The sequence below is a fragment of the Streptomyces sp. NPDC048419 genome, from assembly GCF_043200415.1.
GTDB lineage: Bacteria > Actinomycetota > Actinomycetes > Streptomycetales > Streptomycetaceae > Streptomyces.
Genome location: NZ_JBICXT010000018.1, coordinates 113103 through 169522, shown reverse-complemented (window position 1 = coordinate 169522; position 56420 = coordinate 113103). Strand labels below are relative to the sequence as shown.

At 69.6% G+C, this 56420-nt stretch carries 49 protein-coding genes and 4 pseudogenes (1 of these 53 only partly in view); 36 read left to right on the top strand and 17 right to left on the bottom strand.

What is annotated here, in order from left to right:
- From ACGFYN_RS32295 to ACGFYN_RS32165, 27 genes are all read left to right on the top strand, one after another.
- Positions 1–772: the 3' portion of a BtrH N-terminal domain-containing protein gene (locus ACGFYN_RS32295; RefSeq protein ID WP_393869454.1), read on the top strand. It extends 215 nt beyond the left edge of the window; only the last 772 of its 987 coding nucleotides appear in the window; its start codon lies off the left edge, out of view; the stop codon is at positions 770–772.
- Complete coding sequence (locus ACGFYN_RS32290; protein ID WP_393869453.1) at positions 769–2139, top strand: phenylacetate--CoA ligase family protein; 1371 nt, start codon at positions 769–771, stop codon at positions 2137–2139. Before ACGFYN_RS32295 ends, ACGFYN_RS32290 begins: the two co-directional genes overlap by 4 nt.
- Positions 2136–2384, top strand: a complete 249-nt coding sequence (locus ACGFYN_RS32285) for a ferredoxin (RefSeq protein ID WP_393869452.1) — start codon at positions 2136–2138, stop codon at positions 2382–2384. Before ACGFYN_RS32290 ends, ACGFYN_RS32285 begins: the two co-directional genes overlap by 4 nt.
- A 7-nt stretch (positions 2385–2391) precedes the next feature.
- Complete coding sequence (locus ACGFYN_RS32280; RefSeq protein ID WP_393869451.1) at positions 2392–3861, top strand: hypothetical protein; 1470 nt, start codon at positions 2392–2394, stop codon at positions 3859–3861.
- An 11-nt stretch (positions 3862–3872) separates the two neighbouring features.
- Positions 3873–5375, top strand: coding sequence for a 4-hydroxyphenylacetate 3-hydroxylase family protein (locus ACGFYN_RS32275; protein ID WP_393869450.1), 1503 nt, complete (start codon positions 3873–3875; stop codon positions 5373–5375).
- Positions 5372–8401 (top strand): flavin reductase, encoded by a 3030-nt coding sequence (locus ACGFYN_RS32270; RefSeq protein WP_393869449.1) that lies wholly within the window; start codon positions 5372–5374, stop codon positions 8399–8401. Before ACGFYN_RS32275 ends, ACGFYN_RS32270 begins: the two co-directional genes overlap by 4 nt.
- Positions 8398–9477 (top strand): AMP-binding protein, encoded by a 1080-nt coding sequence (locus tag ACGFYN_RS32265; protein ID WP_393869448.1) that lies wholly within the window; start codon positions 8398–8400, stop codon positions 9475–9477. The genes ACGFYN_RS32270 and ACGFYN_RS32265 overlap by 4 nt, the downstream gene beginning before the upstream one ends.
- A 69-nt stretch (positions 9478–9546) precedes the next feature.
- Positions 9547–10488 (top strand): carbon-nitrogen hydrolase family protein, encoded by a 942-nt coding sequence (locus ACGFYN_RS32260; protein ID WP_393869447.1) that lies wholly within the window; start codon positions 9547–9549, stop codon positions 10486–10488.
- Entirely contained in the window at positions 10485–11273 is a 789-nt protein-coding gene (locus ACGFYN_RS32255; RefSeq protein ID WP_393869446.1) for a carbon-nitrogen hydrolase family protein, read from the top strand. Before ACGFYN_RS32260 ends, ACGFYN_RS32255 begins: the two co-directional genes overlap by 4 nt.
- A gap of 1 nt (position 11274) precedes the next feature.
- The gene (gene mfnA / locus ACGFYN_RS32250; protein WP_393869445.1) at positions 11275–12456 is read left to right on the top strand and encodes a tyrosine decarboxylase MfnA; all 1182 of its coding nucleotides are present in this window, start codon (positions 11275–11277) and stop codon (positions 12454–12456) included.
- Positions 12453–13307, top strand: a complete 855-nt coding sequence (locus ACGFYN_RS32245; protein WP_393869444.1) for a carbon-nitrogen hydrolase family protein — start codon at positions 12453–12455, stop codon at positions 13305–13307. The genes mfnA and ACGFYN_RS32245 overlap by 4 nt, the downstream gene beginning before the upstream one ends.
- A complete protein-coding gene (locus ACGFYN_RS32240) occupies positions 13304–14083 on the top strand; it encodes an ABC transporter permease (RefSeq protein WP_393869443.1) in 780 nt (259 codons plus the stop codon). The genes ACGFYN_RS32245 and ACGFYN_RS32240 overlap by 4 nt, the downstream gene beginning before the upstream one ends.
- On the top strand, positions 14076–15050 hold the full coding sequence (locus tag ACGFYN_RS32235; RefSeq protein ID WP_393869442.1) for an ABC transporter ATP-binding protein: 975 nt from the start codon (positions 14076–14078) through the stop codon (positions 15048–15050). The genes ACGFYN_RS32240 and ACGFYN_RS32235 overlap by 8 nt, the downstream gene beginning before the upstream one ends.
- Complete coding sequence (locus ACGFYN_RS32230; RefSeq protein WP_393869441.1) at positions 15047–16426, top strand: coproporphyrinogen-III oxidase family protein; 1380 nt, start codon at positions 15047–15049, stop codon at positions 16424–16426. The genes ACGFYN_RS32235 and ACGFYN_RS32230 overlap by 4 nt, the downstream gene beginning before the upstream one ends.
- Positions 16416–17120, top strand: coding sequence for a class I SAM-dependent methyltransferase (locus ACGFYN_RS32225; protein WP_393869440.1), 705 nt, complete (start codon positions 16416–16418; stop codon positions 17118–17120). Before ACGFYN_RS32230 ends, ACGFYN_RS32225 begins: the two co-directional genes overlap by 11 nt.
- Positions 17120–17959, top strand: a complete 840-nt coding sequence (locus ACGFYN_RS32220) for a carbon-nitrogen hydrolase family protein (protein WP_393869439.1) — start codon at positions 17120–17122, stop codon at positions 17957–17959. Before ACGFYN_RS32225 ends, ACGFYN_RS32220 begins: the two co-directional genes overlap by 1 nt.
- A 6-nt stretch (positions 17960–17965) precedes the next feature.
- Complete coding sequence (locus tag ACGFYN_RS32215; RefSeq protein ID WP_393869438.1) at positions 17966–19462, top strand: B12-binding domain-containing radical SAM protein; 1497 nt, start codon at positions 17966–17968, stop codon at positions 19460–19462.
- Positions 19459–20211: a DNA alkylation repair protein gene (locus ACGFYN_RS32210; protein ID WP_393869437.1), complete on the top strand. Its 753-nt coding sequence runs from the start codon at positions 19459–19461 to the stop codon at positions 20209–20211. The genes ACGFYN_RS32215 and ACGFYN_RS32210 overlap by 4 nt, the downstream gene beginning before the upstream one ends.
- A gap of 4 nt (positions 20212–20215) precedes the next feature.
- The gene (locus ACGFYN_RS32205) at positions 20216–21256 is read left to right on the top strand and encodes a DUF4872 domain-containing protein (RefSeq protein ID WP_393869436.1); all 1041 of its coding nucleotides are present in this window, start codon (positions 20216–20218) and stop codon (positions 21254–21256) included.
- A 15-nt stretch (positions 21257–21271) separates the two neighbouring features.
- Entirely contained in the window at positions 21272–21685 is a 414-nt protein-coding gene (locus ACGFYN_RS32200; protein ID WP_393869435.1) for a pentapeptide repeat-containing protein, read from the top strand.
- A complete protein-coding gene (locus ACGFYN_RS32195; RefSeq protein ID WP_393869434.1) occupies positions 21682–23469 on the top strand; it encodes a carbamoyltransferase in 1788 nt (595 codons plus the stop codon). Before ACGFYN_RS32200 ends, ACGFYN_RS32195 begins: the two co-directional genes overlap by 4 nt.
- An 80-nt stretch (positions 23470–23549) precedes the next feature.
- A complete protein-coding gene (locus ACGFYN_RS32190; RefSeq protein ID WP_393869433.1) occupies positions 23550–24536 on the top strand; it encodes a BtrH N-terminal domain-containing protein in 987 nt (328 codons plus the stop codon).
- A gap of 717 nt (positions 24537–25253) precedes the next feature.
- A complete protein-coding gene (locus ACGFYN_RS32185) occupies positions 25254–25457 on the top strand; it encodes a cold-shock protein (RefSeq protein ID WP_393869432.1) in 204 nt (67 codons plus the stop codon).
- Between the two features lie 177 nt (positions 25458–25634).
- Complete coding sequence (locus ACGFYN_RS32180) at positions 25635–27137, top strand: DEAD/DEAH box helicase (RefSeq protein WP_393869507.1); 1503 nt, start codon at positions 25635–25637, stop codon at positions 27135–27137.
- A 134-nt stretch (positions 27138–27271) separates the two neighbouring features.
- Positions 27272–27532 carry a hypothetical protein gene (locus tag ACGFYN_RS32175; protein WP_393869506.1) on the top strand — a complete coding sequence of 87 codons (261 nt, stop codon included), beginning with the start codon at positions 27272–27274 and terminating at the stop codon, positions 27530–27532.
- Positions 27533–27538: 6 nt separating this feature from the next.
- Positions 27539–27865: an SCO5918 family protein gene (locus ACGFYN_RS32170; protein ID WP_393869431.1), complete on the top strand. Its 327-nt coding sequence runs from the start codon at positions 27539–27541 to the stop codon at positions 27863–27865.
- A gap of 121 nt (positions 27866–27986) precedes the next feature.
- Entirely contained in the window at positions 27987–28367 is a 381-nt protein-coding gene (locus ACGFYN_RS32165; protein ID WP_393869430.1) for an STAS domain-containing protein, read from the top strand.
- A gap of 142 nt (positions 28368–28509) precedes the next feature.
- On the opposite strand, the gene ACGFYN_RS32160 is transcribed toward ACGFYN_RS32165, so the two are convergent.
- The 3 genes from ACGFYN_RS32160 to lat form a co-directional block, all read right to left on the bottom strand.
- Complete coding sequence (locus ACGFYN_RS32160; RefSeq protein ID WP_393869429.1) at positions 28510–30696, bottom strand: thiamine pyrophosphate-dependent enzyme; 2187 nt, start codon at positions 30694–30696, stop codon at positions 28510–28512.
- Positions 30693–32246, bottom strand: a complete 1554-nt coding sequence (locus tag ACGFYN_RS32155; protein ID WP_393869428.1) for an aldehyde dehydrogenase family protein — start codon at positions 32244–32246, stop codon at positions 30693–30695. The genes ACGFYN_RS32160 and ACGFYN_RS32155 overlap by 4 nt, the downstream gene beginning before the upstream one ends.
- Before the next feature lie 113 nt (positions 32247–32359).
- Positions 32360–33700, bottom strand: a complete 1341-nt coding sequence (lat, locus tag ACGFYN_RS32150) for an L-lysine 6-transaminase (RefSeq protein WP_393869427.1) — start codon at positions 33698–33700, stop codon at positions 32360–32362.
- Positions 33701–34035: 335 nt separating this feature from the next.
- Between lat and ACGFYN_RS32145 the strand changes: the two genes are divergently transcribed.
- The gene (locus tag ACGFYN_RS32145; protein WP_393869426.1) at positions 34036–34737 is read left to right on the top strand and encodes a Clp protease N-terminal domain-containing protein; all 702 of its coding nucleotides are present in this window, start codon (positions 34036–34038) and stop codon (positions 34735–34737) included.
- 139 nt (positions 34738–34876) lie between these two features.
- On the opposite strand, the gene ACGFYN_RS32140 is transcribed toward ACGFYN_RS32145, so the two are convergent.
- Entirely contained in the window at positions 34877–35653 is a 777-nt protein-coding gene (locus ACGFYN_RS32140; protein ID WP_393869425.1) for an alpha/beta fold hydrolase, read from the bottom strand.
- Positions 35654–35773: 120 nt separating this feature from the next.
- On the opposite strand from ACGFYN_RS32140, the gene ACGFYN_RS32135 reads away from it, so the two are divergent.
- Positions 35774–36598 (top strand): helix-turn-helix domain-containing protein, encoded by an 825-nt coding sequence (locus tag ACGFYN_RS32135; RefSeq protein ID WP_393869424.1) that lies wholly within the window; start codon positions 35774–35776, stop codon positions 36596–36598.
- 239 nt (positions 36599–36837) lie between these two features.
- Here ACGFYN_RS32135 and ACGFYN_RS32130 read toward each other — a convergent pair whose 3' ends face one another.
- Positions 36838–37386: a hypothetical protein gene (locus ACGFYN_RS32130; RefSeq protein ID WP_393869423.1), complete on the bottom strand. Its 549-nt coding sequence runs from the start codon at positions 37384–37386 to the stop codon at positions 36838–36840.
- A gap of 269 nt (positions 37387–37655) precedes the next feature.
- Between ACGFYN_RS32130 and ACGFYN_RS32125 the strand changes: the two genes are divergently transcribed.
- Positions 37656–38540 (top strand): hypothetical protein, encoded by an 885-nt coding sequence (locus ACGFYN_RS32125; protein ID WP_393869422.1) that lies wholly within the window; start codon positions 37656–37658, stop codon positions 38538–38540.
- A gap of 47 nt (positions 38541–38587) precedes the next feature.
- Here the strand turns inward: ACGFYN_RS32125 and ACGFYN_RS32120 are convergent, their stop codons facing one another.
- Positions 38588–39076 carry a TetR/AcrR family transcriptional regulator gene (locus ACGFYN_RS32120; protein ID WP_393869505.1) on the bottom strand — a complete coding sequence of 163 codons (489 nt, stop codon included), beginning with the start codon at positions 39074–39076 and terminating at the stop codon, positions 38588–38590.
- Positions 39077–39372: 296 nt separating this feature from the next.
- Here ACGFYN_RS32120 and ACGFYN_RS32115 point away from each other — a divergent pair, with 296 nt between their 5' ends.
- Positions 39373–40869, top strand: a complete 1497-nt coding sequence (locus ACGFYN_RS32115; RefSeq protein ID WP_393869421.1) for an MDR family MFS transporter — start codon at positions 39373–39375, stop codon at positions 40867–40869.
- Between the two features lie 112 nt (positions 40870–40981).
- Here ACGFYN_RS32115 and ACGFYN_RS32110 read toward each other — a convergent pair.
- The 3 genes and pseudogenes from ACGFYN_RS32110 to ACGFYN_RS32100 all read right to left on the bottom strand — a co-directional run bounded on the left by ACGFYN_RS32110 (position 40982) and on the right by ACGFYN_RS32100 (position 43482).
- Positions 40982–41742: pseudogene (locus tag ACGFYN_RS32110) on the bottom strand (alpha/beta fold hydrolase).
- An 82-nt stretch (positions 41743–41824) separates the two neighbouring features.
- Positions 41825–42928, bottom strand: a complete 1104-nt coding sequence (locus tag ACGFYN_RS32105; protein ID WP_393869420.1) for an alpha/beta fold hydrolase — start codon at positions 42926–42928, stop codon at positions 41825–41827.
- A gap of 124 nt (positions 42929–43052) precedes the next feature.
- A pseudogene (locus ACGFYN_RS32100) lies at positions 43053–43482 on the bottom strand (TetR family transcriptional regulator).
- Positions 43483–43669: 187 nt separating this feature from the next.
- On the opposite strand from ACGFYN_RS32100, the pseudogene ACGFYN_RS32095 reads away from it, so the two are divergent.
- Positions 43670–45111: pseudogene (locus ACGFYN_RS32095) on the top strand (aldehyde dehydrogenase).
- A gap of 35 nt (positions 45112–45146) precedes the next feature.
- Positions 45147–45545 (top strand): Ohr family peroxiredoxin, encoded by a 399-nt coding sequence (locus ACGFYN_RS32090; RefSeq protein ID WP_393869419.1) that lies wholly within the window; start codon positions 45147–45149, stop codon positions 45543–45545.
- A gap of 378 nt (positions 45546–45923) precedes the next feature.
- Here ACGFYN_RS32090 and ACGFYN_RS32085 read toward each other — a convergent pair whose 3' ends face one another.
- Positions 45924–46490, bottom strand: coding sequence for a CGNR zinc finger domain-containing protein (locus ACGFYN_RS32085; RefSeq protein ID WP_393869418.1), 567 nt, complete (start codon positions 46488–46490; stop codon positions 45924–45926).
- A 50-nt stretch (positions 46491–46540) separates the two neighbouring features.
- A pseudogene (locus tag ACGFYN_RS32080) lies at positions 46541–47376 on the bottom strand (ATP-binding cassette domain-containing protein); the annotation flags it as partial.
- Here ACGFYN_RS32080 and ACGFYN_RS32075 point away from each other — a divergent pair.
- The gene (locus tag ACGFYN_RS32075; RefSeq protein ID WP_393869417.1) at positions 47376–48419 is read left to right on the top strand and encodes a hypothetical protein; all 1044 of its coding nucleotides are present in this window, start codon (positions 47376–47378) and stop codon (positions 48417–48419) included. The pseudogene ACGFYN_RS32080 and the gene ACGFYN_RS32075 overlap by 1 nt on opposite strands.
- A gap of 120 nt (positions 48420–48539) precedes the next feature.
- Positions 48540–49127: a hypothetical protein gene (locus ACGFYN_RS32070; protein ID WP_393869416.1), complete on the top strand. Its 588-nt coding sequence runs from the start codon at positions 48540–48542 to the stop codon at positions 49125–49127.
- 112 nt (positions 49128–49239) lie between these two features.
- On the opposite strand, the gene ACGFYN_RS32065 is transcribed toward ACGFYN_RS32070, so the two are convergent.
- A complete protein-coding gene (locus tag ACGFYN_RS32065; protein WP_393869415.1) occupies positions 49240–49668 on the bottom strand; it encodes a hypothetical protein in 429 nt (142 codons plus the stop codon).
- A gap of 124 nt (positions 49669–49792) precedes the next feature.
- Entirely contained in the window at positions 49793–50716 is a 924-nt protein-coding gene (locus ACGFYN_RS32060) for an AraC family transcriptional regulator (protein WP_393869414.1), read from the bottom strand.
- Between the two features lie 171 nt (positions 50717–50887).
- On the opposite strand from ACGFYN_RS32060, the gene ACGFYN_RS32055 reads away from it, so the two are divergent.
- Positions 50888–51877 carry a zinc-dependent alcohol dehydrogenase family protein gene (locus ACGFYN_RS32055; protein ID WP_393869413.1) on the top strand — a complete coding sequence of 330 codons (990 nt, stop codon included), beginning with the start codon at positions 50888–50890 and terminating at the stop codon, positions 51875–51877.
- 104 nt (positions 51878–51981) lie between these two features.
- Here the strand turns inward: ACGFYN_RS32055 and ACGFYN_RS32050 are convergent, their stop codons facing one another.
- Genes ACGFYN_RS32050 through ACGFYN_RS32035 form a run of 4 tightly spaced genes read right to left on the bottom strand, consistent with a single transcriptional unit; the run spans position 51982 to position 56355 of the window.
- On the bottom strand, positions 51982–53373 hold the full coding sequence (locus ACGFYN_RS32050) for an NADase-type glycan-binding domain-containing protein (protein WP_393869412.1): 1392 nt from the start codon (positions 53371–53373) through the stop codon (positions 51982–51984).
- Complete coding sequence (locus ACGFYN_RS32045; protein ID WP_393869411.1) at positions 53370–53933, bottom strand: phage tail protein; 564 nt, start codon at positions 53931–53933, stop codon at positions 53370–53372. Before ACGFYN_RS32045 ends, ACGFYN_RS32050 begins: the two co-directional genes overlap by 4 nt.
- Complete coding sequence (locus tag ACGFYN_RS32040) at positions 53930–55903, bottom strand: putative baseplate assembly protein (protein WP_393869410.1); 1974 nt, start codon at positions 55901–55903, stop codon at positions 53930–53932. Before ACGFYN_RS32040 ends, ACGFYN_RS32045 begins: the two co-directional genes overlap by 4 nt.
- The gene (locus tag ACGFYN_RS32035) at positions 55903–56355 is read right to left on the bottom strand and encodes a GPW/gp25 family protein (RefSeq protein WP_393869409.1); all 453 of its coding nucleotides are present in this window, start codon (positions 56353–56355) and stop codon (positions 55903–55905) included. Before ACGFYN_RS32035 ends, ACGFYN_RS32040 begins: the two co-directional genes overlap by 1 nt.
- Positions 56356–56420: the final 65 nt, after the last annotated feature.

Sequence of the window (56420 nt, the reverse complement as noted above, 5' to 3'; positions counted from 1 at the left end):
CGCCCTCACCCTCGAACTGCGCGCGCAGGAGACGGCGTCACCGGCGAAGGCCGAGGCCACCTTGCTCCAGGCGCTCGACGAGGGCGACGTGGTGGGACTCAAGCTCGACCGCTACCACCTCGACTACGCGCACGAGAACCACCACTTCGCCGCGCACTACGTCGCCTGCATCGGCTACGAGGACGACCGGTTCGTCCTGGTCGAGACCCGGGCCCTCGGCGTCCAGTCGACTTCGCGCGACAGCCTGACGCGGGCCCGCTCCGCCAGGGGACCCATGTGCTCGCGCAGCCTGTCGGTGCGGGTGGACCCGCGCGGATACGACGACTCCGTCCTCGCCAAGGCCTGCCAGGCCTCGATCCTGGCCACCGCGCAGGACTTCCTGAACCCGCCGATCACCAACATGGGCTACAAGGGCATCGCCAAGACCGCCTCCCTCATGCCGAAATGGCGCGAGCGGCTGGAGCATCCCGCCCAGGCGATGAGCATCGTCGGCACCAGCATGGAGGAAGGCGGCACGGGCGGCGGACTCTTCCGCACGCTGTGGGCGCAATTCCTCGAAGAGGCAGCCGAGTTGACCGGCATCGACGCCTACGACGAGCTCGCCGTCGAATACCGCCGCATCTCCAAGCGCTGGACCGAGGTGGCGAACCTGCTGCGCGACGCCGACGACACCAGTGCCGGGCCGGCACTCGACGAGGCGGCGTCGATCGTCAACTCCCTCGCGGACGAAGAGCGTTCGGCAATGAGCCGGCTGCAGGAGGCGTCCCGATGACCACGATCGCCCGGCCCACCGGCCACGACCCGCGCAGCACCCTGCACGACACCCTCGTCACCCGCGTCGACATCGCGCACAAGGTCGCCGCGGTGACGTCCCTGGACCGCCAGGCCCTGGACACCTGGGCGTCGCAGGCACTCGCCGCGACCGTGGAGCACGCCTGCCGCAACTCACCTTTCTACGCCGCCCACGTACCCGCCGATGCCGCCCGAGCGGTCGCACAAGGCTGCCCGCACGCCTTCGAGGCCCTGCCCTTCACCACCCGCGAACACCTCTCCGCCGCCTACCCGCTGGGCATGCTCGCAGTGCCGCGCCGCGAGGTCATCCGCTTCGACGAAAGCTCCGGCACCGGCAACGGACGCCCCATCGCGGCGTTCTTCACGATGGCGGACTGGCTGGAGAACAACCTCACCGTCGCCCGTCTTCTCGCCACCGTGCTGGACGAACGCGACGTCGCCGCCATCGCCGTCCCCTACGAACTCGCCGGCGTGGGCCAGGACCTCGACCGCGCCATCGAGATCCTCGGCTGCACCATCGTCCCGCTCGGCGCGGCCTCACCGTCCTGCACCCCGGACCGGATGGTCGACGCCCTGCAGCGCTCGGGCGCCACCACCCTGGTCTGCTCCGGAACGCGCGCCCTGTTCCTGGGCGAGATCGCCCGCCGCCGCGGCCTCGACCCGCGTCGCGACCTCGCCGTCTCCAAGATCCTCATGGCGGGGGAGGGCGCCTCGCCCGCCAAGAAGCGGCGTCTGGCCGACCAGTGGGGCGCCGTCGCCTACTCCATGTTCGGCATGACCGAGACCAACACCCTGGCCATGTTCTGCCCCGAGCGTCAGCTGCACCTGGTCGAGACCCGCTCCTTCTTCGAGGTGGTGGACCCGGCATCCGGCGAGCGGCTGCCCGACGGCTCCGTCGGCGAACTGGCCGTCACCACGCTGGCCAGCCGTGCCATGCCGCTGCTGCGCTACCGCACCGGCGACGTCTGCCGGATCGAGGCGGCGCCGTGCGCCTGCGGCTCCCCGCTGCGCCGACTGCAGCACCGCGGCCGCATCGGCGACCGGATCCCGGTCGGGGACCGCTGGACCTCCCAGCTGGAGATCGAGGACATCGTCCTGGGCGCCATGACCACCGCGCCGTACTACTTCGCCTTCGACACCGACGGCGACGTACTGGAGATCGCCCTGCCGCCGTGCGGCGACGACGAGGCGACCCGCACCTCGATCACGGCCGGTGTCCGGGAGCGTCTGGGCGCGTCCACACGATTCCGCCGGCTGGACACCGACCGGTTCGAGACGGCGCTGCGCACCTCCGCCAAACCGGTCATGCGCAACTTCAGCGCCTACGGGGGAGGGGGCACGCGGTGAGGGTCGAACTGCCGCTTCCCACGCGCCTTCCGCTCGACGGGCGCTTCGAGATCGACGACACCTGCATCGACTGCAAGCTCTGCAACGACCTGGCCCCCGAGAACTTCGACGCCGACTTCGACAACGACGTCCACTACGTGTGCAAACAGCCCCAGACGCCCGACGAGCTGGAGCGGGTCCTCGACGCATTCGAATCCTGCCCCACCGAATCGATCCGGTACGCAGCGGGGCCAAGTGAGGAGTGATGGCGCAATGTCATGCCCGGACGATCCGGCGATAGCCGGCACCTGCGCCGGCCGGCGGCAGACGACCGAACTGGGGCCGGTGGCCGAGAGCTACGACCAGCTGCACCGCATCGACCTGCTCGGCGAGGCGCGGGCGGCACGAGGGGTGCCCGAGGGCACGTACGACTCGACGGTGTGCGCCATCTTCCAGGCCTCCGAGGTGGGCCTGCTCAACCTGGCCCGGCTGGCGGGCAGGACCCAGGCCGGCGTGCTCGCCGACGACGTCCCGACCGCCTCCCGCTACGTCCAATGGGCCGTCGGCTTCCACCGGTTGCTGCGCAGGCTCGGCACCGTGACGTTCGCCGTCCGCAGCGTCTTCGGATCCAACGTCGGTGCCGCCACCACGGCCCTGAGCATCTCCGAGACCGCCGGCTACGCGGCCTACGTCGACGCCCTGCGCGGACTGGAGGACGCGGCCAAGGGCTCCCTGCTGGCCGCCGCACCCAAGGTGACCCGCTCCACCATCGCCACCAAGAGCATCGACGACTCGCTGTACCGCCTGCTGCACGGCATCCGCATCGGCTGCCACGACGCGACCAAGTGGGAGAGCGACCTCACCGCCGTACCCATCGGAGTGGGCCGCGCCACCGACGAGCTGATCTCCGCCGAGACGCTGGCACGAGCGGTCGCCGCCACCGAGCTCAACGCGGGCACCCTGCACGGCGAGTTCGTCGCCCTGCACCAGATCCCGGAGATCCTCTGCGCCGAGGCCAACGACCACCTCGAGGTCGCCATCCGGGCGATCCGCGCATCGCAGCTGAGCCGGGCGGCACAGCACCTGACGGCCTGCCGCTGGCTGCTCGACCCGGTGGTCGAGGCGCAGCGGGTGATGGCCGAGCACCTGGCGACCGGCGAGTACCACGGGTTCCGCACCAATCTGGGACCCGCGAGCGGCACGCACTCGCTGTCGATCAAACAGCACATGTTCCGGGACCTGTTCAAGCACATGTGGAACGACCTGGAGACCTGGCTGGGCTCGCTCGGTGCCTCCTCCCTGGAGGAGACCGTCCGGGACATCGACGCACGCCGCCACGACGACCCGGAGGCCTGGCTGCGCTACACCGTGGTCGACCAGGCGTTCCAGCTGCACTCCGCCCACCAGCAGTGGCGGCATGAGCATCTGCACATGCCCCGCAACTGCCTGGGCAGCGGCGGCACCAAGTCCATGATCGGCATTCCGGACGGGCCCCAGGCGGTCTACAAGATGCGGGACGCGGCCAACGCCCAGCACTCCCTGTCCGCGATCCACAGGGCGCGCCGCACCAGCCTGGCGAACGCCGTGCCGGACTCACCCCTGGCCAAGCTCATCACCGATCCCAGCTCGCTGGACTCCGAGTTGATGCGGCTCGTGGGTGAGGCGACCCGCGAGTACTTCCCCCAGGTGCAGGAGCAGAGCTATCAGCCGTTCCGGTCCGGCGCGGCCGAGCGGAACCCGTAGGAGCGCTGACGGTGACCACCCGAGGACCCGACGCCTCCCACGGCGTCACACCAACTGACGAGGCAGCCCTGCCGCCCGGCCCCGCCCAAGGCGCCTGGCGCGGTCCGGAGTACGTGGCCAGCCTCAAGGACGAGCGGGAGGTCTGGTGCGACGGCCGCCGTATCGACGTGACCGGCGACCCGGCCTTCCGGCCCATGCTGTCCACGCTGGCCGGCCTCTACGACGCCCAGCACCAGCCCGACCGCGCCGAGGCGATGCTGTACCGCTCGGAGACCTCCGGCAACCCGATCAGCCTGTCCTACCTGGCACCGACCGACCGCGACGAGCTGAGCCGCAAGTGGGCCAACTCCCACCGGTGGGCGGAGGCCTCCTACGGCCAGCTCTCCCGGGTGCCCGACTTCATGTCCAACGTCGTGGTCGGCCTCTACGACTTCCGGCACGAACTGGCCAAGGTCGACGAGGAGTTCGGGCGCAACGCGGAGAACTACCACCACTACTGCCGCGAGAACGACCTCACGCTCACCCACGGCCTGGGCGACCCGCAGATCGACCGCTCCGCGACCCCCGCCGAGCGGCCGGAACTGGGGCTGCGGGTGATCCGGCGCGACGCCGACGGCATCGTCGTGCGCGGCGCCAAACAGATCGCCACCCTGGCGCCCTACGCCCACGAGGTCCTCATCTACCTCTCACCCGCCAACTACCTGCGCGAGGACCCCAGTTACGTCTGCTGGTTCGCCGCCCCGCTGGCCACGCCGGGCCTGCGCGTCCTGTGCCGCAAGTCCTACACCGAAGGCTCCGAGGGCCTGTCCGCGCGCTACGACGAGCAGGACGCCATGCTGGTGTTCGACGACGTGTTCATCCCGATGAACCGCGTCTTCCTGCTGGAGGACTCCGCAACGGCCGTCCGCGGCTTCGGTGAGCTGAACAAGTGGTCGCTCTACACCGGCCAACTGCGCTACTACCACCGGCTGCGCTCCATGCTCGGCGTCGCCTCACTGCTCGCCCAGTCGATCGGCGTCGACAAGTTCCGCCAGGTCACGGACCTGCTCGGCGAACTCACCTCCTACGTCGAGATCGTGCGGCTCGGCCTGGCCGCCGTCGACGCCGAGAGCCGGCCCACCCCCTCGGGACTGCTCGCCCCCGGCTCGACGGCCGCCCTCGACGCCGTCGCCGGCGGCTTCTCCACCCGCGCCTCGGCGATCATCCGGCAGATCGGCGCCTCCGGTCTGATCATGCAGCCCTCGGAAGCCGACCTGACCACACCCGAGTTGCGCACGGTGCTGGACACCTACCTGTGCGGGCGCGAGATGCGGGTCGAGGACAAGGCCCGGCTCTTCCGGCTCGCCGCCGACCTCGTCGTCGACCGCTTCGGGATGCGCCAGGAGCTCTACGAGACGTGGAACCGCGGTGACCCCGCCCGGGTCCGCTCGATGCTCTACGCCCGCTATCCCGACCTGGAGCGCTGCGAGAGCCAGGCCCGAAAACTGGTCGAAGGGCGGAGCGACACCACATGAGCCTCGACAGGATTCGACTCGAGGGCGTCACGACCCACAACCTGAAGTCGGTCGACGTCTCCTTCCCCAAGGGGCAGTTGGTCGTCGCCGCGGGCGTCTCGGGATCGGGCAAGTCCTCCCTGGTCATCGACACCCTCTTCGAACACTCCAAGACGCTGTACCTGGGTGCGCTGTCCAGCAAGTCCCTCGACATGGGCGACGGCGACTACCAGTTCGACCGGATCGCGGGAACGCAGCCGCCGGTGGCCCTGCGCCAGCGCGACGGCGGCTCCACCAACCCCCGCTCGACCGTGGGCACCCTCACCGGCCTCGACGGGTTGTACCGGCTGCTGTTCGGGGCCGGATCGCGGCCGGTCTGCCCGGCCTGCCTCGGCCCGACCGGAGCGGACCTGTTCTGCGACGACTGCGGCTGCTTCGCCGAACCGCACACCGCCAAGCACTTCAGCCCCAACCGCAAGGAAGGCAAGTGCCTTGCCTGCGACGGCATCGGCGAACTCGTCGGCTTCTCCCTCGACAAGATCATCCCGGACCGCTCCAAGACGCTCACCGAGATCTGGGACGGCGCCGACCCCGGAACCTTCGCCGTGCCCAACATGCGCAAGGCCTTCGAGGCGATGGCCGCGGACATCGGCCTGGACCTCGGCCTGCCCTTCGAGAAGCTCAACCCGGAGCAGACCGAGCGGGTCCTGCACGGCTCGGACACCATCTACACGCTCAAGATCCGCAAGGTCACCAACGACTTCCGCTTCGAGGGCATCCTGGGCTTCCTCGAACGCGCCTACAAGAACGCCTCGACGCCCGCCCGCAAGAACGCCTTCGCCAACTACCTGGGACGGGAGGTCTGTTCCGCGTGCGACGGAGGCAGGCTGCGCCCCGAATCGCTCAGGGCGACGGTGGCCGGGCACACCTTCCACGACTTCCAGAGCGACGAACTCTCCCGCTCCATCGCCCGGTTGAGTGAGGCACTCTCCTCCGGCGGCCTGCCGGCGCAGGTACGCGAACTCGCCTCCGCCATCGTCAAACAGAGCGCGAACATCGACGACGTCGGTCTGGGCCACCTCCAACTGCAGCGGCCGGTCACCACCCTCTCCGGCGGCGAACTGCAACGACTGCTGCTGGCACAGCACCTGGCCAGCGACCTGACCGGCGTCATGTACGTCCTGGACGAACCGACCGCCGGCCTGCACGAGGCCGACACCGGCAAGATCCTCACCTCGCTGCGGCGGCTGCGCGACCTCGGCAACACCGTCATCCTCATCGAGCACGACGAATCGGTGATCCGCGCCGCCGACTGGATCGTCGAACTGGGTCCCGGCGCCGGATCCCGCGGCGGCGAGATCGTCTTCGAGGGCCGGTTCGCCGACCTGCTCAACCGCGCCGACTCGCCGACCGCGACCGCGATGCTCGCCGGCGGGCCGGCACGGGCGAAGCCCGACCTCACCGGCGCCCCCTGGCTCCAGGTCCGCGGCATCACCCGCAACAACGTCGTGGACGTCACCGCAAAACTCCCGCTCGGCGCACTGACCTGCGTCTCCGGCGTGTCCGGCGCCGGCAAGAGCTCCCTGGTGGCCGGCCTGCACGACGCGGTCTCCCGGGCCCTCGCCCAGCGCAAGACGGCCGCCGCGGCCGGAAGCGACGGCATCGACGGCGCCGACGCCCTGGACGACGTCATCTACATCGAGCAGCGCCCGATCGGCCGCTCCAGCCGCAGCACACTCGCCACCTACATCGGCATCAGCGACCACGTCCGCGACGCCTTCGCCGCCAGCGCCGACGCCGTCGAACGCGGCCTGGGACGCGGCGAGTTCAGCCCGAACGTCGCCGGCGGGCGGTGCGAAGCCTGCAAGGGACTCGGCCTGGCCGAGATCGAGATGACCCTGTTCAAGAGCGAGTTCATCGTCTGCCCCGAGTGCGACGGCCGCCGCTTCCAGGACCACGTCCTGGAGGTGCGGCTGGGCGACAAGAACATCTACGACGTGCTGTCGATGACCGTCGAGGACGCACTGGACTGGTTCGACGCCAAGAACCACCCCAAGGTCGTCCAGGCGCTCGGCGTGCTCAACGAGTTCGGCCTGGGCTACCTGCAGCTCGGCTGCTCGACCACCACCCTGTCCGGCGGTGAGGCGCAGCGCCTCAACCTGGCGGGCGAACTGCTCAAGCAGCGCCGCAGCCGCACCCTGTTCATCTTCGACGAACCGACACGCGGCCTGCACGCCGCCGACATCCGCCACCTGCTGGCCCTGTTCGAGCGGCTGATCTCCACCGGCAACACCATCGTGGTCATCGAGCACGACGTGAAGGTGATCGCCCTCGCCGACTGGGTGCTCGACCTCGGCCCCGGCGCGGGCCGCGACGGCGGCCGTCTGATCCACAGCGGCACCCCGGAGGACCTCGCCGCCAACCCGGCAAGCGTGACCGGCCAGTTCGTACGCCGACTGCACGAGGAACCCGCCGCGATCCCGCCCGCGCCCTCCGCGGACGGTCGGCCGAGCGCGCCACCGGACCTCGGCGTCATCGGCGACCTCCTGCCGCGCGCCGTCACGGTGGTCGCCGGTACGGCCCGGCAGCCCGGGCAGAGCGGGCCGACCCCGTACGGACTGGTGATCGGTTCGCTCACCGTCGTCTCCGACGAACTCGCCCTGATCGGCTTCCTGGTGCGCTCACGCAGCACCAGCTGGAGCGCCATCGCGGACACCGGCCGGTTCTGCGTCAACATCCTCGGCGAGGACCAGAGGGACCTGGCCGAGGCGTTCTCGCAGGGCAGGCCCGACAGTCGCTTCGACACCCTGTCGTGGACGCCGTCCGCCAACGGCTGCCCCCGCCTGTCCGGCGCCGTCGGCACGATCGACTGCACCGTGAAGTCGAGCTACCAGATCGGCGACCACCAGTTCGTGCTGGCCACGGTCGTCCACGCCGACATCGACGCCGGCACCGAACGCCGGCCCCTGCTGCGCACCGCACGCGACGACAGCACTCTCGACGAGCACGGGTGGCGCCGCTTCGCCCGGGAAACGGAGGCCAGGTGACGACGACCACGCCCATCGCCACCCACTACGAGCAGTTCCTGCACCTGCTCAGCGGCGACACGGAAGACAGCGGCGCCACCCGCGGCACCGGCGACCCTCGCGACACCCGCGACGCGGCGCCCGGCCGCGATGTCCTCCCCGCACGCTACGGCGAACGCATCGACGCCTCGGGCGCCACACAGGCCATCGTGATGAGCCGCGACGAGTGGATCCTCAACCAGATCGACCTCACCCTGGCACTGGGCCGGCTGCTCGGCGAGGACGACGTCGTCGTCTCGGCCGTACCCTACGAACTGTCCTTCATCGGCGCCGAGATGGACCGCGTGATCGAGATGGTCGGCGCCTCGGTGATCAGCGTCGGGACGAGCAGGACCATCTGCCCGATGGAGCGGCTGCTCGCCCTGATCGAGCAGTACCAGGTGACGGCCCTGGTGTGCGCGCCGAGCTTCGCCGCGGAGCTGGCGAGCCTCGCCCTCGCGCGCGGACAGCGGCCGCAGGACTCGACGATCCGCACGGTCGTCTGCGTGGGGGAGGCCAGCTCCACCGAGCGCCTCGATCGCATCGGCGCCACCTGGGCCGCGACGACCACCACCCTGTACGGGACACCGGCGACGCCGACGGCGGCCGTTCCCTGCGAGCACGGCGCACTGCACCTGTGCGAGCACCGGCTGCGGGCCGAGGCCGACGGCCACCCGCGCGGCGAACTGCTCCTGGACGGCTCACCGACCGGCGAACTCGTCGAGCTGCGGGCGGCCGGGAGCGGATGCGACTGCGGCTCCGCGAACCGGGTCCTGGTCCCGCTCGGCAGCACCGCCGCGGCCCTTCCCGGACCCCACGGCCTCATCTCGGCGGTGGACGTGGAGCGGATCGCCTTCCGCCAGACCGCGCTCACACCGCACTTCGCCTGCACCGTCCAGGACGGCGCCTTCCACGTGACCTGCGCCGTGACCGAGGCGGAAGCGCCGGCCGGCGGCGCGCTGGCGCAGGCGATCCGCGGCGAGATCGGCGACGCGCTCGGCGTCGCCGCCGAGGTCACCGTCGTCGACGCGAAGGACTGGAGCACCGCCACGTCATGACCTGCATCCGGCCGCGGCGCGAGGTCGCGGCGGCCGATCCACCGGTGGCATCCCGAGGAGACAAGACGTATGAGGGTAGCGGTAGTACAGACCCAATGGGTCGACGACCATGAGGACGGCCTGCGCAACGCCCATCAGGCGATCGAGGACGTCTGCCGCGGCGGCGACATCGACCTGGTGTGCTTTCCCGAGTTCCTGCTCGGCCCGCCCTGGTACATGCCGGGCCAGGACGGCCTCAAGGGGCGCACCGACACACCGATCCCGGGGCCCGTCGTCGACGGCTTCCAGTCCCTGGCCCGCGAACTCGGCACGCACATCCTGCTGGGCTCGATCGTCGAGGACACGCAGGACGGCATGTACCGCAACACGTCCCTGCTGATCGACCGGCAGGGCGTCATCACCGGACACGCCGTCAAGGCGCACGCGTTCGGCAACGAGATGGTGGTCTGCCGCCAGGCGGACTCCCTCGGCGTCATGTCCACCGAGTTCGGGAAGATCGGCATCGCCGTCTGCTCGGACTTCTGGATCCCGGAGGTCATCCGGATGCTGGCGCTGGCCGGCGCGCGGACCATCTTCGTGCCGGGCGGGACGCTGGGCCAGAACCAGCCGCTGATGGTGAACGCGCTGCGCACCGCGGCGTACCTGAACGACGTCAACATCGTCTACGCCAGCTCGGTCGGCGTCGTCCGCGGCAAACGCGGGGACCGGCTCGTCGAGATCCACTTCGCGGGCACCAGCCTGGTCACCCTCCCCCAGGGTGTGATCGCACAGGCCGGCAGCGACAAGCCGGAGATGCTCGTCGTCGACATCGACGAGCCCGCACGCGGCGACGGCCACCGCTGGCAGCAACTGCGCAGGCCCGCCGCCTACCAGAAGCTGCTCACCCGGTACGTCGGAGCCGACCGGGACCTCGCCGAGGAACTGCGGGCGAGCCTGACCGGGGGCGGCGGCCCGGACCGGGGCCGACCCGCCGCCGCCGCGACCAGTGCCAGTGAGGGGACCCGCCCGTGACCATCTTCGTAGCCCAGCACGCCCGCCGGGCGACCCCCGAGGCGACGGCCGCCGCCGTCCTCGACGACCTGGACAGCCGGGTCAGCGACGACGCCACCTTCGTCGTCCTGCCCGAGAACGCCTTCACCACCGGCGACGACGCCTCACCCCTGCCCGAGCACCTGCGCGAGCGATGCCTGGAGCGCCTGACGGCCCTCGCACGGACCCGGGGCACCTACGTGCTCACCGGCTCCTGGCCGGAGCAACGGCCCGACGGCGCCCTCGTGCAGGTGGCCCGGCTGCTGGACCCGAACGGATCGGCGTGCGCCCAGGTGGAGCGGGAGATCCTGCGCGACGGGACGACCGGCACCGGCGACGACTTCCCCGTCGTCGAGACGCCCCACGGCAACGTCGGCGTGCTGCTCGGCACCGACTTCTGGCTGGTCGAACCGCCCCGCATCCAATGCCTGGCGGGCGCGGACCTGCTGCTGGTGGCCGGGTCCCTCGACGGCACCCAGCAGGCCGCGCAGCGCGCCGCGGTGTGGGGCATCGCGACCATCAACACCGTCGCGGTCGCCTTCGCCGGCGCACTGAGCGCGCGCTGCGGCGGCGGCAGCGCCGTGGCGCTGCCCGAGGGATTCGCCGCCGAGGCCGGCACCGACGAGGTCATCCTGCAGGCCCCCTGGGACCTCGCCAAGCTCCGCCACCTGCGCGAACCCGACCTGCGCTTCCAGCAGACGCTCTGGTTCGGGCTGTGGGCACGCCGCACCGAGCTCTACGCCGACCTCACGGTGCAGGGGAGCTGAGATGCGCAACGCCGGACTTCCCGCCTCCGACGTCCGAGCAGGGATCGCGACGGAACTCGCGGACGACGTGCCGTGGAACCGGGTGCTGAACTCCATCTGCACCCAACCCCACCCACTGGGCGTGGAGATGGCGTCCGCCGCCGCGCACACCAACCTCGGCGACGTGCGCATCTTCCGCGGCACCAAGCGGATCGAGCGCAAGGTCGTCCGGCTGCTGCTCGACCTGCTGGGCAACCCCGGCGGATCGGGGAACCTGGTGTCCGGCGGAACCGAGGCGAACCTGATCGCCATGCTGGTCGCCCGCGAATCGGCGCGCGCCCGGGGCCGGTTGACCGACCGGCCCGAGGTCGTCGTCAGCAGCACCGTGCACTTCTCCTTCACCAAGATATTCGGCCTGCTGGGGCTCACCCCCGTCGTCGTCCCCGTCGACGACGCCCTGCGGCTGCCGGCCGCCGAGGTCGCCCGGCGCATCGGAGAGCACACCGTCGCGGTCGTCGCGACCGCGGGCAGCAGCGAGTTCGGGGTGGTCGACGCGGTCGACGAGATCGGACCGGCACTCGTGGGACACGACGTGCACCTGCACGTGGACGCCGCCACCGGCGGCTTCATCATCCCCTTCGCCCGCGAACTGGGCCGCGACCTGCCCCAGTTCGACTTCACCGTCGACGGCGTCGCCTCGATCACCATCGACCCGCACAAGTACGGACTGGCCAACGTCCCGGCCGGCGCCATCCTGTTCAAGGGCGCCCAGGACGCCGGACGCTTCGCCTTCGACTCCTTCTTCGTCGACACACCCGTACACAACACCCTGCTCGGCACCCGCCCCGGCTCCGCCGCCATCTCGACCTACGCGGTCCTTGAGCACCTGGGACGCGAGGGCTTCACGGCCATCACCCGCACCAACTTCGAGGTCACCGAGCACCTGGTGGCCCAACTGCGCGCGGCCGGGCACGAGTTGGCCACCGAACCGCAACTGAACATCGTGGTGGTCAAGATGGAGCACGCCACCCGCATCTCGCAGCTGCTGGAGTCCTGGGGCTGGATCGTCTCCACCTCCAAACGCTTCGGCGAGACCCTGCGCCTGGTCGTCACCCGGCACGTGACGACCCAGATGATCGACGAGTTCCTGCCCGTACTGGAACGGGCCCGCGCCCACGTCGCATCCGAGGTGGCGCTGCGATGAGCCTCTTCCGTGGCCCCGGCACCCGGCTGGCCGCCCTGCAGATGCGGATCGAGCCCGGGCAGCGCGAGGACAACCTGGCGCGGGCCGCCAAACTGCTGTCCACCGCCCGAGAACGCGAGAGCGACCTGGCGTGTCTGCCGGCGACGTTCGCCACCGGCCTCAACTTCCCCACACTGCGCACCGACGCGAGCGCCGAGGACGGCCCCGTCGTGCAGTTCCTCGCCGAGCAGGCGCGCACCCTGGGCATGCACATCGCCGCGGGCGTGCTGCTGTCGTCCGGACGCGACGTCTTCGACGCCGCCGTACTCGTCGGACCCACCGGCGAACCGCTCGGCTGGTACCGCCGCGCCTGCGTATGGGAGGGCGAGTCCGCGTACGTCTCCACCGGCTCACCGGGCGAGGTCATCGACACACCGGTCGGGCGGATCGGCCTACAGGTCAGCTACGACCTTCGCTTCCCCGAGGCGAGCCGGCACTGCCTCGCCCAGGACGCCGACCTGATCGTCTGCGTGGCGAACCTCTTCGGCCCGTTCTCGCACCCGCTGCGCTCGATCTGCCGTGCGCGGGCCGCCGACAACGAGTGCGCGCTGGTGTTCGCCAGCGGCGTCGGCGAGAACCGCTTCGCGAACATGACCTACCTCGGCCACAGCATGATCGTCGACGGTCTGGTGCAGGACGCCCGACAGGACCCGGAGGCGGACATCCTCGCCGAGGCCGGCCCCGGCAGCCACGAAACGGTGATCGACGCGCAGGTGCACTGGCGCCGGCGGCGCAAGACCCGCGCCGCACTGCCCTTCCACGGCGACCTGCGCTCGACCTGGACCACGACCCACGGGAGCCGCGCTCGATGAGGGCCCTACGTGTGCAGCCGGAATCCAGCTGGCTCGGCGACGTCCTGGGACTCGTCGCCATCGACATGCGGCAGTTCTTCGACAACCGCCTCTTCGCGATCTCGACGCTGCTGACGTCGGTGTCGATGGTGCTGGCCTTCGGCGCGGCCACCGACCAGATGGTCAGCCCGGCACCGACGGCCGCCAACTACTTCGGCTTCGTCTTCCCCGGCATCATCGGCGCCGGGATCATGTTCAGCTGCACCTACACCGTCGGCTACACGGTCATCATCGACCGCAACCGCCGCACCATCGAGGACCTGATCCTCTCGCCGCTGTCCTACTCGGGCTTCCTGCTCGCCCGGCTCGTCGGCGTCGTCCTCAAGTGCCTGTTCCAGTTCGTCCTGGTGGTCGTGCTCGGCGTCGGCGTCTTCGACGCCCGCATCGAGTCGCTGCCGCTGTTCCTGCTCGGCTTCCTCACCGCCTGCACGGCCTTCGCCGGACTCGGCATCCTCGTCGCCACCTACACCAACGAGATCTCCTTCCCGGCGGTCGTGAACATCATCGTCATCCCGCTCATGTACTTCGCCGGGATCTTCTTCCCGCTCACCAACCTCGGCACGCTCGGCGACGTCTTCGCCAAGCTCCCGCTCGCGGTGCACGTCGAGATCTTCCGCGCCGCCACCTCGCCCGACTTCTCGGCCTCCGCCTCCTCGATGGCCCTCGCGGTGGCGTACTCGTTCCTGGCCGTCGGCATCGCCGCATGGTCGTTCCGCAGGAGGATCGGCCATGGCTGACCCCACCAGCACCTCAACACCGGTGCTCTCGGTCTCCCGGCTCGCCTACCGGGTGAGCCCCGACTTCACGCTGCGCGCCGTCGACTTCGCGGTGGCCGCCGGCGAGGGCGTGGCCGTCATCGGCACCAACGGCGCCGGCAAGACCACCCTGATCCGGCTGGTCGCCGGCCTGCTGAACCCGGCCGACGGCGAGGTCCGCATCTGCGGCACCCCGGCCCGCCGCTGGGGCCAGGTCAGCCGCCACATCGGCTACGTCCAGCAGGCCAAGGACCTGCCCGACGGCGTCACCGTGGAGACGTACGTCAAGCACCAGCTCAAACTCCGCCGGGCCGACCCCGGCCGCTACGAGGAGCTGATCGCACTGGCGGACCTTACGCAGTACCGCCACCAGTACGTCCGCTCCCTGTCCGGCGGCAGCCAGCGCAAGCTGCACGTCATCTGCGCCGTCGCGCACCGGCCCGACCTGCTGATCCTCGACGAGCCGACCACGGGCCTTGACCCCACGGCCCGCGAGACGCTGCTGGAACTGCTGCGGAGCCTGAAGAAGGACGGCGTCGGCGTGCTGTTCGCCAGCCACCACCGCGACGAACTCCTCGCGCTGGCCGACTCGGTGGTGGTCCTGCACCAGGGCCACCAGGTCCAGGACGCCTCGCTGGACGCCGTCACCCGGTGGGGCGAGCGCTCCAGCCTGATCCTGGAGGCCTTCACCGACGCCCAGCTCACGCCGCTGCACACCTGGGCCGAACACCAGGCCACCACCGGCGACCTGATCCGTGCCGTCCACACCGTCGAGCACGGCGTGAAGCTCGACCTTCCCGACGGCGACCACCAAGACACGCTGGCCGCCCTGGTCGCCCGTGCCCACGCCGCGGGCCTCGCGCTGCGCTCCGCGTCCTACTTCCAACCCACCCTGGCGGACGTCGTCCGTTCCATCGTCGATCAAGTCGAACTGGGGGACCTCGCATGAGCATCACCACCACGACCACGAGCATGCCGTTCTGGAAGGAATATCCCGAGCGCGACAGCGAGTGGGTCAGGCAGTACCCGACCAAGCACGTCCCGGTGAACGAGGAGGAGGTGTTCGCCCGCAAGCAGATGGGGGTCTACGTCCACATCCCGTTCTGCAACCGGCTCTGCTTCAGCTGCCCCTACATCAAGCACCAGACCGACCGGGACCTGACCCGCACCTACCTGGAAGCGCTCAAGGCGGAGATCACCAACTACGCCGGCCGGCCCTACATCCAGGACCACGTCATCACCCTCGGCTACATCGGCGGCGGCACCCCGACCGCGCTGACCGCACCGCAGCTCGACGAACTGCTGGGCCACCTGTTCGGCAGCCTCAACGTCGAGGCGGACGCCGACTTCTCCATCGAGACCACCCCGGTCGACATCAGCGAGCGCAAGGCCAACGTCCTGCTGGAACGCGGCATCCGCCGCATCAGCCTCGGCGTGCAGACCTTCGTGCCGGAGGAACTGAAGAACATCGGCCGCCCCAACGACCCGGAGATGCTCAAGGAGAGCATCCGGCTGCTGCGCCGGTGCGGCTTCGAGAACATCAACATCGACCTGATGCACGGCATCAACGGGCAGACGATGGAGAGCTGGGAGCACAGCCTCGACGTCGCCATCGAACTCGGCGTCACCTGCGTCTCCTTCTACACGTACATGGAGTTCGCGCAGGTCTCCACCAAGCGCCGGAAGCTGCCGCCGGTCCCGGAGAAGGCCGTCGTCGACGAAATGTTCCTGTTCGCCGCCGACAAGCTCTCCAAGAACGGCTTCCTGGGCTACTACGGCGACTGCTTCGCCAAGCCCGGCTACCAGCCCAAGTACGGCGAGACGTCGTGGAGCGAGGACATCCCCATCATCCCGCTCGGCCCCACCGCGACCGGGCACCTGCGCGACCACTGGTACTTCAACGAGCCCGACATCGGCCGCTACATCCAGACCGTGATGGAGGGCCGGCTGCCCATCTCCATGGGCAAGCACATCACCAAGTCCGAGGCGATCCGCCGCTCGATGGTCCTCGGCGTCAAGGCCGGGCGGGTCAACCGCGAGCGGTTCCGCCGCATCCACGGCGTCGACTTCACGCAGATGTTCCGCGCCGAGATCGACGACCTGATCGAGAAGGAGCTGATCACCGCCGACGAGAACGGCATCGAGGTGACCGGCCCCAAGGGCTGGTACTACCTGGACAACATCTCCAAGGCGTTCTACTCACCGGAGTACCGCCGCTACCCGCAGCATCTGGGCGCGGACATCTCCAACTTCATCTCCTCGCAGCCGATCCCCCTGCAGATCACCCGCCGGCCCCAGGCCGAGGAGGTCGGCCATGACCACTGAGACCCGGCTGCTCGACCTCGGCGACCGCGTGCCGCAGCCGTCCCCGCACGACGACATCGACAAGGTGCGCTTCTACGACCTCGGCATGCGCCGCTCCGCCCTGATGGCCTACCAGCGGCCCAGCGACCGCATCCTGGCCCACGTCCGCGAGGGCATGACCGACCTGGTCGAGGTCGGCTTCAACACCGGCCTGCTGTCCCTGCACGTGGCCGGCAAACTGCCCGAACTGGCCGTGTCCGGGGTGGAGGAGAACCAGAACCTCGTCGACGTCGCCGAGGACAACCTGACCCTGGCCGTGTGGGCGAACAGCGCCGGCGACGTCGAGTTCGAGATGGCCAAGCTGAGCCGGCTGCCGTTCCCGGACGACTCCGCCGACATCGTCTTCTCGTTCTCCTCCCTGCACCGCTGGCGCCGCCCGGTGGAGACGCTCAAGGAGTGCGCCCGCATCTGCAAACCCGACGGCGTCGTGATCATCGAGGACATGAACCGGCACGCCGAGGAAGGGCACATCACCTTCATCCTGCAGTTCGTCAAGGAGGGCGGCGAGGAGTTCATGCGCTCGCTGCAGGCCGCGTACACCCGCGAGGAGGCGGCCGACCTGCTCCAGCAGGCCGGCCTGACCGACTGGCAGGTGGTCGAGGAGGACCTCGGCCTGGTGATCTCCTCGCGACCCCTCGAGCCGGTGAGCCCGTGATGCCCGGGACAACGATCGCCGTCGTCCAGATGGAGTCCAAACTCGGCAAGCCCGCCCAGAACCTGCGCCGCGCCGAGCACTACATCCGCGAGGCCGTCGAACAGCACGCGGACCTCATCTGCCTGCCCGAAGCCTTCTCCACCTCCGGCAACATCCTCGAAGTCGCCGACGTGTCGGTGCCCATCCCCGGACCGGAGACCGACTTCCTGTGCGAACAGGCCAAGCAGGCGGGCGCGCACATCGTGGCCGGCCTGCTGGAGCGCGGCGACGACGGCAAGTACTACAGCACCTCGGTCCTGGCCGGCCCGCAGGGAACCCTGCTCGGCCACTACCGGCGCGTGCACTGCCACGAACTGGAGGCCCGCTACCTCTCCGGCGGAACCCAATACCCCATCTTCGACGTCGAGTTCGGGCGCATCGGCCTCATGCAGGGCTACGACATCAACTTCCCCGAGGTCGCACGCGAGTACTGCCGCCGCGGAGTCGACATCATCGTCTGCTCCGCACTGGTCCCCGAGATGTTCGCCTACGTGGCCAACATGCGCCTGCCGGTGCGGGCGGTGGACGCCGAATGCATCATCGCCTTCGCGTCCGGCATCGGCACCAACCTGTACGCGGGCTTCGGCTACATGGGCCGCAGCCAGATCCTGGCGGACCCGCTGTTCCTGGAGGCCGAACGATTCGACTTCGTCGACGGCGACGAACGCATGGTGGACCTCGGCAAGGAGCCGGGCGTCGGCGTCGTCGACATCGACCTGGACCGCATGCGCCGCTACCGCACCAAGGCCACCCTGAGCGGCGACCTGAAACCGGCGACGTACTGGCAGCTCGGAGAGTGAAGTCCCATGCGAGTGCTGCTCATCTCCACCAACAAGATCAGGGTGCCGCGCCCGGCCCTGCCCATCGGCATGGCCTACATCAGCGCCGCACTCAAGCACGCCGGACACGACGTCGACGTCCTGGACCTGCTGTGGGAGTCCCGGGAACTCAAGGCGGTCCGGGAACGGCTGACCACCAACACCTACGACGTCGTCGGCGTCGCCGTACGCAACCTGGACAACCTGACCTTCATCGACCCGGTCTTCTTCGGCCCGATGACCGAGAAGATCGTCCAGTGCGTCCGCAAGTACACCAGCGCCACGGTCGTCCTCGGCGGCTCCGGCTTCTCGGTCGAACCGCTGTCGTTCTTCGAGTACGCCCAGCCGGACTACGGCATCGCCGGTGAGGGCGAGGCCGGCATCGTCCAGCTGCTGGACCACCTCCAGAACGGCGGACGCCGGGAGTCGATCTCGGGACTGTGCTACCTAGACGAGAACGGCAAGTTCTGCCAGAACCAGTCCAACTCCGCCTTCGACCTGGGGGCGTTGGAGCCCGACCGGTCCGTCTACGACCCCCGCTACTTCGAGGAGGGCGTCTCGGCGGCCTCCGACCTCACCCGCGACCACCAGCCGGCCATCGAGACACTGCAGACCAAGCGGGGGTGCAAACTGTTCTGCTCGTACTGCATCATCCGCAAGACCGAGGGCAAGGGCGACCGGTTCAAGGACCCGGCCGAGGTCGTCGGCGAGATCCAGCGGGCGATGGCGCAGAACCCGGCCGTGCGGGAGTTCGAGATCGTCGACGCGACCTTCAACTACCCCATGGAGTACGCCGCCGAAGTGTGCGAGGAGATGATCCGCGCCAAGCTCGACGTGCCCTGGTACTGCCAGTTGACGCCGAACGCGGTCACCCCGGAGTTCGTGAAGCTGCTGCACGCGGCGGGCTGCATCCGGGTGGACCTCGGCACCGACGCCCTCACCGACCAGGCCCTGTCGGACCTGATGAAGGGCTTCGACATGGCGCGGGTCCTGGAGATCGACCGCCTCTTCACGGCCAGCCCCATCGAGCACACCCACTGCATCTTCCTCGGCGGGCCGGGGGAGACCCCGCAGGCCCTGAGGGAGTCGATCCGCTTCACCGAACGGTATTTGAACCCGGCCCAGATCTACGCCAACCTCGGCATCCGCATCCTAAGCGGCACCAAGCTCCAGCGCCAGGCCGTAAAGGCCGGCATCCTGCGGGAAGGCCAGGGCACCTTCGTCCCCGCCTTCTATGTGGAGCCGGCCATCCTCGAGGACCGCGAGACCCTCGACTTCGTCCGCGACGCCTACCTCAGCCACAAGAACTGGTACCTGTGGTGGGGCCTGGGCGGGCAGAACCTGGCGGACCGCTCCAAGGACACCATCCGGGCCGTGGTCGAGATGCAGCAGGAATACGACTACGTCATGGCCGGCAAGCCGCGCCTGGAACGCGCACCGAGGCCGACCACCCAGCCGCTCAAACTCACGATCGGCACCTCATGACGGATGTTCCGGCAGCCGCCGAGGAACTGCTCAAGACGCTCGCCTCCCGGGCGGATCCGGAATTCGCGGCGGGAATGCAGCGGTACTTCCCCCACGAAATCCGGGCGCTCGGAGTCGGCAACGCCGCCGTCACCGAGATCGCCACCGCCTACTTCCGGGACCGGCGCGACATCCCCGCGCCGACCCGACTGGCCCTGGCGGAGGCGGTGCTGGCGCGCGCCGAGTACCACGAGGAGGTGCTGCTGGGCTTCGCGATCCTGCACAAGGTCGCCAGAAGCGAATGCGGCGGCGAGCTGCTGGACCGCTGCGAACACTGGCTGGCGACGTACGTGTCCAACTGGGCGCAGTGCGACGACCTGTGCCTGAAGCTGCTGTACCCGTTCTTCCTCGGGCACCTGGACCTCATCCCGCAGACCCGGCGCTGGGTCGAGTCCACCTCACCGTGGGCCAGACGCGCCGCCAACGTGGCTGTCGTCAAGTTCGTCCGGCGCAAGGTGGGCCGGACGCTCTTCGAGCTGCCGACCTCGCACGTCTTCGACAACTGCGTCCGCCTGATGCCCGACGACCACGTCTACGTGCAGAAGGGCTGCGGCTGGCTGCTCAAGGTCACCGCCGAGGCCCATCCCGACGAAGTGGCCGAGTTCCTGCGCACCTGGCACACCGACATGCCCCGCGACACCTTCCGGTACGCGGTGCAGAAGATGGACCCGCAGCTGCGCCGGTCCTTGATGGCACTGGGACAGGGGTGACGCGATGACCGCGACCGGCCGCTACGTCCACCAACGGGGCATCCACTGCGAGACGGCCTGCCAATGCGCCCTTCTCGCGGCCGCCGGACACACGGTGGACGAGGAGGTCGTGTTCGGGCTGGACGCGGGATTCGGCTTCTCGTTCTTCCCGGCCAACGGCAACGCCCCGGACGTCGCCGTCGGCAAGCAGGCCATCATGCCGCTGCGGGCGGCGCGGCTCATGGGCGTCGACGTCACCCTGCACACCCCGAAGTCCGCCGCGGGCCTGGCCAAGCTGCTCGAGTCGGCGCCGGCGGTCATGGCCCGGGTGGACCTCGGCCGGCTCCCGTACTGGGGCCTGGGCGGACGCTCCTCCTTCGGCGGGTACTTCGTCAACGTGATCCGTCCCCTCGGCACCGATGCCTTCGAAGTGTCGGACCCGGCCTTCGACGACCCTGTGCCCGTCACCGCGACCGAGCTGCAGGCGGCCCGCTCCAGCCGCAACTCACCGCCGCTGAACCCGGACTGGAAGGTCTACGTCTTCGGCGCCCCGCGCAGAACACCGCGGCTGAACCTTGTCGGCCCGGTCGCCGTCCGCAACCTGTGCCGCGAGATCCTCAAACCGGGCAGCCGGAACCTGGGCATCCCCGGGCTGAAGCTGCTGGCCACGACGGCACCGTCCTGGCCACAGTCCAAGCACGGCGAGGTCGAGGACGTGGACCTGGCCGGCCAGGTGGTGCGCACCGACGCCCTGAACCGTCAACTCCTGCACCTGGGACGGCAGATCGAGTCGTTCGGCACCGGCGGCGGTCTGTTCCGCCCGATGCTCGGCCGCTACCTGACGCAGATGGCCGACAGCACCGGCGACGCACGCTACGCAGACGCCGCCGAACAGTTCCACGACAGCGGCTGGCTGTGGTCGACCCTGGCCTCCGCACTGCTGGCAGCCGGGGCCACCGCCACCGCACGCGACGATCTCAAAACGCTCGTGGACGCCGTGGCCGACACGGCACGGTCCGCGATGGACATCGAGAAGCGGGCGCTCACCGCGCTCACCACCCTGTAGCCGCGAGGTCGAGACATGCCCACCGAGGACGAGTCGGTACTGCTCCAGGGCCCCGAACACTGGAACGAGCACGCCCGAAGGCGCCGGGCGCAGGGCCCGTTCCGGCCCGACCTGCGCAAGGCGGCCCTGCACGGCGCCGACCTGCGGGGCGCCGAACTCGTCGGCGCCGACCTCACCGACGCCGTACTGAGCGAGTCGTACCTGATGAACGCCGACCTGCGAGGCGCGAATCTCGAGGGCGCCAACCTGTGCGAGGCGTACCTCATCCTCACCGAGCTGAACGACTGCCGGCTCGTCGGCGCCAATCTGGACGGTGCGGACCTCAGCGGCGCCGATCTGACCGGCGCCGAACTGGACGCGAACTTCCGGCGGTCGGCCGTCATTTCGGACTACCTCACGATCTGGCCTGGCGAAAGGAGCCCCTCATGATCGTTCTGGGCTACAACGGATTCGGCAAGTCCGCGGAAATCTTCGGGCGCCTCTTTCGCGCCACCGGAATCGACCGCCACCTGCTGTACGGCCACGACTCCTCCGCCGCCCTCCTCATCGACGGGAAGCTGGTCGCCGCCGTCGAGGAGGAACGGCTCAACCGGGAGAAGAAGACCTCGAAATTCCCGGTCAACGCGATGCGCTGGTGCCTGGAGTCGGCCGGGATAACCTTCGACGACGTCGACACCTTCGCCTTCTCCTGGCAGTTCTCCCAGGACGTGGTGAACAAGATGATCGCCGAGATCACCGAGGACCGCACGGCGACCGTGGAGGCGAAGTTCGCCCGCCTGCAACGCCTGGCGGAAACCCATGCGGCGCTGTTCAGCGAGGAGGCGACCCAGGCCGACTTCCTCGAATACACCGGCCACCGGCTGAGCCCGGAGAAGCTGGTCCGGGTTCCGCACCACATCGCACATCTGATGACCGGATATCACCTCTCGGGCGGCGGAGACGCGGCATTCCTGGTCAGCGACGGCCGCGCCGAATGGCTGTCGTCGATCATGGGCGAGGTGCGCCAAGGCGAGGCGAAGATCTTCGACGACGTCACCATCGACTCACGCCATTCGCTGGCGATGCTCTTCTCCGTGGTGACGCGCTACCTCGGATTCGTCCCGAACAACGACGAGTACAAGGTGATGGGACTGGCCGGCTACGGCCCGCCGCCGGACCCGAACCCGTTCCTCACGGACGTGGTCGAGATCTGCCCCGACGGCACCTACAAGATTCCCTATCCGGCGAACGCCGTACCCGCCTACTACGAACTCTTCGACCGCGTCTTCGGCGGAGACCCGCAATGCCGCGAAGAGTTCGACTACCGGGTCCGCGTGGCCAGTGCGGCACAGCACATGCTCGAGACGGTGACCGCCGGACAGATCCGCACGCTCGAAGCCCGCAGCGACCTCTCCCGCGTGATCTTCGAGGGCGGACTCGCCCTGAACTGCGTCAACAACAGCAAGCTGCTGGAGCGTTCCCGCTTCAGCGAGATGGACGTCAGCTTCGGCGCCAGCGACGTCGGCGTGGCCATCGGCGCGGCCCTGTTCGCGAGCCAGCAGGCCGGCACACCGCCCCGGGCCGGCAGGTCACCGTACCTGGGCCCGAGTTACGGTGGCCAGGAGATCCAGACGGCCCTCCAGCAGTACGCCGACCAGGTCACCTGGCGCGAACTGGACCCCGAGGACGTGCCTCGCGAGGCCGCGACCCTGATGCAGGAGCGATGCGTCATCGGCTGGTTCCAGGGGCGTCTCGAATACGGGCCGCGCGCCCTGGGCAACCGGAGCATCCTGGCCAATCCCAGGTTCCCCGACATCAAGGACGTCATCAACGAACGCATCAAGCACCGCGAGCAGTTCCGGCCCTTCGCCCCCGTGGTCCTCGAACACCTCGCGCCCGACGTCTTCGCCCTCGGCAAGAAGACGTCCTCGCCGTACATGACCTTCGTGGTCCCGGTGCGACCCGAGTACCAGGAAAAGATCCAGGGCGCCTGCCATGTCGACTCCACCTCGCGCATCCAGACGGTCACCGAGGACAGCAATCCACTGCTGGCCGAACTGCTGCGCCAGTTCACCGAGCTCACCGGGATTCCCTGCCTGATCAACACCTCGTTCAACGTCGCCGGCGAACCCATCGTCTGCTCACCCGCCGACGCCCTGGCCTGCTTCCTCAAGACAGAGATGGATCATCTGTTCCTCGGCAACTTCCTGGTCTCGCGTGCTTCGAGTGAGTGAACATCTCTCCGGCCCCGGACGCCAACTGCCCTTAAGGAGGCTGCGCTACGATCCACGCGGAGAAAGGGAGAGGTGAACAAGTGTCGCTTTTAGAGGCAGAACCGTTCGTCGGTAAACACTGCGAGTCGACCACCCTGGTGAATCTGCTGCGGCAGCAGGAGATCGACTTGTCGGAGTCGCTGGTCTTCGGCATTGCCGGCGGCCTGTCGTTCATCTACTGGCGGACGAAGCAGATGCCGACGCCGTTCATCGGCGGCCGCATCAAGCCCGACACGCTGTCCGCCAATCTCGCCGGCGCACTCAACCTGCGGCTGTCCGTGCACGAGACCTCCTCGGTGAAACGGGCCAGGGAGCAACTGCTGGAAGAGCTTGAATCCGGAACCGTCGTCGGCCTCAAGCTCGACCGCTACTTCCTCGACTACTCCACCGACGACTTCCGGTTCGCGGCACACTACGTCGCCTGCGTCGGACACGACGACGACCGTTTCGCCCTGGTCGAAACGCAGCCGCTCGGCCTGCAATGGGCCACCGGCGAATCCCTCACGACCGCACGCGACGCCCGCGGTCCGATGAGTTCACGCAACCGCGCATTCACCCTCGCCCGCCAGAAAGGCGGCCTACCCGATCTCGGGGAAGCCGCCCGCAAAGGCATCAAAATGGCGACGGAGAACATTCTCAATCCGCCGATCTCCAACTTCGGATACAAAGGCATGCACAAGGTTGCCGACCTCATGCCGCAGTGGCTCGACGACCTCGAGTCGCCCGCAGACAGCCTCCCCGAGATCAGCACGATCATGGAAGACGCGGGAACCGGCGGGGGCCTGTTCCGCGCGATGTGGGCCGACTTCCTGGCAGAGACCGCCGAACTCACCGGCAACGACGCCTTCCAGGAGACCTCGGACGCCTACCGCGAGGTCTCGAAGAAGTGGACCGCAGTGGCCGGGCTCCTGCAGGAAGCCGGAGCCGAGTCCTCGCGAGAATCCCTCCACAGCGCCTCGAAGCTGGTGCACGAGGCCGCCGAGGAGGAACAGCACCTGATGGGCCGCCTCCTGGAACTGTCGAGCTGACCCGCGTCTCCGGCCCGGAGCACATGAGTGAGGCGGACAGAACGGCGTCGTGGGTTCTGGCGCCGACGAGTGGGGCCCAGGGCCTCGCCTGCGGCGACGTCACCCCCACCGGCCGTCGGGACGGGGTGAGGGAGGCCACTGCGCTGCCGGGGTGGGCCACCGCACGGAGCACCGTGCCGCCGACGACTCGCAGGCGGCGATCGAATTCGAAGCCGAAAATATTTGCGCCGGCTTCGATCGGCACGTAGGTGCGCTTGGGCCGGTGGACCCGGGTCGACTGCACATCGCCGGGGTGCAGTCGCTCGGGCCGCGTCACGACGCTTCCCCCAGGTCACACGTGTAGCACCCAGTGGTCAACTCGCCGCTCAATCAGAGTACTTGGTGCTCCCGCGTGTCCGCCCGGGAAGCCCGCCGACGCCGCCGCCCTGCTGTCCGCCCCCGCCCCCGCCCGTCGCCTCACCGCAGGCGCGCCGCCGGCCCGCTGACGAATATCTGTGCTCTCGAAGGGAGAAATTGACAGGTGAAACGGGGAATATTCCGTCGCCGGTCGACAGGGCGAAATTATTCCCGACCCATGGCCGACTACGCCGTGCTACTGTCGAATCAGGTTGCAGTTGTGGTTGCCAAAAGGGTTCATTTTCCGACGGGTTGATCATCACGGCGACACGGAGTCTGCACACGGCAAACTCCGAGCACCGTTTCCGAAGGAGAATTGACATGGCCACCGGTACTGTGAAGTGGTTCAACGCCGAAAAGGGCTTCGGCTTCATCGCGCAGGACGGCGGCGGCGCCGACGTCTTCGCCCACTACTCGAACATCGCCGCCCAGGGCTTCCGCGAGCTGCGGGAGGGCCAGCAGGTGTCGTTCGACGTCGCTCAGGGCCAGAAGGGCCCGACCGCCGAGAACATCGTTCCGGCCTGACATCGGGTCTGACGCATACTTAGCAGCTGGGGCCCGCACCTTGGGGTGCGGGCCCCAGCTCGCTGCATTTCAGGGGGATTCGCCCCCGCTGTCTTCGGGTCCTTCTCGCGATTCTCTGCGCCGGTCATCGTGCCGCGGGAATTCCTTGATACGCACCCGCATCGAGGAAGGTTCCGCATCAACCGAGCACGCATTTCCCGGACCGCACGCACCGTACCCGCCGCACGCGCGCCCCGCGCGCCCCGCGCCTACGACCGCTTCGAGAGCCCTGCCGCGGGCCGCTCCGGCACCCGACGCCGCCCCAAGCCCAACGGGCAGGGTGGCCGTCCGGCCGCTCCCAGCGCCGAGTTCGCACCGCTGAAGACGATCGAGCCCGCGCTGCCCGCCGTCGAGTCGTTCGCAGAACTCGCCCTGCCCGCACCGCTGCTGGCCGCGCTCGGCCACGAAGGCGTGAGCGTACCGTTCCCGATCCAGGCGGCCACCCTGCCGAACTCCCTGGCCGGCCGAGACGTACTCGGCCGTGGACGCACGGGTTCCGGCAAGACCCTCGCCTTCGGCCTCCCCGTACTGGCCCGCACGGCCGGCCGGCGGGCCGAACCCCGGCGGCCGCTGGCCCTCGTCCTGGTGCCCACCCGTGAGCTCGCCCAGCAGGTCACCGACGCGCTCGCCCCGTACGCACGCGCCGTGCGGCTGCGGCTGGCCACCGTGGTCGGCGGTCTGTCGGTCGGCCGGCAGGCGAACGCTCTGCGGGCCGGAGCGGAGGTCGTCGTCGCGACACCGGGACGGCTCAAGGACCTCATCGACCGCGGCGACTGCCGGCTGGACGACGTCGCCGTCACCGTCCTGGACGAGGCGGACCAGATGACCGACATGGGATTCCTGCCCCAGGTCACCGCGCTGCTCGACCAGGTGCGTCCCGGCGGTCAGCGGATGCTCTTCTCGGCCACCCTCGACCGCAACGTCGACCTGCTGGTCCGCCGCTACCTGAGCGACCCGGTGGTCCACTCCGTCGACCCGTCGGCAGGTGCGGTCACCACCATGGAGCACCACGTCCTCCATGTGCACGAGGCGGACAAGCACCGCACGACCACCGAGATCGCGGCGCGGGACGGCCGGGTGATCATGTTCCTGGACACGAAGCACGCGGTGGACCGGCTGACCAAACACCTCCTCGACAGCGGCGTGCGCGCCGCCGCCCTGCACGGCGGCAGGTCCCAGCCGCAGCGCACCCGGACCCTCGCGCAGTTCAAGAGCGGTCAGGTGACCGCGCTGGTGGCGACCAACGTCGCGGCTCGCGGCATCCACGTCGACGACCTCGACCTGGTCGTCAACGTGGATCCGCCCGGCGACCACAAGGACTACCTGCACCGTGGCGGCCGCACGGCCCGCGCCGGCGCGTCCGGCAGCGTCGTCACCCTGGTGACCCCCGGTCAGCGTCGCGACATGGCCCGGCTGATGGCATCGACCGGCATCAACCCGACCATCACCGCGGTGCGTTCGGGCGAGGCCGAGCTGGGCCGCATCACGGGCGCCAAGGCCCCGTCCGGTGTACCGGTCGTCATCGCCGTGCCGACCGCGGAACCGTCCCGCCGGACCGCACCTCGTGCTTCGGCCTCGGCCCGGGGCCGTCGAGGGCGCGCCGCTCGGGGCGGGTCCGCCGGCAAGCGCCGCGCGGCATGACATGGCGCCGGCCCGTCGTCGACCGGCGGCGGGCGGCCCGCGCAGAGCCATCGCGACCAGCACGTCCGCCCGTACCGCAGGAGGCAACTGTGACACCGGTTCAGACGCATCGAAACCCGATCACTCCCGACGCCATGACCAGGGCCGGCCACCTGGACACGACCGAGCTACGGGTCCTTGACGACATGACCCTCGAGGTGGCCCTGTCCGTCATGGCCGGTGCCGGTGTGGAGTACCTGCTCCTGTGCGACGGGGACGACGAGCGCACCGGCTCGGTCACCCGTGCCGAACTCGCCGTGCACCGCCGCAGCTCCGTCTACACGGACCGCGTCCGGCTGCGGGACGTCATCGGCGCACCGTGCCCCATCGTCAGCCCCTCCTCCTGCTCCCTGTGAGGCATCATGCGCTGTGTCATCGCCCGGTACCCGTTCGAACTGACCAAGGACAAAGTGGTGACCTTGATGGCGGGCGTCAAACCCGAGCTCGTCACCGGTGACTCGGTGACCGTCGGGCGCCGCCGCTATCCCGTGAAGCAGGTCGGTGAGGTCATCACCCGGCAGGACCGCCGCGACTTCACCGGCGGCGAGGTGACCCGGGCCATGGCCCGCCTGGGCTTCACCTGCCACGGCCGCCCCGAGGCCGCGCCACCCCTGGCCGCCCCGGGCGCCCGCGGACCCCTCCAGGTCGTCCCCGAACTGCTCGGGAACCTCCACCCGCAGGACGCGTGACGCAGGGCGCGTGACGCCTTGCGGCGGGCGGCGGGAGCGGGTGGCGTTCGACCGCGCGCCGTGAAGCGCCGACCGGACGGACCGGGCAGACCGAACAGACCGGACAGAGGAGTTGGGCCGCATGCGCCCTCGTCCCGACCCGCCCGAGCGCTACCGGGCGCCCGACCTGTTCGACGAATGCCGGCTGGTGCGCGCTCACGGCGAGCTGGACCCGACCACCATGGCCCCCCTGGCGCACGCCCTGGAGGAGGCCCTTACCGGATACGGGCGCGTCTTCGTCATCGTCGACCTCCGTGACGTGACCCTCACCGACGGAAGCATCCTGCAGCCGCTGTGTGCAGCATGGGACGACTGCCGGGCCCGGCAGGGCTGGGTCCGGGTCGTCCACAGCAGCACGGCGATCGACCTGGTCCTGCTGGGCGGCGGCGTGCTCGGTCACTTCCCCGCCCATGCCAGCCCCCAGGACGCCTGGCGGGGAAGGACTACGGCAGGTTGCCCGTGAGCAGATGCAGGAGCCGGCCGCCCCCGATGTTCGCCGAGTCCTGGATCTGCCGTGGATACCACGCACCCCGGGTCTCGCCCCGCATACCCCTCCGCGAGCGTCGCGAGATCACCGGAGCCGACTGGAGCCTGACCAGCCGTCGTCACTCATGAGCATGCGGTCCCGCTGAGAGCAACTCCTGGGCGGCGCGCTCGACATCGGTCTCCGACACCAGCACCAACTGCGCCGCCTTCCCCAGCGGTACGAAGCTGTCCGCGCTCGTGACCCGGCGCACCGTGCCCGTGAAGCCGGCGTCGAGCAGGGCGGTGACGACTCCCTCGGACACGCCTCCGGTACGGCGGGTCTCGTCGACCACGAGGACGCGGCCCGTCGCGCGGGCCTCCCGGAGGAGGTCGTCGACAGGGAGAGGGGCCAGCCAGCGCAGGTCGACGACCCGGGCGGCGATGTCCTGTTGTTCCAGGCGGCGTGCGGCTCGGAGGGAGATGGGGACGCCGTTGCCGCAGGTGACGAGGGTCAGGTCCTTGCCGGTGCCGTAGGTGCGGGCGCGGCCGATCGGTACGTGTTGCGCCGGTCGCGGGTAGGCGGCGAGCCAGGCGTTGTCGCCCTCCTCGTGGAGGTCTCGCGTGTGGTAGAGCGCGATCGGTTCGAGGAAGGCACAGACCGTGCCGTCCACCTTCGCCGCCGCCACGCATGTGCGGAGCATCGCGGCCGCGTCGTCGGGGCGGGAGGGGGAGGCGATGACCAGGCCGGGGATGTCGCGCAGGGCGCCGAGCGCGTTGTCGTTGTGGAAGTGGCCGCCGAAACCGCGCTGGTAGCCGTAGCCGGCGATGCGGACGACCAGCGGATTGCGGTACTGGCCCTGCGAGAAGAACTGCAACGTCGCTGCCTCGCCCCGCAGTTGGTCCGCAGCGTTGTGCAGATAGGCGAGGTACTGGATCTCCGGCACCGGGAGCAGGCCGGACACGCCCGCCCCCAACGCCAGCCCGAGGATGGACTGTTCGTCGAGGAGGGTGTCGAAGACCCGGGCCGTGCCGAAGCGACGCTGAAGGCCGCGGGTGACGCCGTAGACGCCGCCCTTGCGGCCCACGTCCTCGCCGAAGACCACCATCTCCGCGTGGGTGCCCAGCAGATCGGCGAGGGTGTGGGTGATGGACTGCGCGACCGTGACCGGCTCGCCCACCGGCGCTGTGGGTGGTTCGGTTGTACGGCGTGCTGTCCTCGCCACTTGGGCGGGGCTGCGGGGTGCGATGGGGGCGGCGATCTGCTCGGCGGTGGTCAGGGGCTCGCTCTCCAGAGCCTCCTTGGCTACGGCGAACACGCTGCCGCTCACCTCGTCGTAGCGGTCGAGGATCTGTTGAGGGGTGAGGATGCCGGCAGAGGCGAGAAGGCGGGCCGTGGCCAGCAAGGGGTCGCGTTCCAGATCCGCGGTGACCTCGGACGGCGTTCGGTAGGCGGCTTCGGCGTCCGAGCCTGCGTGGCCGAGGAAGCGGACCAACGACAGGTGCAGGAAGGCGGGTTGGCGGGTCTTGCGGACGTGGGCCGCCGCCTCGCGCGCGGCGTCATAGGCGGATTGGGGGTCGCAGCCGTCCGCGGGGAAGTAGGCGAGGCCGGGGCGGTTGCCGTAGGCCTGCTGCACCCAGTCGTGGGGCGTCGGGACGCTGATGCCCAGGCCGTTGTCCTCGCAGACGAACAGGATCGGCATCGGCAGGCCCTGAAAGGCCGCGTGGCAGGCGCTGTTGATGGCGCCCGCCGCGGTGGAGTGGTTGACCGACGCGTCGCCGAAGGTGCAGCAGACGACGGCGTCGGAGGGCCAGGCGCACTCCGTGCCCAGGCGCTTGGCGCGGGCGATGCTCCATGCGACACCGACCGCCCGTGGGAGGTGGGAGGCGATGGTCGACGTCTGCGGGATGACGGCGAGTTCGTGGCGGCCGTAGACCTTGTGCCGGCCGCCGGCGATCGGTTCGTCGGCTCCTGCGGCGACGCCCAGCAGCATGTCCCGGAGCGCGTCTATGCCGCCCACTTGGTGGGCGCGGGCGGCGTAGAAGGCGCCGGAGCGGTAGTGCAGCAGGGCCGGGTCGGTGGGGCGTAGGGCGAGCGCGAGGGCGGCGTTGCCTTCGTGACCGCTCGACCCGATGGTGTAGTAGCCGCGGCCCTCTTGCTGCATCCAGCGGGCGGCGAAGTCGGTGTGCCTGCTGGCGAGTTGGGCGTCGAACAGGTCGAGTGCGGTGCGCGTGTCCAGGCGGTCGGTTTCGGGCAGCGGTGCGTCCGGGGCCCGTAGACCGGCCACCTCCTCGCGGAAGTGCCGGTCCAGGTCCTCTACGGCGCTCACAGGCGGAAGGAGAGATCGGGCTCGAGCGTGGCCACGTCCATCTGCGCCTTTTGCAGACGGCCGGAGTAGTCCCAGTTCATCGACTGCCAGCGCGTGAACTGGTCGAGCACCCACTGCCCGGACTGCCGACTGCCGTTGCCCGACTTGCCGTTGCCGCCGAACGGCAGGTGCGCCTCGGCCCCGGAGGTGGTGTTGTTGACGCTGACCATGCCCGCCGAGATGCCGCGCCGGTACGTCCACACCTCGTGCGGATCGGTGGTGTAGATCGCGGCGGACAGGCCGTAGCCGTGGGCGTTGGCCAGGTCGAGGGCCTCGTCGAAGGTGCGGTAGGTGGTCACGGAGACGATCGGGCCGAAGGTCTCGTTGAGGAACAGGTCGTCGTCGCGGCGCACTCCGTCGACGATGACCGGGTGGTAGAACATACCCGCCTCGGGGTCGCCCACGAAGCCCTTGCGCGGGTTGCCGGACGTGATCCGTCCGACGCCGTCGGAGCCGTACGTACGGTGATGGTCCTTGATCCAGCCGAGGAAGGTCTCGTAGCGCTGCGCGAAGCGCTCGTCGAGCATCGGGCCGTAGAGGACGTCCTCGAAGGCGTCACCGACACGGGCAGCGCGGCTCGCGGCGTCGAAACGGGCGAGGAAGTCCTCGTGCACCGACTCGTGCACGATCAGCGTGCCGAGGGAGGTGCAGCGCTGGCCCGCCGTGCCGAAGCCGGAGAACAACGCCCCCTCTACCGCCAGGTCGAGCTGTGCACTCGGGGCGACCACCTGCGGGTTCTTGCCGCCCAACTCCAGGCAGGGGGCTTGGAGATGGCTGCCGCACAGGGCGCCGATCTTCTGGCCGACGACCGTGGAGCCCGTGAAGCCGACCTTGTCGATCAGGCCGGCGTCGAGGGAGGACTCGAGTCCGGCGTACGTCTGCTCGCCGTCGGCGAGGACGAGGTTGAGTACGCCGTCGGGCAGGCCGCCTCCGTGCACGAACAGCTCGAAGAGGGCCTTGGCGCTGGCGGCGGCGTACTCGGCGGGTTTCCACACCACGGTGTTGCCGGTCACGAGTGCCGGTACGAGGTACCAGGAGGGCACGGCCACCGGGAAGTTGCCCGCGGTGATCACGGCGACCGCGCCCATGGGGTTGCGGAAGGTGAAGAGTTGCTTGTCGGGCATCTCGGAGGGCACCGTCTGGCCGTAGAGCCGACGCCCCTCGCCCAGGAAGAAGTCACAGGTGTCGATGATCTCCTGGACCTCGCCGAGCGCCTCGGCCAGCGGCTTGCCGATCTCCTCGGTCACGATGCGGGCGAGCCGCTCCTTGTTCGCCTCGACGAGCCGGCCGATCTTTCCGATCGCGGACCCGCGCACCGGCGCCGGGACGTCCGCCCACGCACGCTGAGCCGCCTTCGCGGCTCTGGCGGCCTCGACGAAGGTCGAGGCGTCCGCGAGTGACACCTCGGTGACCACTTCGGCCGTACGACCTGGATTGGGGCGCCGAAGAGTCCCGCCGGGAGCGCCGGAGACCGGATGGCCGGCAACGATCGAGGCGACGGAACGGGCCATGTGTTTGCTCCTTGTCGGCGGGGCGGTTGTTCTTCCGGGGCGGTTGTTCTTCCAGAGCGGGCGAGGGCGGCTGAGACGCGTATCCGGGGCGGTCGGCGCAGGCCGCGGGGCGGTCAGCGCAGGCCGGCGAGGACCCGGTCGAGGGCCCGCAGGGCGAAGCCGATCTCGTCCTGGGTGACGGTCAGGGCGGGGCGGAAGCGCACCGTACGCTCACCACACGGCAAGGCGATCACCTGCTCCTCGGTTCGCAGCCGGCGTGCCACGTCGTCGCGGACGCCGCCGTCCGGCAGATCGATGGCGCACATCAGCCCGCGTCCCCGCGCGTTGGACGCGACCGGTGTGTGCCGGGCTTCGAGATCACGTAGTTCGGACTGGAACCACGCTCCCACGGCAGCGGCGTTGGCCACCAGATCGTCTCTCTCGATGATCTCCAGGATGCGGCGGGCCCGGACCATGTCGACCAGGCCGCCGCCCCAGGTGGAGTTGATCCGCCCGGAGACCTGGAGGACGTTGTCGGGTACCAGGTCGACCCGGCGGCCGGCCATGATGCCGCCGAGCTGGACCTTCTTGGCGAAGGCGACGATGTCCGGCTCGAGACCGAGTTGCTGGTAGGCCCAGGTGGTGCCGGTCATCCCCACGCCGGTCTGCACCTCGTCGAGCACGAACAGGGCGTCGTACTCGTGGCAGAGCGCCTGCATCGCCTGCAGGAACTCCGGGCGCATGTGGTTGTCGCCGCCCTCGCCCTGGATCGGCTCGGCGATGAAGCAGGCGATGTCGTGCGGGTTGTCCTCGAACGCCTGCCGCGCCTGCGCGAGGGCCGCTCGCTCGGCCTCCTCGACCTCGGCGAGGTGGCGCTCCAGGGGGAAGCGGACGGCGGGTACGTCGATGCGCGGCCAGTCGAACTGCGGGAAACGGGCCGTCTTGTTGGGCTCGGTGTTGGTCAGCGAGAGCGTGTAGCCGCTGCGGCCGTGGAACGCCTTGCGGAGGTGGAGCACCTTGGTGCCGAGTTCGGGGGAGCGGCCGGCGGCCTCGTTGCGGCGGCTCTTCCAGTCGAACGCCGTCTTGAGCGCGTTCTCGACGGCGAGCGCGCCGCCCTCGACGAAGAACATCCTCGGCAGGTCCGGATCGCCCAGCACCCGGGCGAACGTCTCGACGAACTCGGCGTAGTGCGTGGTGTAGACGTCGGGGTTGGCGGGCTTGTTCGCCGCGACCTGCGCCAGGAGGGTCATGAACTCCGGGTCGTCCACGATGCCCGGCGCGTTGAGACCCAGCGGGGCGGACGCGAAGAACGAGTAGAGGTCGAGGAACTTCTCACCGGTGCGCGCGTCGACGAGCCACGAGCCCCGACTGGCGAGCGGATCGAGCACAAGCTTGAAACCGTCGGTCAGCACATGCTGACCGAGCCTCTCGTGCACCTCGTCGGGGTGGACCGCCGACACAGCTGCAACCGTCATGGAGGTACCTACTCTCGATAGCCGTCTACCGAAGAAACTTCGTCGAACGCGAGAATCAGCGACAATATTTTAGGTATGAGGCGGGATGTGCCGCAAGGTTTCGTGCAGTGCTGGGTGTGGGCGGGTTGGGTGGATGCGGCGGGCGCGCCCGGTCCGGGGGTGGGCGGACGGTGGAGATGCGGGGGTGGCAATGCCCCTTCCTGTTCAAGAGGTAGCCCGGGCAGGGGGCTTTGGTGCAGCTCAAGTGGGCCGTTGGGGGTACTGCGTGCCCCGCAACCGGAAACGAGCGTCAATTACAAGTTGACGCTGGCGGATCGTCAACTTACGATTGACGCATGAGTCCACTCGACATCAGCCTCGCCGACCTGATCGCACGGCTCGACGAGGAACTCCCCGAGGCCGACCAACTGGCCCGCATCAGCGAGGCGCGACTCCGCGCCCAGACCCTGTCCGACCTCGGTGACCAGCTCATCGACCACTACGTCAGCAAGGCCAAGCAGACCGGCGCGTCGTGGACCGAGATCGGCGACGCCATCGGAGTGTCCAAGCAGGCCGCCCAACAGCGCCACGCACCCGCCGCGTTCGAGCGCTTCACCAACCTGAACCGGCACAGCATCGTGCTGGCGCAGGAGGCCGCCCGAACCCACAAGCACGACTCCATCGGCACCGAACACATGCTGCTCGGCCTGCTCGGCGAACCGCGGGGCCTGGCCTACGAGGTCCTGGTGGCGAAGACCGAGTCGGAGCAGCGCATCCGCGAGGCGATCGAGGAAGCGATGGCGCCGGCCGGGGCGAAGGCGCTCCGCGGTCACATCGCGTTCCGACCGGAGAGCAAGGAAGCCATCGAGCAGGCGCACCGCGCCTCGGCCGACCTCGGCCACGACTGGGTCGGCACGGAACACACCCTGCTGGGCCTGATCCGCACCGAACAGGGCCTCGCCGCCCAGATCCTCCGCAACCTCGGCTTCACCGCCGACGAACTGCGCGAGACGGTCAAGTCCGAGATCACCGAACGGCTCGCCGCACGCGACAAGTAGTCAAGCAGTAACGAATAAAGAGTCCGGACTTGGCCCCTTGCGGCCCGTCCGTCCAGGCCTACGAACTCGGTGAGGTCCCCGCAGACGTCGCCGCAGGCGTCCCCCGGCCGCAGAGCCCGTCGTTGGGCCTCGCAGATGGTCAGGCTGTCGGCGCGAAGGCGGTGATGGCGTCTGCGAGGTCGGCCGGAGCTTCCAGCGGGATCAGATGACCGGTGTTCGGGATCACCGTGAAGTCGGCTTGGGAGAGGTAGGGCACCAGGTTGTCGCGCAGCACGTCGACGGGCTCGACCTGGTCGTTCTCTCCGGCGACGACGAGGGCGGGAACGCTGACCATACGGGTGCGCGCGGTGATGTCCTCCGCGATGCCGCGCAGCGGCCACTCGGTGCGGGCGGCTTCGGCGCCGGCCAGCGAATCGCTCGCGATCTGCGCCTTGACCGACGCGGGCAGCTCGGACGCGCTGAGGACCTGGTCCCGTGCCCCGGCTACGGACTCGTCGGAGTCATAGGCGTGGGAAAGGGTTTCCCGGTACTCAGGAGTGATCTGTGCGGCGGGCTTCGCCGGACCGGAGCCGACGAGGACGATGCCGCGCAGGCCGACGGGCCGCGTCGCCGCGACCAGCTGTGCGACCTTGCCACCCATCGAATGCCCGACCAGGACATAGTCGGTGACGCCTGCGTCGGCGAGCACGGCGAGCGTGTCGTCGGCGAGCTGGCCGAGCGTGTAGGGGCCGGGCAGACCGCGCGACCGGCTCCACCCGCGGAAGTCGAACGTGAGCACGTCACGACCGGCGAGGCGGTCGACGACGAGGTCCCAGGTACGGGCGGAACCGCCCCAGTAGTGCAGGAACACCAGGGTCGGTCCGGTCCCCGGCCGATGGTCGTAAGTGGGCAGAAGCGGCTGCTGCGTCGTGGTCATCGTGGCTCTTTTCGGTCAGCGTTTCTGGGCGTTTCCCCTGTGCTTTCTCCGTTCATTCAAACTTCTCCGCTACGGCAGGGCATCGGCCTGACTGGTCGCTCGATGGTGAAAACTGGACACGTGACGGTGATCCGGCAGATGACCTACCAGCCCGCGGGGCGCCGCGCCTCCGCGGTCGAGACGATGACGTTCGACCGCCTTCGCGAGCTGAACGACGGCGGCACGCAGCGTGCCGACTTCCATGTCCTCGCCGTCGTCGATGTCGGGCACGGCTCCGTCACGGTGGACTTCCTCCGACACCCGCTCAAGGAGCGGTCCGCGGTGTGGGTCCCTCCCGGGGCGGTCCACCGATGGGACGACATCGCCGGTCTTGCGGGGCACCTCGTGCTGTTCGTGCCGACCGCGCCGGTCACCCACGCCACGCGGGAACTCGTCGCGTCCCCGGACCTGGTCGCGCACTGGAGCATTCCCGACGCCGACTGGCCGTACGTCGACGCCGCGCGCAACCATCTCCTGCTGGAGGCATCCGCCCCGTCCGAGGACATCCCCACGGAGCTGCCCGAGATCTTGCTCTCCGCGCTCGTCGCCCGGCTGCGGCCACCGCACACCGAAGCACGGTTCACGCATCCGGTGTTCCGGTTGTTTCGGTCCAGCGTCGAAGCGCACTTCCGGGAACACCACGACGCCGGCTACTACGCCCGGACACTGGGATACGCGCCCCGTACCCTCTCGCGAGCGGTGCAACAGGTCACCGGCCGGACCGCGAAGGCCTACATCGTCGACCGGATCGTCCTGGAAGCCAAACGACTCCTCGCGCACGACCGCCTCACCGCGGCCCGCTGCGCGGACGCGCTCGGCTTCCCCGACGCATCCAACTTCTCGGTGTTCTTCCAGAAGGCGACAGGCACGCGCCCGGGCGCGTGGCAGGCGACGGACGGTGGCTAAGCAAGCGCGGTATCCGCCATCGCATCGCACGCAAGGGCACCGAGTCCTCTGAGCGGCTGCGCGGCCAACATTGCTGCGTTGTCGAGAGAACCGTGTCCTGGCTCGCCGGGTACCGCCTTCTGCGTCGACGTTACGAGTACAACGCAGAACACCTCGTTGCATTCGCCGTCATCATCGCAAGCCGGATCAACTACCGTGGACTCGCCAGATGAAGCGGCATTCACCGCCACCGCTTGGGGTCAACGAACGTCCCATTCATCTGCCGGGACGCAGTTATGCACCGTGTACGCCCAGTCCTGGAAGTTGGCGACGAAGAACGCCCTCGACAGGAGGATGTCGCCGGCTCGCTGGGCCCGCACCAAGAGCCCGAGTTCCTCCGATATTGCATCGCCCTCCACGGAGACCATGGGCGCCATGCCACGGTCCTTCGCATAGCCAAGGAGCCGTTCCGTCAGTTCAGACGGAACCCGGCCGACCAAGCGAAGCTCATCGATGGAGACCTGCGGACCACACAAGGCGTCAACGGCGACGGCGGCCAGTTCACCTGACTTCCGGACGTAGGCAGTAATGGCCTCCTCGTACTGTGGCGCGTCCTTGGAGCGAAGCCCAGCCTTCTGCACCAGAGCACCATGCGGTCGGGTCATAGACGAATGAGTGCTGGTGAAGCCCTGCGCATCCATCGATGTGACCACCTCCTCGATGCTCATGCCAAACCGAAGCGGGCCAACAGTCTCGAACGGCACAAAGTTCCACTGCGCCCGCTCGGCGTCGTCGACGACAGACCACATCTGTGCGTATCCTCCAGGGCGTCACGGGACCGCGTCGCGCGGCACGCTGATCGGCGACGACCGTACAACTGCGCCCAACCAGCTGCTTGAGCCCTGATCTACCGAAGGAAAAGGGCCTAGTAGGCGAGTAGTTCCGGTGTGGTCCTGATCCAGGTGCCACTGGCGGGAGCTTGGTAGGCCCGCCGTTTGACTGATCCTTTCTGGCGTACTCAAGTACGCCGTTTATAGCGTGGGTTCGTTCGAGCCCCCCACCGCATCCGGAGATCAGAGTGAACCGCCCCACCCGGCGCGCCCGGTATCCCGTCCCACTGGCGGCCGGTATCGGCGTCTACGCGCTTGCCGCGGCCACGGGGATGATCCTCCTGACGGACGACCTCCGCCCGGTTGCGCAGATCTTCCTGTGGATCGTGCACGGAGTCCTTCTCATCGTGCTGATCCGGAAGTTGGGGGCCAAGGAGTCGAGTGCGTACGCATCGCTGTTCATCGTTCTGACATCGGCGATGTCCGTGTACGTCGCCGACGTGGCTCGGGATGACCTCACGCTCCAGCAGCGAGGCAAGACGGTCACCGCGACGGTAGTGAAGAAGTGGCGCGACCCAGCACAAGGGCGCAAGGCTCGTGACTACCACTACGCGCTGGAACACAAGGACGGCACCAAAGTCCCGGGCCCTGCCCTGAAAGCCACATCCGACGAGTTCGAGGTCGGGCAGAGCATCACTGTGATCGAAGACCCCAAGGGCGAGCTCCGTCCCGAGACGCCGGGTCAAGCTGATGCCACAGGTGACGCACTTGGTTCAGGGGCTTTCGCTCTGGCCGCACTCGGAGCCGTCGGCTGGATGTCCTGGCGGGGGTCGGACGCTGCCAGGCGGCGAGATGCACGTAAGCAGCCAGGCGGCGTACGGAAGGCGTACAAGACCGTCACGGGCAACCACTCCACGTCGGAGGAGCAGGAAGAGAAGCTCCGCGAGGCCCTGTGCGCGTATCCCGCGGACCGCCGCGGCTACATCAAGGTGCATCCCGAGGAGTACCCCGACGTAACGCAACAGCGGGCCGCGCGAATCGCCTGGGAGATGGGCCTGCACGCGGAAGCTTTCGGCAACCGAGGCTCGTGGCGCTTCGGCGAGACCGTAGCCGAGCAAGTCCCACACGATTGACCGCTTGGTCTCCCGACATGCGTGTACCAGCAGCTTACGGCCGGGTGTCAGGACGCCCCGAGTCCGTTCAGCAACGTGTCGACTACGACGTCCGCCGCTTGGCCCGCGCTCAGTTCGGGGAGTTGTCGGGACACGAGGTGCATGAGTTGGGGGAGTAGGGCGCTGGGCCAGCCCTCCGGGAGGCCGGGGCGCAACAGGCCTTCGTCCGTGGCTCGTTGGAGGAAGGTGTCCACCTCGCGGGCGGAGGCGTCGCGGCGGGCGCGGACCTCGTCGTCGGCGAGCATGCGGGTCAGGTCGACGGGCCAGGTGCGGTTGACGGTGATGATGTTCTCGACGTAGCGGTGCAGGGCTACGGCGACGGGGGCCTCGCGGAGCCGGGCGTCTTCGATGGCGTGCTCGATGGCCGTGAGGCGGGATTCGTAGATGGCCGCCAGCAGGTCTTCGCGGGAGGCGAAGCGGCGGTAGACGGTACGCCGGTCCACGCCTGCCTCGCCGGCGATGCTCGCGATGCTTGCGCCCGGGTCGGTGGCGAGCATGCGGGCTCCGGTGGTCAGGACAGCTTCCAGGTTGCGCGCTGCGTCGGCTCTCACCGCACCGAGTCTAGTGGCCGAATGTGAAGTCTGAGACGCCTAGCGCCTCTGTGGAGTAGAGACATGAGTGTTAAGTGCTACGGTGATGTGACAGATAGAGTTTTTAGCGCCGATTTGGTGGGGCGGTCATCGTTCCCTGGCTGGCGGCACCTCGGCCATGTGCACCGTGTTCAGAAAGGCACGTTCCTATGTCGAAGGCAGGCAAGTCCTCCTCACCCAGGGCGGGTGGTGTCGCCGCTGCGATGAGTGCGCTGGTCCTGGCGGTGCTGCTCGCGGCCCTGGATCAGACGATCGTCTCGACCGCGCTGCCGCGGATAGCGCAGGACCTGGACGCGTTCGACGACATCGCCTGGGTCAGCGCCGCGTATCTGCTCGCGTCGACCGCGGTGACCCCGTTGTGGGGCAAGCTCGGCGACATGTTCGGCCGTAAGCGGCTGTATCTCGCCTCGACCTCGATCTTCCTGGCCGCCTCGGTGGCCTGTGGACTGGCGCAGAACCTGCCCCAGCTGATCGGGGCCCGGGTGCTGCAGGGTGTGGGCGGTGGCGGCATGATCGTGCTGACCTTCGCCCTCGTCGGCGACATCGTCGCGCCGAGCGAACGCGGCCGCTACCAGGGCATGTTCGGGTCCGTCTACGGCGTCGCCAGCATCGTCGGACCCCTGCTCGGCGGCGTCTTCACCGACCAGTTGTCCTGGCGGTGGGCCTTCCTCGTCAATCTGCCCGTCGGCATCGTTGCCCTGACCATCGCAGCGCGGGCGCTGCCCGCCGCCACCAGGGGCGTAAAGGCTCGGATCGATTACCTGGGGTCTCTGGTCCTGGCCTCCATCGCCACCGGGCTGGTGCTGATCACGTCCTTCGGCGAGCGCTGGGGCTGGGGCTCGCCGGCCATCGTCGGGCTGGTCGTCGCCACGGTGGCGCTGGCCGTGGTCCTGGTGCCCGTCGAGCGGAGCGCCGCCGCACCCGTCCTGCCGCCCGCCATGTTCGCCTCGCGGACCGTCGTTTTCTCCTCGCTGATCGGGTTCTTCGCCAACGCCGCGATGTTCGCCGTGCTGGTCTACCTGCCGACGTACCTCCAGATCGTCCACGGGATCTCGGCCACGCTCTCCGGCATCCACACGCTGCCCCTGGTCGCCGGTCTGGTCGTCAGCCAGTCCCTGGCCGGGCGCTGGGCCGCCCACGTCGAGCGGCTGCGGGCGATCCTCCTGGCGGGTCTGCTCGCCAACCTCGCGGCGCTGATCCTTCTCGGCACCATCGGGGCGGCCACCAACACCCTCGTGCTGAGCGGCTACTTCCTGGTCACCGGTGTCGGTATCGGCATGGTTCCCATGGTCGTGCTGACCACCGTCCAGAACAGCGTGCCCGCCGCCGATCTCGGTGCCGCGAGCGCCGTGGTCACCTTCGCCCGTTCGATCGGCGCGGCCTTCGGTGTCGCCGTCTTCGGCGCTCTCCTCAACACCGGATTCGCCGACCGCACCCGCGGCCTGCCGACCGGCGCCGGCTTCGACGCCGCCCGCCCCGACACCATCGGCCGGCTGCCCGGCGCCCTGCGCGACACCGCCCTGGACGCCTTCGCCCACGCCACGGCCATGGGCTACCTGTGGATCGCCCCGACCCTCGCCGTCGGCACCCTGCTCGCCCTCTTCCTCAAGAAGCCGGGACGCCGAGCGGAGGGGGAGGGTAAGGCCGGGGTCGGTTCTACGCCGGCCGTCACCGCCGACGAGGTTGTCCCAGCCGCCTGATCCACCGGACCGAATCCACCAGGCCGAACGCCTTCGACCGGCCGCAACCCGCATGGGGTGGCGGCCGGTCGAAGGCGTTCGGCGTCAGCAGTCAGCGGTCAGCGGTCAGCGGTCAGCGCACCGTGGCGTGCGCCGCGCGCTCGATCACGGCGGCCACCAGGTGCGGATGGGAGACCGCGACCGAGTGGGAGGCGGCGACCTCGGTGGTGTGGGCGTGGGCGCGCTCGGCCATGAACCGCTGCACGGCGGGCGGGATGTTGAGGTCGCGGGTGGTGATGATGTCCCAGCTGGGCTTGGTCTTGCAGGCCGCGGTGGTGGCCTTCTCCTCCAGGGTGGACTGGGCGACGGGGCGCTGCTCGGCGGCCATCAGGGCGGCCTGCCGTACGGAGACGTCGGCGGCGAACTGGTGGCGGAACTTTGCCTGTTGGATGTACACGTCGGTTGCCGTGGTGCCGCCGGGCTGCTGGTAGGTGACCGGGTCGAGGGCGTCGGGGAGGGTGGAGCCCGGGTACTTGTCGGTCTGCTCCAGGGCGCTCTCTCCGGGCGCGGGCAGGAAGGCCGCGACGTGGACCAGGGCCTTGACCTCGGGGTCGTCGGTGGCGGCCTGGCTGATGACGTTGCCGCCGTAGGAGTGGCCTACGAGGATCTTCGGGCCTTGACGTGGTCGAGGACCCTGCGCAGGGCGGCGGCGTCGCAGGCGGGGCCGCGCAGCGGATTGGCGGCCGCGACGACCGGATAGCCGGCGGCGCGCAGGTCGTCGATGACGCCGTTCCAGCTGGAGCCGTCGGCGAAGGCGCCGTGCTCCAGGACGATCGTCGGCTTGGTGCGGCCGGCGGTGTCCGCGGCCCTGGTGGCCCCAGAATTCCTAGTCACCTGTCAAGATAGTGACGAAGACGCAGAACGCGGTCGGGAAGAGCATCGCTCTTCCCGACCGCGTTCTGCGTTTGTCGGGCTCCTAAAGGTGGTCAGCGTCAACCACTGCCTGGGCGAAGGTGGTTGGCGCCTCCTGTGGGAGGTTGTGGCCGATGTTCGCGATGGTCCGGTGCTCGTAGCGGCCGGTGAAGTGGTCGCGGTAGGTGGAGCCGTCGCCGGGCGGGGTGAACGGGTCCAGAGCCGGGTCGAGGGTGATCGTGGGGACGGCGATGGGAGGCTGCGCCGCGAGCTGCTTCTCGTAACGGTCGTAGCGGCGTTCGCCCTCGATCAGGCCGATGCGCCAGCGGTAGTTGAAGAGGACGATGGCGGCGTAGTCGGGGTTCTTGAAGGCCTGGGCGGTGCGCTCGAAGGTGGCGTCGTCGAAGTTCCAGTTGGGGGAGACGAGGGTCCACACGTAGCGGCACAGCGCGATGCGCTGGTCCTCGTTCTGCATCGCCTTCTTTCCGCGGTCGGTGGCGAAGTACCACTGGTACCACCAGTTGTGCTCGACGGCCGGGAGGGCCGGCTCGAGCTGCGCGCTGATTTTGGTGATGACGTAACCACTCGTGGAGACAAGGGACTTGACCCGCTCCGGCCACAGCGCGGCGATGATGTCGGCGGTACGTGAGCCCCAGTCGAACCCGGCGAGGACGGCCTTCTCGATCTTGAGCGCGTCCATCAGGGCGATGATGTCCAGCGCGACGGCGGACTGTTCGGCGGTGCGCGGGGTGTGGCGGGACAGGAAGCGGGTGCTGCCGTGGCCGCGCAGGTAGGGGACGATGACGCGGTAGCCCAGGTCGGCGAGGAGCGGGGCGACGTCGACGTAGCTGTGGATGTCGTACGGCCAGCCGTGCAGGAGAAGGGCGACCGGGCCGTGGGCGGGGCCGGCCTCGGCGTAACCGATGTCCAGCAGACCCGCCTTGACCTGCTTGAGCGTGCTGAACTCGGTGTGGGTGCCGGGGGTGATGGTCGGCACGGTGATTCCGGAAGTGCCGCCCGGCCCCTGCGCGGCGGTCGCCGGGTTCCCGGCGCTCGCGGGGTTCCCGGCGGGCGTGGCGGATGCGCTGGTCTGCAGGCCGGACAGCGAGACCGCGGCCGCGCCGGTGCCCAGACCGACGGCCTTGCTGAAGGTGCGCCTGTTGATCATGAGAAACCTTCCGTCATGCGATTCCGGTGGCTGACTTGAACTCGCCTGAACTGAGCTGAACCGACCTGGGGTGTGAGGCCCGCTGCCCTCGCCGCGATGACACTCGCACAAGCTGCGTCACCTGTCAAAGCGGTGACGCAAGTCGCTCGGTGGGAGTGAGGGTGTGCGCACCGATGCCGTGCAGATACGTGTCGACCACCACGTCGGCCGCCTGCCCGGGCTCAGGTGCGCCTGCCGGCGTGACGCCAGCCTCACCAGCTGCGGCAGCAGTGCCCCGGCCCATCCGTCCGGGAGGCCGGAGCACAACAGGCCCTCGTCGGCGGCGCGTTGGAGCAAGGCGTCGACCTCTCGGACGGAGGCGTCGCGGCGGGCGCGGACCTCGTCGTCGGCGAGCATGCGGGTCAGGTCGACGGGCCACACGCGATTGACGGCGACGATCCTCTCGACGTAGCGGTGCAGGGCTGCGGCGACGGGTGCCTCGCGCAGCCGGGCGTCCGCGATGGCGCGCGTCCGCGATGGCGCGCGATGCCGGCGCCGGGATCGGTGGCGAGCATGCGGGCTCCGGTGGTCAGGACGGCTTCCAGATTGCGCGCTGCGTCAGCTCTCACGCCCTAAAGGTACCTATCGTGTAGAGGAAGAGTCCTGCCTTAGGTCTGATCATGTGCAGCTAGCTCATAAAAGTGCTACGTTGATGTGACAATTTAGGACGGCTTGAATCGAACGCATCTAAGGAGAAAGCACGTGATCACCTACGACCGGCTTTTCATCGCAGGTTCCTGGGTCAAGCCGAGCAACCCCGAGCTGCTCGACATCGCCTCACCTCACGACCGGTCCGTGGTCGGCCGCGCCGCGCAGGCGCAGCCCGCGGACGTCGACCGCGCGCTCGCCGCCGCGCGAGCGTCCTTCGAGGCGGGCGAGTGGAGGAAGACCCCGCCAGCCCAACGCATCGCGGCGCTACGGCAGTTCAACGCGCTCCGGGAAGGGAACGCGGAGAAGATCGCACACCTGATCTCGCTGGAGAACGGCTCGGCCGCTGGTTCACCCGCGCCGGGCAGCCCGGCCTCACACGGCAGGCGAACGCCTACCTGAAGGCGGCGGAGGAGTTCGGCTGGGAGGAGACACTCGTGCCCTCCGATCCTGCGTCCCCGGCGCGCAGCGTGGTACGTCGGGAGGCGATCGGTGTCGTGGCCGCGGTGATCCCGTGGAACTCGCCCTTCTCCTCGGCCACTTCGAAGATCATCCCTTCCCTGCTCGCCGGCAACTCCGTGGTCCTGAAGGTGTCCCCGGAGAACTCGCTGAGCATGGGCTTCCTGGCCGAGCTGCTGGAGCGGGTGGGCCTGCCCGAGGGCGTGATCAGCATCCTGCCCGCGGACCGGGAGACCAGCGAGTACCTGGTGTCGCACCGGGAGGTCGACAAGATCGCCTTCACCGGCTCGACGCGAGCCGGCCGCCGTATCGCCGCCATCGCCGGCGAGCAACTCAAGCGGGTCAGCCTGGAGTTGGGCGGCAAGTCCGCCGCGATCATCCTCCCCGACGCCGACATCGAGAAGGCCGTCGCGGGCGTGAAGTTCGGCTCCCTGCTCAACAACGGCGAGTCCTGCATCGCCCAGACCCGGATCCTGGCCCCGCGCAGCCGCTACGAGGAGGTCGTGGCCGGCCTGAAGGAACTGGTGGAGTCGCTGAAGGTCGGCGACCCGGGCGACCCCGACACCTTCATCGGCCCGATGATCCGCCCCGACCAGCAGGAGCGGGTGCGCAGTTACATCCGGCTCGGCATCGAGGAGGGCGCCCGCTTGGTCACCGGCGGCCCGCAGATCCCTGAAGGCCTGGAGCAGGGCAACTACGTCACGCCCACCGTCTTCGCCGACGTCGACAACTCCATGCGGATCGCCCAGGAGGAGATCTTCGGACCGGTCCTGGTGGTCATCGCCTACGACGACGAGGACGACGCCGTTCGTATCGCCAACGACTCCGAGTACGGCCTCTCGGGCGGCGTCTGGTCCGCCGACGAGGAGCACGCGCTGGCGGTCGCCCGCCGCGTCCGCACCGGCACCATCACCGTCAACGGTGCCTCCGTCGCCTTCGAGGGCCCGTTCGGCGGCTTCAAGGCGAGCGGCATCGGACGGGAGTACGGGGCGGTCGGCCTCGGCACGTACACCGAGTACAAGACCATCACCGTTTGACGGCGACCGGCACAGTGCATCGCGCCGTCACCGGCTTGACCGGTGTCGAAGGCTGTTGCGGGCACGTCCGCTCCTCCGGCGGCCTGCTCGAGGCCGGCCTCGCCCTCCCCAAGGAACTCGGCGGCGCAGGGACCGCGACCAACCCCGAGCAGCTGCTGGCCGCCGGCTGGGCCGCCTGCTTCCTCGGCGCCCTCCGCCGTGCCGCCACCGCTCGCAAGATCCGGCTCACCAGCACCGACATCACCGCCGAGATCACCCTCACCCACGGCGACGACGGCGAGTTCTCCCTCTCCGCGGTCCTCAACCCCGTACTCGGCGGCGTCGACCAGTCCACCGCCGAGGAACTGGCGCACGCCGCGCACCAGATCTGCCCGTACTCCAAGGCCACCCGCGACAACATCCCGGTCACCATCAACGCGAGCGTCGCCGCCTGATCAGGGGAGGGGTGAGGTCAGGTCATGGTCACCATCACGTACACGTACACGTACACGCGCATGCGGACCGGCATACGTCGTAGCTCGGATCTCGAGGCGGGCCCAGGTGGAGGGGCGTCTCGAGGTGCGGCAAGGGTCGAGCAGCGGGACTGGCCGACTGACGTAGAGGCGTGGAACTGGGCGGAGGGCACGGCCGAGTTCGGCTACGGCCCGCCGGCTTCGAGCTTCCTGTGGCGCCACCCCACGACCTGAACAACCCGGCCCACGAAAGCCGGTCCCGGTGTGGCGGCCGGCCTTCCCTGCCGCGTCGGGACCATCGGAATTCCATGCGCGCCAACCACGTAGACCCACATAGACCCACGTAGACGGCGCCCGAGGTCAGTGCGAAGCAGCTGTCTCGGGTGCCGTCTTCTTGCGTGCGCGGTAGGCCGCGGCCTTGATCTTGTTGCCGCAGGATTCCATGCCGCACCACTGGCGTCGCATGCCGCGGGAGCGGTCGATGTAGACGCGGGTGCACTCGGGGTTGTCGCACTCCTTCATGAGCGGCACGTCCGGGCCGCTGAGCAGCTCGACGGCCTGGCGCGCGACGGTGGCCAGGGCCTGCTCGGGAGTCGCCTCGGTGTGCCGGCCGCCCAGCGTGAGCTGCGGTGTCGCGGGCGTCTTGCGCGCGGCGCCGTTGAGCACGGCGAGCGCCTCCCGGTTGAACTCCTCGCCGAGACGGCGGTCGGTCACGAGGTGATAGACGGCCTCGCGGACCGTGGTCGCCTCCCGGACGTCGTCCTCCTCGGCCGGGGTGATCGTGTCCACCAGGCCTGACTCCAGGTACCAGGCGTTGAGCCGATCCGGCGTCGCGAACATCTCGAACCGGGTCGAGCGCCGGGCGCGGAGGGTGGCCGCGAAGTCGAGGGCCGGGTTTCCGCATACGAAGACATGGTCAAGGTTCACATCACCATCTTGACGGGTGACTGCCGGGCAATGCAAGGTTCGTCACCACCTCAAGCGGTGTTCACCTGTTGACCTGGGATGATGCCGCGTTCTCGCGCCGTTCCCGCGCCGTTCCCGCCCGCACCCGCACCCGCACCCGCACTCGCACCCACATCCGCACTCGCACCCGCTCCCAGCCGGATCTCCCGGCCCCGCCACCTCCTCCGCAGCCAGCGGTCATGGCTGGCGACCACGATCGCACCCGGTCCGGTGCCGAGCGCCTCCTCCAGCTCGTCGCACAGGCGCGGGGAGAGGTGGTTGGTGGGCTCGTCGAGCAGCAGGAGGTGGGGTGGCGGGGCCACCAGCAGGGCCAGCGCCAGCCGTCGGCGCTGGCCCACGGACAGGTGCCCTACCGGTTTGTCCAGGTCGGCGTCATGCAACGGCCCCAGCGAGCCGAGCGGCACCCGCTCCGCCCGCGCCAGGCCCAGAGCCATCTCATACGTCTCCCGGACCGTGCGGTCGTCCCTCTCGAACACCGTTTCCTGCGCCAGGAGCCCCACCGTCAGCCCGTCCCGCAGCTGCACCTCGCCCTCGGCCGCAAGGCGTCCGGCGAGTACGGCGAGCAGGGTCGACTTGCCCGCCCCATTGCCGCCGGTGACCAGCAGCCGGTCCGTCGCCGACACAGCCAATCCGTCCAGCGTGAGCCGCCCCGGCACCCGTACGTCCCGCAGAGACACCAGCGGCACCAGCGGCTGTGGATCCTCCTCGCTGCAGTGGCCAGTTCCCCGCCCGCCGCGAACCGCAGGGGGCGGGGCGGCTCGGCGATCTGGGCGCGTTCCAGTTCCTCCAATCGCCGGGTGGCGTTGCGGACCCGGCGGGAGATCTGCTGCTGCACCCGGAGGCACCGTGGACGTGCCCCCGGTCACCCCGCTGCCCGAGCAACACATCCCCGACGTACCGGCGTCCTGCGACCTGACGGTGACGCTGACCCATCCCGGCCAGGGCGACCACGCCAAGGTGCGCGTCTGGCTCCCGCTGAACACCTGGAACGGCCGCCTGCAGACAATCGGCGGCCAGGCCTACGCCGCCGGCGACTACGGCGCGGGGCTGGCCGCCACGGTCAAAAACGGATACGCCGCCGCGACCACCGATGCCGGCGCCAGCACGTACATCGACACCAACTGGGCCCTGAACAGCATGGGCCAGGTCAACACGACCCTGCTGAAGAACTTCGCGAGCCGCTCCGAGCAAACCTGTGCAGCTACCCGTCGATCTCCCGCTACATGGGCCACGGCGACCCGCACACGGCGTCCAGCGTCCGCTGCGTCGCCCCCTCCGGGCACTGACGGGGCCAACCTCAGGATCAGCTCAGTTCTGCGCACAGCACGCTCATTGATCCATAGGATCCTTGATCAGCGGTCTGACCAGCTGCTCTTGATGCACGAGAAACTGGGGGCGCACGTGGGGCGAGTAGGAATGGTCATTTGGGTGGTGGCCCTCCTTGTGTTGGCCGGGTGCACCGGTTCGACTTCCAGTGGAGGTCACGCCTCCGCGAGTGGGACGCCTGCCGAGACTGCCTCGTCGGGACATCCCTCCGCAGCTGCATCTGACGGCGCCGGACCTCGCGCCGCGCCCCAACTTTCGGACGCTCGACGAACGTTCATCAAGACAGGCGGAAGGACCGGATCTCACTCGTTCTCGCCCATCTCTCATATTCAGCGAGGCACTCTGGAAGTAGCGGTGGTCTGTTCGGGCTCCGGGGTGATCGACGTCAATATCGGTTCCCTGGTGAGCTATACCGCCGTCTGTGCACACGGTGACCCAGGGCAGTACGACGAGGTAGGTCTCGGTCGCCCCCACAGGAACGTCGCTGTATCGGTGACGAGCAAGACAAGCGGATCCCGGGCGCTGTCGGTGGGGTGGACCAAGAACGTCACCCCTCGTCGATAGGTCACTTCATTCGTGGCGGCCCGCCGGCTTTCTCCGGCGGGCCGTTTCGGCTTACGGGGTCGACGGCCGACCGCAGGCGGGGCTTGGCTGGGTGGTCCCGTCATCGGCCAGTACCGTGCGATGCGGAACGGGGAGGGAGGTGGGCGGGTGCGCGCGGCGCTGTTGGTGGACGTGGACGGACCGTTGAATCCGTATGCCGCGAAGCCGCATCGACGACCCGAGGGTTATCAGACGCACCGGTTTCTGACGCCCCGCTGGGAGGCCGCCGAGCGGCGCCGACTGGTGGAGTGGGGGCTGCCGAACAAGCCGGTGAAACCGCTGCGGGTGTGGCTCAACCCCGCTCACGGCCCGGCACTGGGCGCCCTCCCCTTCGACCTGGTGTGGGCGACGACGTGGGAAGACGAAGCCAACACCTTCGTCGCACCGGTCCTGGGACTGCCCGAACTGCCCTTCATTGCCTGGCCTTCACCACGGGCCCATCCCGGTGGCGGTCTGTTCTGGAAGACCCCGGAGATCGTCGCATGGGCGCAAGGCCGGGCGTTCGCCTGGATCGATGACGAGATCACCGACGCGGATCGCCTCTGGGTGACGGAGCATCACAGCGGCCCCGCTCTGCTGCACCGGGTCGACCCCCGTCGCGGCCTTACCAGCCAGGACTTCGCCACACTCACGGCCTGGGCGACCGGCCTGCGTTGTCCCATGACGTGACTGCCTCTCGCCCACGGGGACATGCCGAAGGGGCCGACAGCTCACGCTGCCGACCCCTCATGGTGTACCCGCTGCCCAACCGGGGCCCCGTGGATCCGGGCCCGCGTACGCGTCACTTCGCCCGCAGTGGGCCTGAGAAGGACTTGCGCAGGGACGAAGGCGCGACCAGGGGGAGCAGTGCGGCGAGCATCTTGCCCTTGAGCGTGCTCGGTTGACGGGTCAGTTCGATGTCGATGCGGGTGCCGTCGCCCTCGGGAGTCATACGGAAGGCCCAGCCGCCACCGGCTCCGAAGAGCTTGGAGTCGAGGGTGGTGACGGTGACCGTGTCACCGCTCGGCTCCCACACGTAGCGCGCCCGCTCCCAGGCGGCGGCGGTCCCTTCGGTGACCTCGGCCCAGGTGGCACCCAGCTCATGGACCTCGAAGTGCTCGTCGTCGATGCTGGGCCAGGCCTCGGCGCGTGCGGGGCTGAAGTCGGTCAGCACCTCCAGCACGTCCTTCGGGCCGAGCTGGGAGACGAGTTCGAACCGTACGACTGTCATGGGGTGCCCTCACTGAAACGTAACCGCTCTGACTGGTGACGCGAGATTGCCAGGAATTCACGTCACCCGTCAAGGCGGTTACACCTTGATGTGGGGGGTCTGCGTGTCGTCTTCCTCTGCGGTCTCAGCCTGCGGCATCGAGATCGGTCGAGCGCTGCGACCGGTATCGGCCCGGAGCGCTCCCGTACTCCCGCTTGAAGGCCTTGGCGAACGCGTACTCCGAGGTGTAGCCGGTGCGTTGGGCTATCACGCGGAGCGGCTGGTCCCCTTCGCGCAGCAGATGACCGGCCAGGGTCAGCCGCCACCAGGTCAGATAGCCGAGCGGTGGCTCGCCGACGAGGGCGGCGAACCGCTTGGCGAAGGCCGCCCGGGACAGGCCCGCCACCGATCCCAGCTCCTCCACCGTCCACGGGTGGGCCGGATCGCGGTGGATCGCGCTCAGAGCCCGTCCGATCGCCGGGTCGTGCAGGGCCGCGGCCCAGCCGGCCGTGGCTTGGGCGTGTTCGGCGTACCAGGCCCGCAGGATGTACAGAAGGGCGGTGTCGAGCAGCGCACCGGTGGCGGCGGCCGCGCCGGGCCGCGGCTGTGCCGTCTCGGTGCCGAGAAGGGCCAGTATCGCACCCAGCGACCGGTCCTGGGTGGGCAGCCGGATCACGCTGGGCAGACAGGTCAGCAGCGGGTGGGGGCGGGCCCGGTGCAGACGGTAGGCGCCGCAGAGCGTCAGCGTTCCGGGCGTTCCGTCGTCGGGTGTGTCCGGGCCGGGCGGCCAGGAGCCGTCTGGGTGCTGGACGACGTCGACCAGCGGGGTGCCGGGGTCGTCCGCCAGTCCGTGGGTGGTGCCGTGCACGAAGGCGAGGTCACCGGCGGTGAGACGGATCGGCGCACTGCCGTCCTCGGGCAGCATCCAGCAGTTCCCCTCGAGCACCGCGTGGAACCCGACGCCGGCCGTGGCCGCGAAACGCACGCCCCATGCTCCGTGTCGCCGCTTGCGGGAGGCGTGCGGCCGCCCGGCGCGCATCGCGGTGATCGCATCGCTGAGTACGTCCATGCCGGCGAGCGTAGCCAGGAAGACGCACGCACATGATTGCAGGACGCTGCGGCATGGGCCCCCAGACGTGATCTCCCTACGGTGAATCCACGGCGGAGGCACCGCATCCGATGCCCCGCGGACGACAGCTGACCACTGTCAACTGCCCATGACAGAAAGCGATGTACAGGGATGATTGCCCAGCAGGTGGTGTTCGACGAGGTCGGCGGCCCCGAGGTGCTCCGGATCGAGAAGGCGGAACTCGGCGAGCCGGGCCCGGGCGAGGTACTGGTGCGCGTGGACGCGCTCGGTCTCAACCGGGCCGAGGCGCTGTTTCGTTCGGGCGGCTACTACTACCAGCCGACCCTGCCGGGATCCCGGCTCGGCTACGAGGCAGCCGGGGAGGTGATGACGGTCGGGGAAGGGGTGACCGGTTTCTCCGTGGGCGACGCGGTGCTGACGACAAGCTCGGGCGGGATGAGCACCAGCGGCGTGTACGGCGACCACATTCGCCTGCCGGCCGACGCTCTGCTCCGCCGCCCCGGAGGGGCCGACGCGGTGAACGCTGCCGCCCTCTGGCTCTCGTACAGCACCGCCTACGGCGCGCTCGTGGAGAAGGGCGGGCTGCGGCCGGGCGACACCGTGCTGATCACCGCCGCCTCCAGCAGTGTGGGCGTGGCGGCGATCCAGATCGCCCGGCACATCGGCGCCATCCCGGTGGCCGTCACCCGCAGTGCCGCCAAGCGCGAGCGCCTGGCGCAGCTCGGCGCCGCACATGTCATCGCACTCGACGAGGGCGGGCTGCTCGAGCAGGTCGACGGGTTCACCGGTGGGCGAGGAGCCGAGATCGTCTTCGATCCGGTCTCCGGCCCCGGACTGGCTGAGGTTGCGCGGGCCGTCGCACCCGGCGGACTGCTCATCGTCTACGGCTGGCTGGACCCGCGGCCGGCACCGCTGCCGCTCAACTGGCCCCTCCGCATCCTTGGTTACGGCAATCTCCAAGTCACCGGCGACCCGGAGACCCGGCGCCGGGTCTGGCACTTTCTTGACGCCGGCCTACGGGCGGGCACCCTGGCGCCAGTGATCGACCGCGCCTTCGACCTGGAGGACATCGTCGAGGCCCACCGCCATATGGAGTCCAACAGCCAGACCGGCAAGATCGTGGTCACGGTCCGTCATTAGGGCGGTCTCGTTCGCTCGACCCGGTTGCGAGGCGCTCGTACGGCCAACGCCGGGACCGTGGTTCCGACCCCGGCCGTGGCCGCTTCCTGCTGAATCCCTCTCCCTCAGGCCGAGTTCGCGCTCGACGGACCGAAGAACTCGATCTCCGCGATCGCCACCTGCTTCTTCGACGACGTGCCGCTGGCCGACTCGATCGTGAAGCGGACCGAGCTGACCGTGCCGACGCGGAAGGGGATGCGCTGGCCGCCGGCGCCCGGGTCGAGGGTGACCTCGCGCTTGGTGGTCTTGCCGTTGGAGAGGGTGATGAGGGCCTGGAGGCGGTGCGGGCGGGCCGACTGGGTGATCTGGTCGGGGCGGGTGGAGACGCCCGGCGTGATGATCAGGTCCAGCAGGCGCGTCGGAACGTCGAACTTGGCCTGCAGCCACTGCCCTTCGCCGGTCTCCGAGACGCCCGGGCCCCACCACGTGTTGTTGAGCTTGTCGCCCGCCAGGTCCGGCTTGTGGCCCGGGTACGAGCGCGACGCGCTCCAACTGTCCGGCTCCACCGCGGCCCGCTTGGAGAAGTGGTCCTTCGTCGCCTGGACGCCCTTGGGGATGTTGAAGCCGAGGACGATCAGCAGGGTCAGGACGATCGCCGCGCCCAGCCAGGTCAGTACGCGGTCGAAGGTGCGGCGCAGGCGCGGGCGGTCGCCCGCCCAGGGCGTTTCACGGCTGCCGGCGCCGAACAGCCGCCGCCACCACGGCAGTCGGCCCGGCGTCTGCGCCTCGCCCGCCATCGGCATCGCACAACGGGTGCAGTAGTGGCGGTCGGGGCGGTTGCGGGTGGAGCACCAGGGGCAGGGGGTACCGCCGTCGGCGCCGAGTTCCTCGCCCGGGGCACGGACCGTCTGCGGGCGCTGGGGAGCCGGGCGGCCGGGCAGGACCGGCGCCACGGACGGCTCCGCCGCCGGACGCGGCTCCGGATCGGCCACCGGTACGAGCAGCTGCCGGGCACGGTCCGTCATGCCCTCGGGGGCGGCAGCCGTACGTGCCTCGGGCGGTTCAGGGGCTGCGGGGTGCGCGGGGTGTCCCGGGTCCGCCGGTGCCGGAGAAGCCGTCGGCAACGGGGTCGTCGCCGCTACGGCCGGGACGGGTTCCGTGGGGGCCGTGTCGTCCGTCGGGGCGGCGGTGGGGTGGGCGGCGTTGGGATGCGCGTCCTGGGGCTGCTGGGGTGCGGCCGGAGTCGCGGGCTCGGCGCGCGGCACCGGGGCGGGAAGCGTGGCGTCGGCTGCCGCCGTTGCCGTACGCCCGCCCGTCGGACCCGATGCGGATGATGCGGATACGGCCGGCGTGGCCGCCACCGAGGCCTCCTCCGGGCCGCTCGCGGAAGCCCCGCCGCCGGCGGACGCGGCCGCCGCCCGGTCCGTCCAGCTCAGCACCGCCCCGCAGGCGTCGCAGAACGACTGGCCCGGTTCCGCGCGGGTGCCGCAGTCGGCGCAGTTGTGGGTGGTCGTCATGAGGACGGGGTCCTTTCGGCGGGGGCGGCGGTCAGTTCGACCGTGTAGGGCATGTGGGCGGGACGGGCGGTCGCCACGAGGGTGTCCAGGCGGTGGTGGTCCGCCGGCGTCGGGTTCGGCAGGCGCAGGTGTACGTGCAGGTGGGGGCGCTTGGCGCCGGGGACCGGACCCAGGGGGCGGGCACTCCAGTCCGCCGCACCGCTCTCCTTGATCTCCGGTTCCACGCCGAAGGTCAGGCGTACCGCCTCCGACAGGCCGCGCCTGGTGCCCCGGATGCGGTGCAGGTACGCCGCGGCGGCCACCGCGGCCCGCAGAAGTGGTTCCGGTTCGCTGCCGTCCGTCTCGGCGCCCACCCAACTGCCCAGCCAGTGGGCGAAGTCGACCGGGGTCAGGGACGGGCGGAAGTACGTGTCCAGGCAGTCGAGCACGTTGTGGATCGGCGCGACCACCTCGTCCAGACCGGCGACGAAGCGCTGGGCCAGGTCGTCGTCCGCGAACACCGCCGGCAGCATCAGGGCGATCGGCGCGGAGGACTCCAGGCCGTCGATGGAGCCCCTCATCCGCGGGCCCCCTCGCCGTCCCCGATCACCCGTACACGGTGGTCGAAGGAGAACACCAGCGACGGCGCCGACAGGTCGATACGGTCGGTCGCCTCACCGCGCTTGCCGGTCAGCGGGTCGGCCGGGTGCAGGACCACCTCGTCGACCAGCTCGACTCCCGGCACCCGCTGGAGCACCGCGAACACCTCGCCCGACTGGACCGGGCGGCCGAACGGCCAGCCCTTCCCGTTCGCCCCGCCCGTCAGCGGGTCGAGGTGCCGGTACAGGGCGTCGTGCGCGTCACGCCGCACCTTGTCCGTGTCCACCCCGCGGAAGGCGTGCACCGTCGCCACGACCGTCACACCCTGGTAGAAGGGCGGTCCGACCGCCAACCGCGTGCCGATCAGGCGCCGTTCGTCCAAATGGCGCGTGATGCGCTCCAACAACGCGTCCCCGGGCACCAGTTGCTCGAAGCGCAGGCGCCCGCCCGGGTCCGCGACCGCCTGTGGCACCACCAACACCCGTACGGCATACGCCCCGTGCTCGCTCTCCTCGCCCTCCAGGCAGGTGATGCGGGCGGTCTCGGGCGCGGCGCGGCGGGCCAGCTCCTCGTAGTCCCGCAGGGTCACCGCACGCTCCTGGGCGCGCAGGGTGATCGGGGCGCGGACCTTCGCCTCCTGGACCGTCTCGCCGTCCACGCCGCCGCGTGCGGCCTCGCGGTTGGCGACCTCGGAGACGTACGGGATGGAGGTGCGCAGGATCTGGACCGCGCCACGCGCCACGTTGCCGGCCCGGCCGCCGCCCGTGCGGTAGCGGCGGGCGCGGATCGGGGAGCCCTTGGGGGCGACCATGCCGTACTGGCGCAGGGCGCCGTCGGACTCCCGTACCGCCGGGCCGAAGGCGATCTCGCCGGACGTGGCGTCGACGGTGATGTGCCGGTCGTGGGGGCCCGAGGCCGCGAAGTGCGGGACGACCTGCCAGTCCTCCCAGCCGTCGTGCTCGGCGGTCTGCAGCAGCACCGGCGGGTCGTCGCCGACCACGGGCGCGTGCGTGAGGCGAAGTCGCTGTCCGGGCAGGCCCGTCGACTCGCCGAGCGCCTCGTCGTAGACCGCCTCGGCGTGGACGACGGCCGTGGTGCCGCCCATGGTGAAGGCCTCGGCGGCGCGGATGGTCGGCGAGGTGGTGTAGAAGGGCTGGTTGGGCAGCGGGTCGGTGACCCGGCAGCGCAACCAGCCCGCCTCCTGGCCGGAGTTGCGGGACAGGACATGGCCGCCGGGGATGTGCAGGATCACCTCGCCCGGCCGGTTGAGGCCGCCGGTGCCGTCCCGGTCGACCTCGCAGGTCTGCCAGCCGTCCGCCGTCCACGCCTCCCACACCAGCGGTGGCTGGCGCGGGTCCACGCCGACGCCGTCGACCCGGCTGTCCAGGTCGAGGGCGACCGCGCAGTGCGGCACCGCGTTGGTCAGGCCGATCAGCATGCAGTCACCGGGGTCAGGCGACTCCGAGAAGCACAGGATGTCCTTGTCGTCCTCGGTGAGGTCCGGCGTCCGGTCGGCCGCCGGCTCGCCCTTGTGCTGCACCAGCAGATGACTCAACTCGCACGGCACGACGCTCAGTTCGCGCTCGGTGGCGAAGACGACCGCCTCCTCGCTCTCGGTGCGCATGGTGGCCACCTCCGTGCCCACCGGCACCGCGATCGCCTCCTCCTGGGGCGCCGAGAGCCAGAACGTCACGTCGGTGCGGGCCGCCGACGGCGGGAACAGCGTGATGCCGACCAGGTCCAGGAAGGCCAAGTGGTTCTTCTCCGGCACCCGGTTGAGCCGGTACACGATCTGGTCGGCCATGTGGGCCACCGTCTCCACCAGGGTCACGCCGGGGTCGGAGACGTTGTGGTCGGTCCACTCCGGGGCGCGCTGCTGGATGTAGCGCTTGGCGTCGTCCACGAACTGCTGGAAACGGCGGTCGTCGAGGTTGGGGGAGGGCAGGGCCATCAGCGGTCGCTTTCAGGAGCCGAACCGGCGGTGCCGGCCGCACCGGGGCTGTCCGGCTCGTCGTGGGACGGAATGACGTAGAACGGGAAGACGAGGCTGCGCGGGTTGTTGGTGCCGCGGATCGAGTAGCGGACGTCGATGAACAGCACGCTCTGGTCGCCGCCGGCGGTCACCTCGACCTCCTCGACCTCGATGCGCGGTTCCCAGCGGTCCAGGCTCACCAGCACCTCGTGCTGGATACGGCCCGCGGTCTGCTCGTTGACCGGCGCGAAGACCAGGTCGTGGATCGCGCAGCCGAAGTCGGGCCGCATCGGCCGCTCGCCCGGCGCGGTCGACAGGACGAGCCGGATGGCCTCCTCGACCTCCCGCTCCCCGCTGACCAGAGCGATCCCGCCGGTCGGCCCGATACGGAGGGGGAACGACCAGCCGGACCCGACGAACTGCTCGGCCATCAGAACCTCACCTGCACTGGGCGGACTTGGACGCGAAGACGACGACGGACACGGACACGGGAACG

What these genes read in the sequence shown, in the direction of transcription:
- ACGFYN_RS32290 (WP_393869453.1), top strand. Translation starts at nt 769, where the DNA reads ATGACCACGATCGCCCGGCCCACCGGCCACGACCCGCGCAGCACCCTG.
- ACGFYN_RS32280 (WP_393869451.1), top strand. Translation starts at nt 2,392, where the DNA reads ATGTCATGCCCGGACGATCCGGCGATAGCCGGCACCTGCGCCGGCCGG.
- ACGFYN_RS32270 (WP_393869449.1), top strand. Translation starts at nt 5,372, where the DNA reads ATGAGCCTCGACAGGATTCGACTCGAGGGCGTCACGACCCACAACCTG.
- ACGFYN_RS32260 (WP_393869447.1), top strand. Translation starts at nt 9,547, where the DNA reads ATGAGGGTAGCGGTAGTACAGACCCAATGGGTCGACGACCATGAGGAC.
- mfnA (WP_393869445.1), top strand. Translation starts at nt 11,275, where the DNA reads ATGCGCAACGCCGGACTTCCCGCCTCCGACGTCCGAGCAGGGATCGCG.
- ACGFYN_RS32245 (WP_393869444.1), top strand. Translation starts at nt 12,453, where the DNA reads ATGAGCCTCTTCCGTGGCCCCGGCACCCGGCTGGCCGCCCTGCAGATG.
- ACGFYN_RS32240 (WP_393869443.1), top strand. Translation starts at nt 13,304, where the DNA reads ATGAGGGCCCTACGTGTGCAGCCGGAATCCAGCTGGCTCGGCGACGTC.
- ACGFYN_RS32235 (WP_393869442.1), top strand. Translation starts at nt 14,076, where the DNA reads ATGGCTGACCCCACCAGCACCTCAACACCGGTGCTCTCGGTCTCCCGG.
- ACGFYN_RS32230 (WP_393869441.1), top strand. Translation starts at nt 15,047, where the DNA reads ATGAGCATCACCACCACGACCACGAGCATGCCGTTCTGGAAGGAATAT.
- ACGFYN_RS32225 (WP_393869440.1), top strand. Translation starts at nt 16,416, where the DNA reads ATGACCACTGAGACCCGGCTGCTCGACCTCGGCGACCGCGTGCCGCAG.
- ACGFYN_RS32220 (WP_393869439.1), top strand. Translation starts at nt 17,120, where the DNA reads ATGCCCGGGACAACGATCGCCGTCGTCCAGATGGAGTCCAAACTCGGC.
- ACGFYN_RS32215 (WP_393869438.1), top strand. Translation starts at nt 17,966, where the DNA reads ATGCGAGTGCTGCTCATCTCCACCAACAAGATCAGGGTGCCGCGCCCG.
- ACGFYN_RS32210 (WP_393869437.1), top strand. Translation starts at nt 19,459, where the DNA reads ATGACGGATGTTCCGGCAGCCGCCGAGGAACTGCTCAAGACGCTCGCC.
- ACGFYN_RS32205 (WP_393869436.1), top strand. Translation starts at nt 20,216, where the DNA reads ATGACCGCGACCGGCCGCTACGTCCACCAACGGGGCATCCACTGCGAG.
- ACGFYN_RS32200 (WP_393869435.1), top strand. Translation starts at nt 21,272, where the DNA reads ATGCCCACCGAGGACGAGTCGGTACTGCTCCAGGGCCCCGAACACTGG.
- ACGFYN_RS32195 (WP_393869434.1), top strand. Translation starts at nt 21,682, where the DNA reads ATGATCGTTCTGGGCTACAACGGATTCGGCAAGTCCGCGGAAATCTTC.
- ACGFYN_RS32185 (WP_393869432.1), top strand. Translation starts at nt 25,254, where the DNA reads ATGGCCACCGGTACTGTGAAGTGGTTCAACGCCGAAAAGGGCTTCGGC.
- ACGFYN_RS32175 (WP_393869506.1), top strand. Translation starts at nt 27,272, where the DNA reads ATGACCAGGGCCGGCCACCTGGACACGACCGAGCTACGGGTCCTTGAC.
- ACGFYN_RS32170 (WP_393869431.1), top strand. Translation starts at nt 27,539, where the DNA reads ATGCGCTGTGTCATCGCCCGGTACCCGTTCGAACTGACCAAGGACAAA.
- ACGFYN_RS32165 (WP_393869430.1), top strand. Translation starts at nt 27,987, where the DNA reads ATGCGCCCTCGTCCCGACCCGCCCGAGCGCTACCGGGCGCCCGACCTG.
- ACGFYN_RS32155 (WP_393869428.1), bottom strand. Translation starts at nt 32,246, where the DNA reads ATGGCCCGTTCCGTCGCCTCGATCGTTGCCGGCCATCCGGTCTCCGGC.
- lat (WP_393869427.1), bottom strand. Translation starts at nt 33,700, where the DNA reads ATGACGGTTGCAGCTGTGTCGGCGGTCCACCCCGACGAGGTGCACGAG.
- ACGFYN_RS32145 (WP_393869426.1), top strand. Translation starts at nt 34,036, where the DNA reads ATGAGTCCACTCGACATCAGCCTCGCCGACCTGATCGCACGGCTCGAC.
- ACGFYN_RS32140 (WP_393869425.1), bottom strand. Translation starts at nt 35,653, where the DNA reads ATGACCACGACGCAGCAGCCGCTTCTGCCCACTTACGACCATCGGCCG.
- ACGFYN_RS32130 (WP_393869423.1), bottom strand. Translation starts at nt 37,386, where the DNA reads ATGTGGTCTGTCGTCGACGACGCCGAGCGGGCGCAGTGGAACTTTGTG.
- ACGFYN_RS32120 (WP_393869505.1), bottom strand. Translation starts at nt 39,076, where the DNA reads ATGCTCGCCACCGACCCGGGCGCAAGCATCGCGAGCATCGCCGGCGAG.
- ACGFYN_RS32115 (WP_393869421.1), top strand. Translation starts at nt 39,373, where the DNA reads ATGAGTGCGCTGGTCCTGGCGGTGCTGCTCGCGGCCCTGGATCAGACG.
- ACGFYN_RS32105 (WP_393869420.1), bottom strand. Translation starts at nt 42,928, where the DNA reads ATGATCAACAGGCGCACCTTCAGCAAGGCCGTCGGTCTGGGCACCGGC.
- ACGFYN_RS32070 (WP_393869416.1), top strand. Translation starts at nt 48,540, where the DNA reads ATGCGGAACGGGGAGGGAGGTGGGCGGGTGCGCGCGGCGCTGTTGGTG.
- ACGFYN_RS32065 (WP_393869415.1), bottom strand. Translation starts at nt 49,668, where the DNA reads ATGACAGTCGTACGGTTCGAACTCGTCTCCCAGCTCGGCCCGAAGGAC.
- ACGFYN_RS32060 (WP_393869414.1), bottom strand. Translation starts at nt 50,716, where the DNA reads ATGGACGTACTCAGCGATGCGATCACCGCGATGCGCGCCGGGCGGCCG.
- ACGFYN_RS32055 (WP_393869413.1), top strand. Translation starts at nt 50,888, where the DNA reads ATGATTGCCCAGCAGGTGGTGTTCGACGAGGTCGGCGGCCCCGAGGTG.
- ACGFYN_RS32050 (WP_393869412.1), bottom strand. Translation starts at nt 53,373, where the DNA reads ATGACGACCACCCACAACTGCGCCGACTGCGGCACCCGCGCGGAACCG.
- ACGFYN_RS32045 (WP_393869411.1), bottom strand. Translation starts at nt 53,933, where the DNA reads ATGAGGGGCTCCATCGACGGCCTGGAGTCCTCCGCGCCGATCGCCCTG.
- ACGFYN_RS32040 (WP_393869410.1), bottom strand. Translation starts at nt 55,903, where the DNA reads ATGGCCCTGCCCTCCCCCAACCTCGACGACCGCCGTTTCCAGCAGTTC.
- ACGFYN_RS32035 (WP_393869409.1), bottom strand. Translation starts at nt 56,355, where the DNA reads ATGGCCGAGCAGTTCGTCGGGTCCGGCTGGTCGTTCCCCCTCCGTATC.